Below are 44836 nucleotides of genomic sequence, written 5' to 3'. Positions count from 1 at the left end.
GCTCGGCAGCCGGCTCACGCCGGCACGGAGCGAAGCGGAGTGCTGACGTGAGCCAGGAGGAGTACCGCCGTGCGACCCTCCCCGGGCATGTCGACTTCGAGCTGCCCGTCGATGACGCCGCGCCGCGGAAGATCAACGGCAACCACCCTCTGAACGGGCGTGAGCCGCGGCCGGCGCCGCCCGAGGAGCAGCGCGACGCGGTCGACGTCTGGGATCAGCGGGTGGCCAAGGGGCTCGCGTTCCTGCGCCGGCGGCTGACCGGCGCCTACCCGGTGGACGACTTCGGATTCGACGCCGATCTCACCGATTCGGTGTTCCTGCCGCTGCTCAACCGCCTCTACCGGGACTGGTTCCGGACCGAGGTGTTCGACGTCGAGAACGTTCCGGAAACCGGTGGGGGCCTGCTCGTCGGCAACCATTCGGGCGTACTGGCCCTGGACGCGTTGATGCTCTCGGCGGCGTTGCGGGACCGGCACCCGGCCGACCGGCACCTCCGGCTGCTCGGCGCCGACCTGGTCTTCCGCGTACCGATCATGTCCGAACTGGCTCGTAAGGCCGGCGCCACGGTCGCCTGCAACCCGGACGCCGAGCGTCTGATGCGTACCGGTGAACTGGTCGGGGTTTTTCCGGAGGGTTTCAAGGGCACCGGCAAGCTGTACGCCGACCGGTACAAACTCCAGCGCTTCGGCCGCGGCGGCTTCGTCTCGGCGGCTCTGCGGACCGGCACCCCGATCGTGCCGGTCGGCATCGTCGGCGCCGAGGAGATCTATCCGATGCTGGCCGACTTCAAGCCGCTGGCCCGGCTGCTCGGTGTCCCGTACTTCCCGGTCACGCCGTTCTTCCCGTGGCTCGGCCCGCTCGGCCTGGTGCCGCTGCCGAGCAAGTGGATGATCCAGTTCTGCCCGCCGATCCCGACCGCGCATCTCACCGAGTACGCGGACGACCCGATGGTGGTCTACAACCTGGCCGACCAGGTTCGCGAGACGATCCAGGCCACGCTGCACGACCTGCTGGCGAAAAGGCCGGACCCTTTCGGCCTATAAGGACGTATTATGTGGCTGAGGGGCGGCCCCGGTTCAACCCGGCACCGCCCCTCGCCACGTAAAAGAGCCTCAGTGGTGGGCCAGAGCGGCATTCGCGCAGCGAATATCGCCCTGGCCCACCACTTTGTCCCGGGTCCGTTCAGTGGCCGAGGATTCCGCCCAGCAGGCCGTCGAGGAAGCTCTTGTCCTCTCCGGACCCGGTGGCCGGCGACTGGGCCGGGGCCGGCACGTCAACCATCGGAGTGTCACTCGACGGAGTGATCTTGGTGCGGCTGTCGCCCGGCTGGTTGGCCGGCGTCGTGCTCGCCGGGCCGGTGGCCGGGGTGGTCGTGCGTCCGGCGGCCGGGTCGGTCTTCTCCGGGCGGGCCGCGCCGGTGGTGGCCGGCTGCTTGTCACCGGAGGACGCCGGGCCGTCGCCGGTCGAGCCGGGCTTGCTGCCCGCCCTCTGGCCGTGCCCCTGGGTGCCCCCGTCGCTGCTGGTCGAGTCCTTGCCGGCGATGCACCCGCGCAGCCGCGGACCGAGCGAGTCGGCGTCTGTTCGGGTGACCGTGCCACAGGACAGCCCGGCGCGGATTTCCTCGGCCCGGGCCTGCGCGTTGTCCAGCAGAGAGAGTGAGGCGCCGGCCCGCTCCTGGTCGGTCGGTGCCAGCCGGTCCAGCAGCGGCTCGAACGTCTGCCGCTGACCGGCGACGAACGTGTCGATCCGGCTCAGCGGCGCCTTGTCGCTGCGCGCGACGGCGGCCTCGGTGAGCAGTTTGACGCCCTGCCGGGTGTCCGCGTCCATGTCGTCGAGCACGCCGGCGAACCCGGTCGCGCCGCCGGGCAGCGCGGCCGCCTCGGCCAACCTGGTGCGGGCGAAGTCCAGCGACAGCTGGCCCCGGGTGACGTCCGAGCCGGCCATCGCCAGCTGGGCCCGCTCGGTGGAGCGCTTGATGCCGTACAGGGTGTCCCCGGGTGCGGCGTTCTCGCTGGCCGCGGAGATCCCGGAGACGGCCATCGCACCGGCCGCGACGCCGATCACGATGGCACCGCGGGCCCGGATCCGGCGCCCGCTGAAGCTCAGCCCGCGCCGTGTCGCGACGGCGTGGTCGCCGACCGGCTCGGTCACGGCCGGGGCCGTCCGGCCGATCCCGTCCCGCTCGGCCGTGGCCACGAGCATCGCTCGCAGCCCGGTGCGGAACTCGTAGTCCACCCGCGCTCGCGGGCGCGCCGCGGAAAGGGTGTGACCGATGGCGACGAGCTCGGCGAGCTCCTCGTCGGCCGGCACACGCGAGTGGTGCCGACGGCCGCCGCCGGTCTCGTCGAGAAGTTCCGCGAAGCGTTCGGCGCGCCGCCGGTCGATGAAGTCGAACCTCACCGTGGGCACCTCCCTTCGCTCGTGTCTGATCCACCGATCGCGTGACCGACGGGCGCGACCGCGGGTCGCACCCGGACAAACGCTCCGGGGATGTCTAGGGTTACGGGCATCGACAATCGGTGAAGTGTCACGTCCTTGACCTGATGCCGGGCTACCACTGGAACCCTTCGGGCAGCAGCCGGGCCAGGGCACGGACCGCGCGATACTGCAGGGCCTTGATCGCGCCTTCGTTCTTGCCCATCGTCTGTGCCGTCTCGGCCACCGAGAAGCCCTGCAGGAAACGCAGCACGATGCACTCCTGCTGCTCGGGGTTGAGCTGCTTGACCGCGGTGAGCAGGGCGACGTTGGTGATGTGGTCGACTACGGCCGATTCCGGGCTGCCCTCGGGACCGCGGTCCTCGCGGTCGGCGTCGAGCACGTCGCCGGTGGTCACCTCGAGCCGGTACCGGCCCGACTTGAAGTGGTCGGCGACCAGGTTGCGGGCGATGGTGACCAGCCAGGCGCCGAGGTCTCGGCCCTGCCAGGTGAAGCTGCCGATGCGTTTGAGGGCCCGCAGGAAGGTGTCCGAGGTGAGGTCCTCGGCCAGCTGCCGGTTGCCGACCCGGAAGTAGACGAAACGGAAGACGGTGTCGACGTACCGGTCGTAGATCAGGCCGAACGCCTCGGCCTCGCCGGCCTGGGCCCGCTCGACCAGCGCCCACACCTCGGCGGCGGCGTCACTCGGGTCCGGGCGGGCCGGGTACTTCGGTGGTTCCGATTCGGTCGGCGGGCCGGTGGTGCTCTGGGCCGGCACGACCACCTGGGCCTCGGGACCCTCGACGGGACGGGTCTCGCCGTCCAGGCCGCGCTGGCCGGGGCCGGGCTGGGCGGGCATCGGCGGGCGGCCGGGCATGGCCACGCGACCGCCGCCGACCGGCTTGACGTTGCCGGTGGGCGGGGAATGCCGGCTGGGGGACTCGTTGATGTGCGGCCGGTTGCGGGTCCGTTTGGGACTGTCGCCCCGGATGGCGTGGGCGACGAACGTCTCCACGGAGCCGGCCAGCCGGCTCAGCCCCGAGTTGAGCGTGAGGCGTGCCGAGCCGTACGGATCGCCGGCGTACACATCACTCACTGCGCCTCTCCGTCCCGCCTGAGCGGCATTGGTGATGAATCCGTGCTTCGTGTGGCACAGCGGCCTCCTCGGGGTGAGGGATGGTCACTCACAACAAAAGGGGTGGGCCGAGCCCGGGCTTTGCCGGGTTCTCGACCGCACCCATGGATGTGGAGCCCGTTACACAGAAGGGAGTGTCACGGAATCCGGACACACGGAGTCGCACACCGTGTGCGCTGCGCGAAAACCGCATGAAGTGGCGCAGACAAGACAACAGGAACATCTGCCACGATGTACGCCACACTCCGGACGCAGACGGACAAGTTGTCCGTCGTCCTCCGTCCGTGGGTGATGTGCGACACTCGCTCGTCGTGGAGAACAGAGCGCGCGACGCCGTCCGTGAGGCCGCCCGACGCCGTCCCGACGGGATCGCGCTGATCGCCGGGGAAACCTCGCTGACCTGGTCGGACGTCGACGGGCGGGTGGATCGTGGGGCGGCCCGGCTGAGCACGCTGGTCGATCGGCGCGGTGGTCGCGTGGGCATCGTCCTCGGGACCTCGATCGACTTTGCCGTCACGTACTTCGCGGTGCTGCGGGCGGGGCTGGTGGCGGTGCCGCTCAACCCCGGATACACCACCGACGAGCTGACCTACGCACTCACCGACGCCGACGTGTCGCTGGTGGTCACGGGCGGCGCGATCGAGGGCGTGTCGTGCGTGTCGCCGTCGGACCTCGACCAGCCGGCCGGCGGCACCCAGCCCGAGGTCGCGGCCGGCCAGCTCGCCGTGCTGCTCTACACCTCGGGCACCAGCGGGCGGCCCCGGGGCGCGATGCTCAGCCACGCCGCGCTGGCCGCCAACCACGAGCAGCTGGACCGGATCGAGCCGGCCGTCGTCGGCCCGGACGACGTAGTGCTGCTCACCGTGCCGTTCTTCCACGCCTACGGGCTGAACACCGGGCTCGGCAGCGTCGCCCACCACGCCGCCACGGGCGTGCTGGTGGAGCGCTTCGACCCAGAGGACTCGCTGCGGGTGATCGCCGAGCGCGGCGTGACCGTGACGGTCGGCGTGCCCGGCATGTACGCGGCGTGGTCCCGTACCCCGGAAACAGCCGGCGCCGCACTGACCGCCCTGCGCACCGCCGTCTGTGGCGCCGCGCCGCTCGACCCCGACGTGGCCGCCCGCTTCACCGCCGCCACTGGCAAGACCGTGATCATCGGGTACGGCCTGACCGAGACCGCCCCGGTCCTGACCACCACCGCGGTGAGCGACCGGGGCAAAACCGGCTCGATCGGGCGCCCGCTGCCCGGCGTGGAACTGCGGCTCCGGACCGCGCAGGGTGAGGTGCTCTGGGCCGACGGCACCCCGGCCCCGGCCGAGGACCTGGCCGAACTGGACCTCTCGGTCGAGGATTCGGCCGGCACCGACCCGGGCGAGATCGTGGTCCGCGGCGCCAACCTGTTCGACGGCTACTGGCCGGACGGGCGGGACGGGCCGGACGCCGACGGGTGGTGGGGCACCGGCGACATCGCGTACGCGGACGGGGACGGCGATCTGCACCTGGTCGACCGGATCGGCGAGCTGATCCTGGTCAACGGCTTCAACGTCTACCCCGCCGAGATCGAGCGAGTGCTGGACGCGCATCCGGGCGTGGCCGAGGCGGCGGTGATCGCGGTGCCCGATCCGGCGACCGGGCAGGCGCCGCACGCGTACGTCGTGCCGGCCCTGGACCCGCCACCGACCCCGGCCGAGCTCCGTGTCTTCTGCGCCGCCCAGCTGGCCCGCTTCAAGCTGCCCGCCACCATCGAGCTGGTCCCGGCGCTGCCACACTCGGCTCTGGGCAAATTGCGGAAACGGGAGCTGCGATGACGAGCAGGGTCACGCTGATCAGCCGGGACGGGTGCCACCTGTGCCAGGTGGCCGAGGAGGCACTGGAACGCGTGGTGCCCGGCGCCTGGGACCGGGTCGACGTGGAGTCGTCGCTGGAGCTGGAGCGCGACTTCGGCGACCGGGTGCCGGTGGTTTTGCTCGACGGCAAGGAGCACGGCTACTGGCGGGTCGAGGAGGAACGGCTGCGCCGCGATATTGCCAAGCCGCCGGGAGCGCCGCGACTGTAGGTTGTGCGCGTGGCGCGTACGCATCTGGTCTGGGATTGGAACGGCACCCTGCTCGACGACTTCGCACTGGTGGTCACCGCCACCAACCAGGCGTTCGCGGCGGTCGGCGGCCCCGGCGTCAGCGCCGAGGAGCACCGCACCCGGTTCCGGCGGCCGGTGGCCGAGTTCTACGCCGAGATCCTCGAGCGGGCGGTCGACGACGAGGAGTTCGGCCGGCTCGACCGGATCTTCCACGACGCGTACCGGCTCGGGTTGACCACGATGGCCCTGGCCGCGGACGCCAAAGAGGCACTGACCAGCTGGTCCGGCAGCCAGTCGCTGCTGTCCATGTGGTTCCACAGCGAGCTCGTGCCGGCCCTGGAAACGTACGGGCTGACCGGTCATTTCACCCGGGTCGACGGGTTGCGGACCGAGGTCGGCGGCGACCTGAAGGCCGGGCACCTGGCCGGCCATCTGCGTGAGATCGGGGTCACTGGCACCGAGACGGTGCTGATCGGCGACTCGCTCGACGACGCCGCGGCGGCCACGGCCAACGGCGCCGCGGTCGTGCTCTACACCGGCGGCTTCACCGACGCGACGCGGCTGCGGACGGTCGGGTGCCCGGTCGCTGACTCCCTGGTCGAGGCCGTGGAGATCGCCCGCACGCTTTGATACGTGACGTCGGGATCGCGACGCGATTGGTCATGGGCGGGTTCGACCGGTAATACTCGGTTGAGCCCGCCTCTGTTACCACGGCGAGTGGATCTTAGTACAGGCCTCCTATCAAGATCGCGATTTGTGCACGCCTTCACAAGCGCCTACTCTGTGACTCCGTCGAGCCCCGCTATCACAGCCGGACCTTGCCGTTCACGGGGGGCTCGCTTCAGGTCAGCCATCTCGTCGGCACGGAGTCAGATGAGCGAGCAGCGACACGGAAACACGCCCGGCACCCCGGGGGCGGTCCACGCCTTCCCGGACCTCCCCGAGGCGACGATCGCCCGGCTGCCGGAGTATCTCCGCGCGCTGCACAACCTCGAGGACGGTGCCGAGACCATCTCCAGCGAGGCGCTGGCCGCGGCGGCCGGGGTCAACTCGGCCAAGCTCCGCAAGGACCTCTCCCACCTCGGCTCCTACGGCACCCGCGGCGTCGGCTACGACGTGGCGCTGCTCACCGCCCAGATCGAATACATCCTCGGGCTCGACCAGCGCCGTGCGGTCGGCCTGGTCGGCGTCGGCAACCTCGGCCACGCGCTGGCCGGCTACGACGGCTTCGCCAGCCGCGGCTTCCGGATCGTCGCGCTCTTCGACGCCGCCCCCGGCCGCGTCGGTGAGGAGATCAACGGTCTGGTCGTACGCCACATCGACGAACTGCCACAGGTCGCCGCCGAGGAATCGATCGCGATCGGCGTGATCGCCACGCCCGCCTCAGCCGCGCAGGCCGTCGCCGACGACCTCGTCGCCGCCGGGGTCACCAGCATTCTGAACTTCGCGCCATGCGTGCTGTCGGTGCCCGCCGGTGTCGACGTGCGCAAGGTCGACCTGGCCATCGAGCTGCAGATCCTCTCCTTCCATGAGCACCGCAAGGCATCGCTGACCGCGTTGCCCGGCGGCCGGACCGAGGCGGTGGGGTCGTGAACCTGCTCAGTGTCGGCGCGTCCTACCGGACCGCGGACGTCGCCACCCTGGAACGCCTCGCCTTCACGCCGTCGCGGCAGGTCGAGGCGCTGGCCCAGCTGGTCCGGCAGCCCTACGTCGGCGAGGCCGTCGTGGTGTCCACCTGCAACCGGGTCGAGGTCTACGCGGCGGTCACCGGCTTCCACGGCGGCCTCGGCGACATCTGCGGTGTGCTGGCCGAACACGCCGGCCTCAGTGGCAACGACCTCGCCGCCCACCTTTACGTGCACTACGACGAGGCGGCGGTTCGGCACGCCTTCCGGGTCGCGGCCGGACTCGACTCGATGGTCGTCGGCGAGGCCCAGATCCTCGGGCAGCTGCGGGACGCGTACCACGTGGCCACCGAGGCCGACTCAGCCGGCCGCCTGCTGCACGAGCTGATGCAACAGACGCTGCGAGTCGGCAAGCGGGCACACGCCGAGACCGGCATCGACAAGGCCGGCCAGAGCGTGGTCACCGCTGCCCTCGACGTGGCCGCCCAGCGGATCGGCGACCTGACCGGCCGGCCCGCGCTGGTGATCGGGGCCGGCGCGATGGGTGCGCTGTCGGTCGCCACGCTCACTCGCACCGGGGTCGGGCCGGTCAGCATCACCAACCGCGGCGCTGCGCGCGCGGAGCGGCTCGCCGAGGCGTACGGCGCGACCGCCGTTCCCTATGCCGACCTGCCGGCCGCACTCTCCGAAGCCGACATCGTCATCAGCGCCACCGCGTCCTCGGCGCCGGTACTCGACCGCGACCTGCTCGCCGCCGCGGCGCCGCTGGTCGTGCTCGACCTGGCCGTGCCCCGCGACGTCGCACCGGACGCGACCGACGTCGACGGCGTGACCGTGATCGACATCGAGGGCCTGGCCGACAGCCGGCGTGCCCTCCCGGCAGCGGCCGAGACCGCGGCGGTCGAGCAGATCGTGGCCGCTGAGGTCGAGCACTTCCTGGCCTGGCTCCGCGGATCGGACATCGCCCCCACGGTCGCCGCCCTGCGCACCCGGGCCGACGACGTGGTGGCCGGTGAGCTGCGCAAGCTGACCGCCCGACGGCCGGAATTCACCGAGGAGCAACGGGCCGACGTTTCCCGTACTCTGCACCGGGTCGTCCAGCAGTTGCTGCACTCGCCGACCGTGCGGGTCCGGCAGCTGGCCGCCGAGCCCGGTGGCGATCAGTACGCCGCCCTGCTGCGCGAGCTGTTCGACCTGGACGTCCCACTGGCCACCCAGGCCAACGCCGTACCGGAGATCGGGGGAGAAGCATGAGGACGTCACTGCGCCTCGGCACCCGGGGCTCCAAACTCGCCCTGGCCCAGTCCCAGCAGGTCGCCGACGCTCTGACCGCGGCCACCGGTCACCCGGTCGAGTTGGTGCGCATCGCTACCGCGGGTGACCGTTCGGCAGCGCCCGTGGCCGAGCTCGGGGTCGGGGTCTTCGTGTCCGCACTACGGGACGCGCTGATCGCCGACGAGATCGACTTCGCCGTCCACTCGTACAAGGACCTGCCCACCGCGGCCCACCCGAGCCTGCACATCGCCGCGGTTCCCGAGCGTGCCGACCCCCGCGACGCGCTGATCGCCCGCGATGGCCTGACCCTGACCGAGCTGCCGGCGGGTTCGCAGATCGGAACCGGCGCGGTGCGCCGAATCGCGCAACTGCACGCTTTGGGCCTACAGTTGCGGATCACTCCGATCCGGGGAAACGTCGACAGCCGGATCGCTCGGGTGCTCGGCACCGACGCCGACCTCGACGCGGTCGTCGTGGCCCGGGCCGGAGTGACGCGTATCGGCCGCACGGCCGATATCACCGAGACGCTGGACCCGATGCTCATGCTGCCCGCCCCGGCCCAGGGCGCGCTGGCGGTGGAGTGCCGGTCCGACGACGCGGACCTGGTCGAGCTGCTGGCCGCACTCGACCACGCACCGTCCCGCTACGCCGTCATGGCGGAACGGGCGTTGCTGGCCACCCTGGAGGCCGGGTGTTCCGCCCCGGTCGCCGCCTATGCCGAAATCGCCGAAGGCGACGAAGGTGACGAGATCTACCTGCGCGGTGCCGTGATCAGCCCGGACGGGGGCCGAGACGTCCGGTTGTCGCGCACCGGAACGCCCGCCGACGTCGAGGAGATCGGCAAGGCACTCGCCGCCGATCTCCTCGACGCCGGCGCCGACACCCTGATGGGGAGCACAGCATGACCACCCGCACCGCCCGCAAGCCCGCCGGACGCATCGCGTTCGTCGGCGCCGGACCCGGCGACCCGGAGCTGTTGACGCGCCGGGCGCACGACGCACTGGTCGAGGCCGACCAGGTGGTCTATGACAGTGGCGTTCCCGATACCCTGCTCGCCGCGATCAAGGCCCAGGCCAAGGCCGACGCCCAGTTCAGCCCGGCCGAGGGCGCGTCCGGCGACGTGGCCAAGGTGCTGATCTCGGCCGCCCGCTCCGGGCAGAACGCGGTGCACCTGGTCTCCGGCGACCCGTTCGGGCACGAGACAGTGGTCCGTGAGGTGCAGGCGGTCGCGCGGACGGCCGTGCACTTCGAGGTGGTGCCCGGCATCGGGCAGGCCGAGGGTGTGGCCACCTACGCCGGGGTGCCGCTGCCGGGCGTACGCACCGCCGCCGACGTCGACGACGTGGCCGCCCTCGACTTCGAGAGCCTGGCCAACGCCGCGCGCAAGGGCACCTTCGCCGTGGCCGTGGATGCTGGCGACCTCGCCGCGGTCCGGGACGGGCTGCTTGCCACCGGCATCGAGCCCGGCACGGCGGTCGCGGTGACCGGCGACGGCACCGGCGAGACGCAATACACGACCACGTCCACCGTGGACAGCTTCGTCGCCGCGGCGCTCGGCTTCACCGGCCGGGTCGTCCTCACGGTGGGTGCCGAGGTCGCGCACCGCGACAAGATGAGCTGGTGGGAAAACCGGCCGCTGTACGGCTGGAAGGTTCTCGTCCCGCGGACCAAGGAGCAGGCCGGCGCGATGAGTGCACGGCTGCGGGCCTACGGCGCCATCCCGTGCGAGGTCCCGACCATCGCGGTCGAGCCGCCGCGTACCCCGGCCCAGATGGAACGCGCGGTCAAGGGCCTGGTCGACGGCCGCTACGCCTGGGTCGTCTTCACCTCGGTCAACGCGGTCCGCGCGGTCTGGGAGAAGTTCGCCGAGCACGGCCTCGACGCCCGCCACTTCGGCGGCGTCAAGATCGCCTGTATCGGTGAGGCCACCGCCGACGCCGTCCGCTCGTTCGGCATCCAGCCCGAGCTGGTCCCGGGCGGTGACCAGTCCAGCGAGGGCCTGCTGGCCGAGTTCTCGCCGCACGACGAGATCCTCGACCCGGTCGGCCGGGTGCTGCTGCCGAGGGCCGACATCGCCACTGAAACGCTCGCCGCCGGCCTGCTCGAGCGCGGCTGGGAGGTCGACGACGTGACCGCGTACCGCACGGTCCGCGCCGCGCCGCCGCCGGCCGACATCCGCGACGCCATCAAGTCCGGCGGCTTCGACGCGGTGCTGTTCACCAGTTCCTCGACGGTCCGCAACCTGGTCGGCATCGCCGGCAAGCCGCACGCCCGCACGGTCGTCGCGGTGATCGGCCCAAAGACGGCCGAGACCGCCACCGAGTTCGGCCTCCGGGTCGACGTGCAGCCGCAGCACGCGTCGGTGCCCGACCTGGTCGAGGCGCTGGCCGAGTACGCGATCGAGCTCCGCGAGAAGCTCGCCGCCATGCCGGCCAAGCAGCGCCGCGGCTCGAAGGTGCAGGGGCCGACGGCTCTCCGCTTCCGCTAGAGCGAGCATTGCCGCTTAGAGCGCGCACTGCCGCTAGAGCGAGCACTGCCGCTAGAGCCAGCACTGCCGCTAGAGCCAGCACTGTCGTTAGAGCCAGCACTGTCGCTAGGGGTTACTTGATGACTTACCCGGACGTCCGCCCACGTCGCCTCCGCCGCAGCGCCGCCGTCCGCCGCCTGGTCGAGGAGACGCGGGTGGCGCCGGCCGAGCTGGTGCTGCCGCTTTTCGTCAAGGAGGGCCTGACCGAGCCGCGAGCGATCAGCTCGATGCCCGGCCAGGTCCAGCACTCCCGCGAGAGCCTGCGCAAGGCCGTCCGCGACGCGGTCAGCGCCGGCGTCGGCGGCATCATGATCTATGGCGTGCCGACCGACGACCACAAGGACGAGACCGGCAGCCAGGGCCTCGACCCCGACGGCATCCTGAACGTGGCCATCCGCGACGTCATCGCCGAGGTGGGCGACAGCACTGTCGTCATGAGCGACCTCTGCCTGGACGAGTTCACCAGCCACGGCCACTGCGGGGTGCTGGCCCCCGACGGCTCGGTCGACAACGACGTCACCCTCGCCCTCTACGCCGAGATGGGCGTGGCCCAGGCCACCGCCGGCGCCCACATGCTCGGCACCTCCGGCATGATGGACGGCCAGGTCGGCGTGGTCCGCAAGGCGCTTGACCAGGCCGGCTTCCAGGACACTTCAATCCTGGCGTACGCGGCCAAGTACGCCGGCGCCTTCTACGGCCCCTTCCGGCAGGCCGTGGAAAGCTCGTTGCAGGGCGACCGCCGCCAATACCAACAGGACCCAGGCAACGCCCGCGAGGCCATCCGCGAGACCGAGCTCGACATCGCCGAGGGCGCCGACATCGTCATGGTCAAGCCCGCCCTGCCCTACCTGGACATCATCACCCGCCTCCGCGACAGAGTAGAAGTCCCGATCGCGGCCTACCAGGTCAGCGGCGAATACTCGATGATCGAGGCGGCCGCGGCCAACGGCTGGATCGACCGCGAACGCGCCATCCTCGAGTCCCTGACCTCGATCAAACGGTCTGGCGCCCAGATCATCCTCACCTACTGGGCCACCGAGGTGGCCCAACTCCTCCGCGACCGCTACTGACCCTCCTCCGCGACCGCTACTGCCCCTCCTCCGCGCCCCACCCCCTGGATCAAGGACTCCCCGCGTCGTCCTCATCGGCTGAGCGAAGACGACAGGTCACCAGATCCGGCCGCGGGCATCTCCTCCGCCCCGCCTTCCTCCCCTTTCTCCTTCCTTTTCCGGCCCGCGCCCCGTCCTTTCTCCGGGCTGCCCCCGCCCGCCCTTTTCCGGGTCGGCCTCGCCTGTCCGTTTCTGAGCCGGCCTCGTCCGCCCTTTCCGGCCGCCCGCGCCGAGCCCCGCCCCCTTGCCATTTCCGGCTGTGGGCCGTGCAGCCGTGCACCGTCCCGTCGCCGCCTCCAACCAGGACGTAACGCTCCGTGGCGCCCTGCCCTGCCTCCGCCCTTTCCCTGCTCCGCCCTTTGCTCTGAGCACAAATACGCATCACCGAGCTTGACCTGCTGTTTCCAATCGGGCGCGGGCTGACGGGCATTCAATCCGCAGTAGCGGAGCGTGAGGAGCCTTGGCCTTGCTCTGAGCACAAGTACGCATCACAGGTTGCCCGCGCCGCGTTGTCGCAGGTCCTGCCGTCGTGGGGCCGCAGCCAGGCCCCGTCTGCTCGCAACTCATTGAGGGCGGGCGTCCGCGCCGGCTCGCGATCATGAAGGCCCTGATGCGTATTTGTGCTCAGAGCAAAGGGCGCGCGAGAGGGTGGTGGGTGGCTGGGCGGTCGTGGGCGGGCGAGGAAAGTTGTCCACAGGCGTCATCGGCGGGGGCGGCTGAAGTGTCAGCATTTCGGCCATGACAGCAGTCGAGGTGGACGGATTTCCCATCGTCGGGCTGGTGCGCCAAGTGCGGCGGACCGCGAGCTTCAGCCAGCGTGAGTTGGCGAAGGCCACCGGCGTTTCGCAGGCGACGGTGAGCCGGATCGAGGCGGGCACCGTGATTCCCAGCTTGGCGATGCTGTCACGGCTCTTGCGGCCGGCTGAGTTCTGGCTGGTCGCGGTGGACGAGGACGGGCGGATGGTGGTGCCGATGGACGACTGGGACGACACGCGGGACGGGGCGGGGCGGCGTTATCCGAGCCATCTGGACACGATTCTCGATCCGAAGCCAGGCGAATGGTGGGCTGACCAATATGGGCTGGCCCGGCCGCCCGAGACCTTTCATCGGGATCGGGAGCACCGGGACGTGATGCGCCTTCGCAGTCAGTGGGAGGTTCGGGCCATGAAGAATCGCCACGTTCCGCCGCCGCCCGACCCGGATGTCTGGTGGCTGCTCCATCGCCACCTTGACTAGGACCGTGCGGGTGGCCCGATCACTCGGCCGGGGCCAGGCGCTGCACCAGGTCGGGCACGCCGGTGCCGTACTCGCACCAGTCGCGGTCGAGCTGGAAGCCGAGCTCGGCGTTCACCTTGAGCATCGACTCGTTCTGCTGGGCGTTCCAGGTCTGCACCTCGAGCAGGCCCGGCTCGGCACTGCGCAGCTCGAACAGCATGCGTGCCTTGATCGCGCGGTCGATGCCGTAGCCGCGGTGGTCGCGGACGACGATCGTGTCGTACTGGTCGGCTCGCTCCGGGTGCTGGGCCGGGACGACGACCTCGGTCAGGCCGGCCACCGCGCCGGTCGCCTCGTGGATGGCCAGCACGATGTACGGTTTCAGGCCGCGCCGGTGCAACGTCTGCAGGCTGTCCTTGAGACGCTGTGGATCGGAGCTGCGTGGCTGCATCTCCTGGTCGGCGTCCTCGGCCTCGGTCTTGGCCTGGGCGTACGCCTCGATCAGCTCGTCCGGCGGGCCGCCCGGGTGGTACTCCACGCGGTAGCCCTGGCTGATCCCGTTGGCCATCTCGCCCAGCGTCGACCAGTCCACCTTGGACAGGTGCAGCACACTGCGCGTCTCGACGTACTCCTTCTCGAAGCCCAGCGCCTCGTAGAACCCGATCGCCGGCGTCTTCCCAATCGCCTCGACCCCCAGGGACGAGAAGCCTTCGAGGTACGCGCGCCGCGCCGCGACCGCCACCAGCTCGCGACCGAGCCCGCGCCGGCGCAGCCGCGGATGCACCAGCACCTCGAGCACGCCGATGCTGCCCAGGAGCAGCAGGTTCACGTGCGCGAAGATCCGGCTCTCGCCTTCGGGCAGGCGGTCGTCCTCAGCCACCCAGCTGATCCGGCGTTCGCCCGGCATGCACTCGGCCAGATAGTCTCTGACCTGCGTCTCACGCCACGGCGGATCATCTGGCAGGTCCTGGGCCAGAACCGCGTTCACCGTCTCCACGAGCGATTGGATCTCACCGTCCGAAGCCGCTCGCGGATCCCATTCACGCACCCTCACCCGTACAGCTTGCCGGGTGCGGGCACGAACGGGAAGTACTGGGGAGGCATTCGTGCCCATCTGCTCACGCTGAGTTGTCAAACGCGGCTGCGCTGACCATACTCGTTCGCCGCGTCGAAGACCTTCTGTGCGTACGGGCGCACCGCGTTGTACGACAGGATCGCGTCCCACCAGGCGTCCGCCTTGGACAGGTCCCGCCCACTCTGACACAGGTAGATGGCCGCCGCCATGGACGCGTCGTCGATGTCGTTGGGGTCGGCGGCGCCACTGTTGTCCGCGTCGACCTGCTTGCGCGTCGCCATCTGCTGCCAGGTGGCCGGGATGAACTGCAGCGGCCCGATCGCCCGGTCGTAGGTGGAGTCCCCGTCCAGCACGCCCTTGTCGGTGTCGGCGATCAGCTGCCGCCCACCCTTGCCGTCCAGCGGCAGCCCGTAGATCGGTGGCTGCACGGTGCCGTCGGCGTTCAGCACGGAGCCGTTGGCGCTCCCGTGCGACGACTCGACCTTGGCGATGGCGGCAATCGTGGTCCAGCTCAGGTGACAGGTCGGGAGGAGCTTGGCGACGACCAGCTCGGCGTACCCATAGGCCTGAACCGCGACCACCGGGATGCCGACGCGGGTCCCGACACCTTGCGCCCAGCCCTGCAGCGAGTCGGCCGGGCGCCCGTTGCCCACGACCGGCGGAAGCACCGGGTCGATGCTGAAGCCGCCGCCGCTGGGCTGATTCTGCGGAAACGCCGCCCCGCCGGTGGGTGCGCCCGGGCCGCCCGCGGCCTGGTCGAGCGGGAACCCCGGGCTGCGGCTGGGTGCGGCGCCGGCTTCCAACGCCCTGGGTACGAGGTAAGCGCCCGCGGCACCGGCCGCCCCGATCAGCAGGGCGGCCGCGATGGCCGGAATCAGCAGCCGGCCGGAGGGCCTCCGGGCCCAGTCCGAGGTGCTGCGGGTGGCGGTGCGGGCGGCCTTGATCGGATTGGCCCGGCGGAGCACCCGGGTGACCCGCGCCCCCGACGAACTGGCCGTGGTGACCACGACCGGCTTGTCGAGATCGATCTCGACCCCGTCCTCACCCTTCTTCTCATCCTCGACCGCCTTGTTTTCACTGGCCTTGCTGTCGCCCGCCGCGCCGTCTTTGCTGTCGCTCTCTCTGCCCGCGGCTTCCTTGCTGTCGCCGCCCTCACCCGCGGCGGCCTCACTGTCGCCTTCCTTGCCGGCGCCTTCCTTGCCGGCGCCTTCCTCAGTGTCGCTGTTGTTGCCGGGGGCTTCCCTGCTTTCGCTGTCCTTAGCCGGGGCCTCGCTGTCTGCCTTGGCCGTGGGAGCCTCGGCGGCGGGCGCGGCCTTGCGCTTCCGCCGCTTTCGGTTGCTCGCCGCCGGGGACGGATTCCCGGATGGGGTCGTCGACGGCCGAACCTCGGGTGCGGGGGAAGGAGAAGCGGGAACAGTGGGCTCAGGCGGAGTGGATGGGCCTGAACCCGGGGTCCCGGGGGCCGCACCGGAGCTGCCGAGCGGACCGCCCTGATGCGGTGCCGGCGGGCGTGCGCCGGTTGCCGACGCGTCGTCGTTCCCGGGCCGCTTCGATGGGTCTTCGTGCCGCTCCGCCACGCGGTCGACACTACCCGGCGGGCGCGAACCGGATGGGGGCCGCGCGTTGTCGTACCCGGGGCTTAATCTGACCACCATGCCGCGATACGACTACCGTTGCCGGGCCTGCGGTGACACCTTCGAGATCAGCCGTCCGATGGCCGAGGCCACCACTCCGGCGTCCTGCCCGCGTGGGCATTCCGACACCGTCAAGCTTCTGTCCACTGTCGCCGTGACCGGTCGCGGCGGCGGTCCCGCGCCGGCGCCGACCGGCGGCGGCTGTTGCGGCGGCGCCTGCGGTTGTTGATCGCCGGCCGCCGGCCGCGAACCTACGACGGACGCTCCGGGCCGCGTTCGTAGCTCGCCCCGGCGTAGTCAGTCCGCACCGCGCCGCGTGCGCGACCTGTGCCGCGCGCCCGTTGTGCCCGCGTGGCCGTGTGCCGCGTGCCCGTTGTGCCCGCGTGCGCGTCTACCGCTTAGTGCGTCGTGCCGTGTCGTGCGTGTCGGACCGCGCCCACCGCATCGTGTCGTACGGTCCGCGCCGTCCATCGGTCCGCGCCCGCGTCGTCCGCCCGGTCCGCGCCCGCCGTCCATCGGGCCGCGCCATCCCACCGGCCGCGCGGTGTCCGACGCGTCGGACCACGTGTGTGTCTCGGTGTGTGGTGACGCGTCCGAGGGTCGGGCTATGTCGATGCGTGCCTCTTGTGCACCGCGGCGCCCGTTGAGCTGCGCCGGGCCGACCTGACCTGCTTCGCGCAGCCTGCAGCGCATAACGGACCAATACCCTGGAACCGGGAAGATTTGGGGGCGCCACTCCTCTGGGGACGTCCGAATGGCCGGTGAGATCGATCCACTTGCGCCGCAACCCGACGTGAACCGCTTCGTTACGTCACGCGTAGTGCTGTGAGTAATCGTCGATGACCCGCGCGCGTCGCCCGTCCAGGGTCGGTCGTGACGGGAAGATGATTACCGACCGTTTCTACGATGTGCTACCCCATAACTGTGCGGCACCATGAAGCGCGACTTCCTAGGGGGCGGAGGTTCTCACCGTGTCGGGTCGGACCGTGCTGCCGAGTGGGCTGGTGACCTTTATGTTCACCGACATTGAGGGCTCGACGCGTCTGGCCCGGATGCTCGGTGAATCGTATGCAGCCGTGCTTGGCGCACACAGGAGTGTGCTGCGTGCTGCGCTGAGTAACTTCGGCGGCCACGAGCTGTTTACTGAGGGTGATTCTTTCTTTGTGGCTTTTGGGGACGCGGCCAACGCCGTAGCGGCGTGCGTCGCTGCGCAGCGTGCACTCGCTGCTTATGACTGGCCGACCCCGGAGGCGCGTCCGCGGGTGCGGATGGGTCTGCACACCGGATGGGCGATGCCGGCCAACGGTGAGTACGTCAGCGCCGAGGTGCACCGGGCCGCGCGGGTGGCCTCGGCCGCGCACGGCAGTCAGGTGCTCTGCTCCGAGGCGACCGCCCTGGCCGCCACCACCTGGCCGAAAGAGCTGACCGGCGAGACGGCCGCGGCCGAGAAGTGGGCCGCGCCAGAGGAGTGGGCCCCGGCGCCCCAAGGCCGAGCCGCGGCAGGTTCGGCCGAGGTAGAGGAGCGGGCAGGATCGGGCGCGGCGGAGGAGTGCGGGTCGGTGGCCTCGATGACGGGGATCGATCTGCTTGACCTCGGGCCGTACAAGCTGCGGGGCTTCGATGACGCCGAGCGGCTGTTTCAGCTGGTGGCGAGCGGACTGGACCGGGACTTCCCGCGGCCCCGCACGCCGGGCGCCCCGACGAACAATCTGCCGGCCGCGGTGACCTCGTTCGTGGGCCGCCGGGCCGAGCGGGACGAGGTGATCGCCCTGGTCGGCCGGCACCGGCTGGTCACGCTGGCGGGGCCGGGTGGCATCGGCAAGACGCGGCTCGCGCTGGCGGCCGCGGAGGAGTTGCTGGTCGCGTACCCGGACGGGGTCTGGCTCGTGGACGCGGCCCGCGTGAGCGGCCAGGCCGGCCTGGCCACCGCGATCGCCGGCGCCCTGAGTCTGCGCGGCGAACCGGGGCGTCCGGTGCTCGACACCCTGCTGGAGGCCTGCGCCGACCAGCGGATGCTGCTGCTGATCGACACCGTCGACGCCGCGCGGGGACACGTGGCGACCGCGGCCCGGCGGCTGCTCGCCGGCTGTCCTCAGGTGCATGTGCTGGCGACCGGGCGGGAGCCGCTCGGGCTGCACGGCGAGGCGGTGTGGCGGGTGCCGCCGATGGTGCCGGGTGACGCGTACACGCTGCTGAGCGAACGCACCACGACCGCGCGCGGGGGGCGGCCGACATCGCGGGAGGAGTCGGGCGACCTGGCCCGGGTGGCGTCGGGGCTGGACGGTTCGCCGCTCGCCCTGGAGCTGGCCGCCGCCCGCCTGCGGCTGCTGACCGCGGCTGAGCTGGCCACCCGGCTGGAGGATCCGGCGCGGGTGCTGGACGCGCCGCCGGTCACGCTGGAGGCGACGAGGGATTACGACCCGGACGACCGGCATCGTGGGCTGACGGCCAGCCTGGACTGGTCGTACCGGACGCTCGGTACCGAGGCGTCGGGGCTGTTGCGGCGGCTGGCCGTGTTCGCGGGGGCGGTGGATCTGTCCGCGGTGGAGTGGTTCGGCGACGAGGCCCTGGCGGGGCTGACCGAGCTGGCCGACAAGTCGCTGATCGAGGTGCTGCCGGGGTCGCGCTATCAGCTGTCCAGGACCTTGCGGGGGTACGCCGCCCGCAAGCTCGCCGCCGCCGGTGACGAGCCCGCCGCCCGCAACCGGCACACCGCCTGGGCTCTGCACACTCTGGAGGGTGTCGTGGTGGACACCGACGGTCAGCCCCGCACGGTGTCGCTGGTCGAGGTGTCGCCCTACGTGGACGAGTGGCAGGCGGCCCTGCGCTGGTCGGCCGATCAGGGCAGTGTGCGAGCGGGCCTGCGGCTGGCCGGTGCCCTGGATCCGTGGTGGCGTGAGCACGGCGGGACCCGGGAGGGTCGCGAGTTGCTCCACCGGCTGTATGCCCGGCTCGACGGCCAGCACATCGCCCCGGCCGAGCTGGCGTCGGCGTTCCTGGTGCACGCCGGACTGTCCGACGACCGGGACGAGCGGGGCCGGTTCCTGGGCCGGGCCGAGGAGGTGGCTCGCCGCGCCGACCATCCGGCCCTGCTGGTGCGGGCGCTGGCCGGCCGCCGGATCGGGTTGCGGGACGCGGAGGCCGAGCAGGTTTGCCGGGACGTGATCGCGCGGGCCGATCGGACCGGGGTGGCGGGGGCCGCGTTCCCGGCGACGGTGGCGCTGGCCGAGTTGTTGTGGCGGCGGGACGCGCTCGACGAGGCGGCGGAACTGCTGGCGGGGGCGCGCCAGGTGGAGGCCGGGCGGCCGGCTGACCGCGGGCGGCGTACCGTCGACTGGCTCTTGGGTTTGATCGCCCTGCGCCGCGGTGACCTGGTCGCGGCCCATGATCATGTGGTGGTGGCGCTGCGGTCGCGGCTGCGGCACGGGTTCCGGGGTGGCGCCGCCGATGCCGTCGCCGCGCTGGCTGTGCGCTGTGCGCTGGGTGGTGACTACACCACGGCGGCGATGCTCTTCGGTGGTTCGGAGGGGGTGCGCGGCGTACGCCGGACGGTCATGTTCGGCGGTTTCTGGGCCGAGCAGCAGGCGCAGGTGCGCGCGGCGGTCGGCGACACGGCGTTCGACGCGGCCTACGCCAACGGCGCCGGGCAGGGTTTCGACCGGATCATCGCGGCGGCCCTGGCGGTCGAGCACCCGGATCTGGAGTACGGCTCGGTCCGTTTCGCACAGACCCTGCCCTGATCCGGCCCGGTCAGTGGTAGCCAGGAGCGGTATCCGCGACCCGGACACCGCCCTGGGCTACCACTGAAGTGACGACGGTCAGCGTGACGACTCGGCGGGCATCAGCTTGCGGGCCCGGTCGATGTCGGCCGGCTGGACCGCGGCGAGCGAGCCGAAGTTCTTCACGGCCTGGTAATACACCCAGGCCAGCGCGTTGCAGGGCGGCTGCAGCAGGCGGCTGTAGGTGTCGCAGCGGCGCTGGAGGTCGGCGTAGAACATCGAGTCGACCCGCGCCTTGTTGGCCGGGAAGGCCCCGATGGCCTTGTAGTTGCGGTAGCCGAAGTCGTGGTGCCAGCAGGACAGCTCGAAGTTGAAGCCGAGTGGATTGTCGGGGCTGCTGGAGCAGTAGTCGGTCGACCAGTCGAAGTTGTAGGTGGCCCAGGCGCCCTGGTTCTGCCGGGCCGCGTTCCAGGCGTTGTAGCTCGACACGGACGTCTGCGTCCAGCTGCTGAGCACCTCGGCCTTGCTGGCCGCGGCGTGGGCGACCGCGCTGGGCGCGAGGGTGGCGAGCACGGCGGTGAGGACCACGAGGGTACGGCGGATGTAACGAGTCATCGTCGACCTTCCAGCAACGACGGGCCCTTCGTGGGGGCCGTGGAAACCCAGTCTTCGATCGGCACCTTGCGATATACAAGCCGATCTATTTCGTTTGTTCGAACGATGAAGTAACTAATCCCTAGGTATTCCGTCACTGCGTGTCTTGTGCTCTCCTCGTCCGAGAGGGCTCGACCTGGCCGCTATCGTGAGCACGTGCACAGAGGCGCCCCATGATCCACCTACCGCTGGTCCGGCAAGGGCCACTGCGTGCGCTGACCACGCGGCTGGCTTTCGCCATCGGTCTGGTGCTGATCGCCGTGGCGATCATCTACACCGACCGGGACGGCTACCGGGACGTCAACGAGGACGGCCTGACGCTGCTCGACTGCTTCTACTACGCGGTCGTGTCGCTCTCGACGACCGGGTACGGCGACATCACCCCGGCCACGCAGCACGCGCGGCTGATCAACGTCCTGGTGATCACGCCGGCTCGCGTCCTCTTCCTGATCATCCTGGTCGGCACGACCCTCGAGGTTCTGACCGAGCAGTACCGCAAGGGCCTGCGCGTCGCGCGCTGGAGGCACAAGTTGAAGGACCACGTCATCATCTGCGGCTACGGCACCAAGGGCCGGGCCGCGGTCAGCGCCTTGCTCGAGACGGGGTACGACAAGAGCCGGATCGTGCTGGTCGAGACCCGTCCCGACGCGATCCGCCAGGCCACCGCCAACGGCCTGGCCATCATCGAGGGCAACGCCACGCGGTCGTCGGTGCTCAAGCAGGCGGACGTGCAGAACTGCAAGGCGGTGATCATCGCGACCGACAGCGACGAGGCGTCGGTGCTGATCACGCTGACCGTACGTCAGCTGACCGCGGGCCAGGTCAGGATCATTGCTTCGGTACGCGAGCAGGAGAACGCCGCCCTGCTCAAGCAGAGCGGCGCCCACCACGTGATCGTCAGCTCGGCCACCGCCGGCCGGCTGCTCGGCCTGACCACCACCGCCCCGCCGCTCATCGACGTGGTGGAAGACCTGCTCACCCCCGGCCAGGGCATGGCGCTGGCGATGCGTTCGGCCGAGCGGGCCGAGGTCGGCCAGAACCCGCGCCAGCTGGAGACGCTGGTGGTGGCGCTGATCCGCCGCGGCAAGGTGCTCCCGCTCGGCGGTTCCGACAACCCGAGCATCGAGACCGGCGACATGCTCGTCTACATCAAGGACGAGAACTCCACCGTCGCCGGCCTCTCGATGTGACGCCTTACAGAATCGTCCAGGTGTCGCCCGAGGTCAGCAGCTCGCCGAGCATCTGATCGGGCGTACCGGTGGCCTGCGCCTTGGCGTCGAGCAGCTGCTTCTGCACGATCTCGTCGTAGGACGGCCGGCGCACGTTGCGGAACACCCCGATCGGCGTGGTGTTCAGGTCGGACCCGGAGAGCCGGGACAGCGCGAACGCGTAGGCCGGGTCGTCGACGGTCGGGTCGTGGACGATCGCCTCGCCGCCCTCGACCACCTGCAGACCGAAGCTCCCGGCCGGGTGGACGACGGAGTATTTGTCGTCCGGGCCGAAGGTGATCGGCTGACCGGGCTCGAGGCGGATCAGGTGGTCGTCGCGCGTACCCGGGTCCTTGATCAGCTCGAACGCGCCGTCGTTGAAGATGTTGCAGTTCTGGTAGATCTCGACGAACGCCGACCCGTCGTGCTCGGCCGCCGCCCGCAGCACCGACTGCAGGTGCTTGCGGTCGGAGTCGATGGTGCGGGCGACAAAGGAGGCCTCGGCGCCCAGGGCCAGCGACAGCGGGTTGAACGGCGAGTCGGCCGACCCGGCCGGCGTCGACTTGGTGATCTTCCCGATCTCGGACGTCGGGGAGTATTGCCCCTTGGTCAGGCCGTAGATCCGGTTGTTGAACAGCAGGATCTTCAGGTTGACGTTGCGCCGCAGGGCGTGGATCAGGTGGTTGCCACCGATCGAGAGCGCGTCGCCGTCGCCGGTCACCACCCACACCGACAGGTCGGGCCGGGACGCGGACAGGCCGGTCGCGATGGCCGGGGCGCGGCCGTGGATCGAGTGCATCCCGTACGTGTTCATGTAATACGGGAAGCGCGAGGAACAGCCGATGCCGGAGACGAAGACGATGTTCTCCCGCGGAATGTTCAGCTCGGGCATGAACTGCTGAACCGCGGCCAGAATGGCGTAGTCGCCGCAGCCCGGGCACCAGCGCACTTCCTGGTCGGACTTGAAATCCTTGGCCGTGAGCTTCAGGGGCAGTGTTTGATGTGAACCCAGCGTCGGGCTAGCCATTCTTGACCACGTCCTCGAGCATGTTCTCCAGCGTCGCGGCGGTGAACGGCAGGCCGCTGACCTGGTTGAAGGGAATCGCGTCGACCAGGTATCTGGCGCGGATCACGTGGGCCAGCTGACCCAGGTTCATCTCGGGAATGACCACCTTGTCGTACGACTTGAGCACCTCGCCGAGATTGGCCGGCAGCGGCGACAGGTGCCGCAGGTGCGCCTGGGCGATCGGCAGCCCGCGCTGGCGCAGGGCCCGGCAGGCGGCCCCGATCGGCCCGTAGGTCGAACCCCAGCCCAGCACCAGCACCCGCGACCCGTCATCGGGGTCTTCAACCTCGACGTCGGGCACCGGGATCGACTCGATGCGCTCGGCCCGGATGCGGACCATGAAGTCGTGGTTGGCCGGGTCGTAGGAGATGTCACCGGTCTTGTCGGCCTTCTCGAGCCCGCCGATGCGGTGCTCGAGGCCGGGCGTGCCGGGGATCGCCCACGGCCGGGCCAGCGTCTCCGGGTCGCGCAGGTAGGGCAGGAAGCGCCCGTCCTCGGCGTTCGGCTCGGTGGCGAAGTCGACCGACAGGTCGGGCAGGTCACCGATCTCGGGCAGCAGCCACGGCTCGGAGCCGTTGGCCACGTAGTTGTCGCTGAGCAGGATCACCGGGGTGCGGTAGGTCAGCGCGATCCGGGCCGCCTCGAGCGCGGCGTGGAAGCAGTCGGACGGCGACCGCGGGGCGATCACGGCCAGCGGGGCTTCGCCGTGCCGGCCGTACAGGGCCATGTTGAGGTCGGCCTGCTCGGTCTTGGTCGGCATGCCGGTGGACGGGCCGGCCCGCTGCACGTCGACGATGACCAGCGGCAGCTCCAGGGCGATGGCCAATGAGATGGTCTCGCCCTTGAGAGCCACACCGGGGCCGGAGGTGGTGGTCACGCCGAGGGCGCCGCCGTACGAGGCGCCGAGCGCCGCCCCGATCGCGGCGATCTCGTCCTCGGCCTGCACCGTGGTGATGCCGAAGCGCTTGTGCTTGGACAGCTCGTGCAGGATGTCCGACGCCGGGGTGATCGGGTACGCGCCCAGGAACATCGGCAGCTTCGAGCGCACCGCGGCGGCCACCAGCCCGAGGGCCAGGGCGGCGTTGCCGGTGATGTTGCGATAGGTGCCCGGGCGCTGCTTGGCCGGCTTCACCTCGTATCGCACCGAGAAGTCCTCGGTCGTCTCGCCGAAGTTCCAGCCGGCCTGGAACGCCGCCTTGTTGGCCGCCACCAGGTCGGGCCGCTTGGCGAACTTGCGTTCCAGGAACCGCAGCGTGGACTCGTGCGGTCGCGAGTACATCCAGCACAGCAGCCCGAGCGCGAACATGTTCTTGGCCCGCTCGGCGTCCTTTTTCGCGACGTTGAGCTCGGCCAGCGCGCCGATCGTCATCGAGGTCAGGGCGACCGGGTGCACCACGAAACCGTCCAGCGAGCCGTCCTCGAGCGGGCTCGCGGCGTACCCCACCTTGGCCAGGTTTCGCTTGGTGAACTCGTCGGTGTTGACGATGATGTCCGCGCCGGACGGCAGGTCGGACAGGTTGGCCTTGAGCGCGGCCGGGTTCATCGCGACCAGTACGTTGGGCGCGTCGCCGGGGGTCAGGATGTCGTAGTCGGCGAAATGCACCTGGAAGCTCGACACACCCGGCAGCGTGCCCGCTGGTGCGCGGATCTCGGCCGGGAAGTTGGGCAACGTGGAGATGTCGTTGCCCAACTGGGCGGTCTCGGATGTGAAACGGTCACCGGTGAGCTGCATGCCGTCGCCGGAATCGCCGGCGAACCGGATGACCACGCGGTCCAGCTGCTCGACCAGCTTCGTGGGATGCGCGATCCCATCGACCTCGGTCACTTCTGTCACCCTCCCGTGCGTCACTTCCAGCCTACGTCGCCAGTCCTTACCACCGTTGGTCGAGGAGTCTGTCCGATCGGAGACCGCTGACCACAGTAGCCAGGTAAGGCTTGCCTGAACCAATCGCGTCCCGGTAGTCGGATGGTCGTGTTCCTCACCCTTTTCGTTAGGCTTCGTTTCGTGCAGGGCTACCTCGGTACGTACGCCACGCTCGGCCTCGTCCTGGCGGCCGGCGTGCTCGTCTTCGTCGGCGCGTTCGCGGCCAACCGCCTGCTCAGCCCGGCCAGTCCCGCCGAGCCCAGTGGCAAGCGGATCGCGTACGAAAGTGGCATGGACCCGGTCGGCGGCGACTGGGCCCAGGCGCAGATTCGCTATTACGTGTACGCGTACCTGTATGTCCTGTTCGCGGTCGAGGCGGTGTTCCTCTTCCCCTGGGCCGTGGTGTTCGACCGGCCCGGGTTCGGCCTGGTCACGGTGGCCGAAATGGGCATCTTCGTGGCCGTCCTGGCCCTCGGCATCCTCTACGCCTGGCGCAAGAAGATCTTGACGTGGACATAGGTAGGTCGTGTCTCGTGGTTCAGCCGGGGCTGCGGCGTGGCCCAGGACCCCAGCCACCCTCTGAACCGCGCCTCGCACTCGGCCGAACCACGAGACACGACCTAATGTCGGGTGGCGCATTCGCGGCCCAACGCCCGTCGTGCCACGATCTGACCCATGGGTCAGCTTCTGCTCTTCCTGGTCGTGGCGCTCGTGGTGGCCGCGATCATCTTCGGTGTGACAGTGATGATCGGCGGTGGTGACTCGGGGCTGACCCCGACCGAGCCGGACGGCCGCGCCCTGCCGCTGCCCGGCGACCGCCCGCTCGGCGAGGAGGATGTGGTGCGGACCAGGTTCGACACCGCGTTCCGCGGGTACCGGATGTCCCAGGTCGACCAGGCGCTGCAGCGGGCGGCGTACGACATCGGCTACAAGGGCGAACTGATCGGCGTGCTCGAGGCCGAGGTGGCGGCCCTGCGCGAGGGGCGGATCGGCGACGCCGACACCCTGCGCCGGGCCCGTGAGGCGGCCGTCGCGCCGGGCCCGCCGCCGGCCGCCGACGTGCCGGCCCCCGACCAGCCGGCGGACGTGCTGCAGGACCGGAAGACCGAGGCGGAGGAGAAGGCGTGAGTGACGCCGCCGCGCCCGGATCAGGCGAGGTCACCGCCACCGTCATCGTCAACGCCCCGGTCGAGCGGGTGTTCAACGCCTTCGTCGACTGGCCCAGCCAGTCCGAGTGGATCCCGTTCACCAAGGTCCGGATCGTCGAGGGCGACGGCGGGGAAGGCAGCCTGGTCGAGGCGGTCACCGCGCTCGGGCCCGCCGTGCTGCGGGACGAGTTGCGGGTGGTCCGGGTCGACGCGCCGTACGAGGTCCGGGTCGTGCACGAGGGCAAGGTGCTGCGTGGTCCCGGTTCGATGAGGTGTACGCCGATGACCGGCAACCGCACCCAGATGGTCATGCACGAGTGGTTCCACCTGCCCGGCGGCACGGTCGGCAAGCTCGCCTGGCCGGTGCTGTGGCCGGGCTCCAAGATCAGCTTCACCGGTGCCCTGCGGCGCTTCGGGCGGATGGTGGAGCAGGGCCGGCTCGGCACCTGATTCTGTCGTACCCCCGCTCTACGGTGGTCGCCATGAGTGAGACGGGTCTGGTCGCCGGCGAGGACGGGCGGCTGCGCTGTTTCTGGGGCGTCAGCACCCCGGATTACGTGGCTTATCACGACACCGAGTGGGGTCGACCGGTCCGCACCGACGACGGCCTCTTCGAGCGGATGACCCTGGAGGCTTTCCAGTCCGGGCTGGCCTGGATCACCATCCTGCGCAAACGGCCGGCGTTCCGGGCGGCGTTCGCCGGGTTCGAGATCGGCAAGGTGGCGACCTTCGACGAGGCGGACGCGGCCCGGCTGATGGCCGACACCGGCATCGTCCGCAACCGGATGAAGGTCGACGCCGCCATCCACAACGCCCGGGTCGCCGCCGAGCTGGCCGAGGGCCTGGCCGCGCTGCTGTGGTCGTTCGCCCCGCCGCCGCGCCCTCGCCCTGCCTCCCGCGCCGAGGTGCCGGCCGTCACGCCGGAGTCCACCGCGATGTCCAAGGCGCTCAAGAAACGCGGCTTCAAGTTCGTCGGACCCACCACGGCGTACGCGTTGATGCAGGCCACCGGCATGGTCGACGACCACATCGCCGGGTGCTGCGTCCCGCCGGTGGGTTGACGCAGGTCGGCGACCACATTGCCGGGTGCTGCGTCCCACCCGCGGTTGACGCAGGTCGGCGGCCGCGTCGCCGGGTGCCGCGTCCCACCGGCGGCGCGCTGAGGGGCACGTGGTTCGATGGTGCGCATGGCGCAGTGGGCGGTGATCATTCCGGCGGACCGGTGGGCGACCGAGAGGTTGTACGAGCGAGACACGCTGACCGTTGACGCCGCCGGCCCTGCGGCCGGCGACCACGCGGTGCTGGTCACCGATGCTCGGCAGGCGGTCGCCCTGGGCCGGTTCAGCGCGCCCGGCGAGATCACCTACATCCGCCGCTTCTTCGACTCGCCGGTCCCGGCCGGTGACCTCGCGTTCGAGGTCACCGGGCCGGTGACGTCACTCGACGCCGAGTCCTACGACCGGCTCGCGGCCGCCCCGGGCAAGCCCGCCGCCCGCACGTCGTGGCTGGTCAGCGTGGCGATGCCGATCGAGGCGGCGACCCCGGCGGAGGCGGTCCGGCAGTTCTGGACGTACGCCGCCGAGCTCGGTCCCGCGGAGCTCCCGGCGTTCGTCTGGCCCTCCGGCGAAGATCTGGCCATGCAGGCTTTCGTCCTCGGCGCCGAGGCCAACCAGGACCCCGAGGAAGAGGACGACTGACCGGCGCCCCGCTTGGGTCGCGGCTGATGTCGGTGGGAGCCCTGGGCGGTGTCCGGCTGGGCGGTGGCTGATGCCGGCGGTGGCCCGTGCGGTGTCCGGCTGGGCGGTGGCTGATGCCGGTGGTAGCGCTGGGCGGTGTCCGGGCTTGGGATGGCGCACTCGGCTACCACCGGTGGGTTCGGTGGTAGGGGAGGCGGCTGCGCGCGGGCGCGCTGCCACAGAACGAGGGACCCCGGATTGCTCCGAGGTCCCTCGAGCAAGCCGGAACCTCAGCCACCCAGTGACGTGGCGGCCGACTGGATGTTGGCGGCGAAGAAGCTGACCTGGGAGTAGACACCCGGGCGGTTGGGGCGGGCGCAACCCTCGCCCCAGCTGACGATGCCGACCTGGATCCAGGCGTTGGCGCTGTCCCGGCGGAACATCGGGCCACCGGAGTCGCCCTGGCAGGTGTCCACCCCGCCCTGGGTGAAGCCGGCGCAGATCTCGTCGGTCGGGATGATGTCGCCGTTGTACATCGAGCGGCCGTTGCAGGTGGCGTCGCTGACGAACGGGACGGTGGCCTTCAACAGGTAGCGCTGCTGGCCGCCGCCCTCACTGGCCGAACCCCAGCCGGCGATGGTGAAGGTGCCGGTGTCGTACGTCGAGTTGGTCGCGATCTTCAGCGTGGGCAGGCTGGTCACCGGCGAGGCGAGCCGGATCAGGGCCCAGTCCTTGCCGTTGCCGTTGTAGCCGGGGGCCCGGTAGACGTAGTTCGAGCGGACCTGGATCCGGCCCGAGCTGTTCTGCAGGTCGACCACGCCCAGCGTGGCCGTGATGCTGGTGTTCGAGCCGGTCGCGCCCACGCAGTGCGCGGCCGTCAAGACCAGGTTCGGGCTGTACAGCGCACCGCCGCAGCCCATCGAGAGCCGCACCATGAACGGGAACTCGCCCTGCGCCGCGCGGGAGCCGCCGACGACCTGCGGGCTGACCACGCCGCCACCCGGGTCGGGCGGAGCCGCGACGGCCGGAGCAGAGAACATCGTCGCCGCCGTGACCGCGGCCGCCGCCACGGCCAGCAGATTGCGCCACCTTGCCATCCGGTTCCTCCCCAATCGAACTAAGGTTGGGGAGAGCTAAACATCTATGAAGGTAAATGCCTTCATCTCAACCGGGTCATATCACCGGCCGGTGAACGAGGGCTTCTCCTTGGCCAGGAACGACGTCACGGCGGCCTGGTGATCGGTGGTGCCACCGCAGATGGCCTGCGCCTGCGCCTCGGCGGCGAGCGCGTCGGACAGCGTGCCGGCGTCGCCGATGGACAGCTCGCGCTTGATCGCGCCGTACGCCACCGTCGGTCCCGCGGCCAGCCGGGCGGCGAGCTCCTGGGCCACCGGCAGCACCTGCTCGTCGTCGTCGACCAGACGCGAGAGCAGACCCATCTGGTAAGCGGCCTCGGCCCGCACCGGCTCGGCCAGCAGGAGCAGCTCGAGCGCCCGGGCGTGCCCGACGATGCGCGGCAGCGACCACGACACGCCGGTGTCGCCGGCCAGACCGACATTGGCGAACGCCATCAGGATCGACGTGGACGGGCCGCCGATCCGGAAGTCGCAGAGCAGGCTCATCCCGGCGCCCGCCCCGGCCGCCGACCCGCGCACCGCGGCCACCACCGGCTTCGGCATGTTGGCCAGGCGTTGCGCGATCGGGTTGTAGTGCTTGCGTACCGTGTCGATCTCGGTGTGGCCCTGCTCCAGCAGCCCGGCGTGCTCGCGAAGGTCCTGGCCCACGCAGAAGGCCCGCCCCGCACCGGCCAGCACGACGGCCCGGCACGACCGGTCGGTCTCCAGCTGCGCGAGCGTGTCCCGCAGCGCCTCCTTCAGTTCCACGTCCAGGGAGTTCATCGAGGCCGGACGGTTCAGCGTGAGGGTGACGACGGCGTCGGTGCGGTCCACCAGCAGGGAGTCGGTCATGACTCAGAGAATCCCACACGCACGCTCCTGGTGACGCCGCCGAGGCAGCGCTCCACATGGCGTTCGGCCGCCGGTCGCAGGCGGGCGGCGTGCCGGTCGACGAAGCCGGCCGCGCCGGTGCCGGGCCAGCGCGGCGGGAGCAGGGCCGGCGGCAGTTGCGGGTCGCGGGTGAGCAGGCCGCGCCAGCGGTGGATCAGGCCGACGCGCACCGCGTACGCCTCCTCGTCGGGGCTCCGCACCGTGATCGCGCCGACGATCGGGCGCTGCTCCTCGACCAGTTCGGCGTAGGCGCGGCCGATGCCGGGCAGGTCCCAGGCGCGGCTGACCACGTCGGCGGCGCCGGTGGTGCCGGCCGGGTGCGTGGCGCTGAACCGCTCGTAGCGGACCGCGGCGGCGTCCAGGACGGCGGGCGCCTCGTCGGCCGGGCGGGGCGCGACCCAGGCGTGGTCGGCGAGCCGGCCGTAGCCGAGGGCGGTGAGTCGGGTCGCCTCGGCTCGACCGACCGGTGCGTACGGAAGAATCAGGTCGAACCGGCCGTCCCACCCGGACCGGCCGTTCCGGGTGATCCGCGCGGCCGTCTCGTCGAGTCTGCGCAGCCCCAGCGGCGTCAGCGAATAGCCTGGCCCGGACGGTAGACGCAGCGGACGCAGCAGGCCCTGACGGACCATCCGGGAGACCGCGGTACGCACCGCGGGCGCCGCGATGCCCAGCGGGGCGAGCAGTTTGACCAGCGCGGAAACCGGTGCACGGCCACCGCGGGGACGCAGGTAATCGCCGTAGACGTCGAAGAGTGCCGGCCGCGCCCGCATGAGCGCACATTGTGACAGTCGCGAAGACGATATGCTAGACGCTGTCACATCCGCCCGGGCTGGGTTTGGGTTCGCCGGTGTTCATCAGGGAAAATGTTTGATCGGCACGGTGGGCCAGGGTCGCGGTGGCACGCGACGGGGTCTGCACGGCCGCCGGTCGGATAACGAGATAACGGCGTCATGTGGGGCTGAGCACATGGCGTTGAGTAGTGGCTGTGGGGCAACCCACCGACCCTGATGTAGGTCTGAGGGGAGACAAGATGGCGGCGATGAAGCCGCGGACGGGCGACGGTCCGCTGGAGGTCACCAAGGAAGGGCGGGGCATCGTAATGCGCGTCCCGCTGGAGGGCGGTGGCCGTCTCGTCGTTGAGATGACTCCGGACGAGGCCAACGCACTCGGTGACGCGTTGAAGTCGATCGTCGGCTGACAATAACGCGAGCCCGCCGATGCGCCCGGCGCATCGGCGGGCTTTCCATGTTCGCCTTCGATGGGGAGAGGTCGGCGGCTTGTTCGCGATCAGGCTGGTGAGCGAGGCGGGACAGCCCACCCGGGTGGTCCTGGTGGATGCGGCGGGCACACCGCTGGGTGGCGACGACGAGGTGGCGGCCTGGTGCCGGATCGCCGAGGGGCTGGGCGCGGCCGGGTCGATCGAGATGTTGCCGCGGCCGCTGCGTACCCCGGCCAAGGTGATCCTGGCCGGCCTGGGCGACGGCGACTACCGCCGGGCCGGCGCGGCCGTGGTCGCCGCGGTGCCCGGCGACGAGGAGATCCAGATCGTCGTGCCCGAGAGTGCGACCGCCGAGCAGGTGCGTGACCTGGCCGAGGGTGCCTGGTTCGCGGGCTATCGATTCCGTGAGGCGCCGGTCGGCCCACGCACGGCGGCGGTCGATCTGGTCACAACCCATGGCGGGTACGCCGATGCTCTCGACGCCGCGCGCTCGGTGGCCGAGGCCGTCTGGCTGGCCCGCGACCTGACCAACATGCCGTCGTCGACCAAGAACCCGGCCTGGTTCGCCGGCCAGGTGATCGCCGAGGCCGCCCGCCGCCCCGAGCTCACGGTGCACGTGCGGGAGCCGCGGCAACTGGCCGACGAGGGCTTCGGCGGCATCCTGGCCGTCGGCGGCGCGTCGGCCACCCCGCCGCGCCTGGTCGAGCTGCGCTGGCACCCGGACGACGCGACCCGGCACGTGGTCCTGATCGGCAAGGGCATCACCTTCGACACCGGCGGGATCTCGATCAAGACCCGCGAGGGCATGAAGCTGATGAAGAAGGACATGGGTGGCGCGGCGTCGGTGATCGCGGCCACCATGGCCGCGGCCGACCTGGAGCTTCCGGTACGGGTGACCGCCCTCGTCCCGCTGGCCGAGAACGCGGTCGGCGACGACGCCTACCGCCCCGGTGACGTGATCACCCACTACGACGGCACGACCAGCGAGACCACCAACTCGGACGCCGAGGGCCGGCTGGTCCTGGCCGACGCCCTGGGCTACGCGGTCCGCCGCCTCGAACCCGACGTGATCATCGACCTGGCCACCCTGACCGGGGCCAACGCGGTGGCGCTGGGCAAGGGGATGGCCGCCATGTACACCCACGACGACGAGCTGGCGGCGGCCCTGGTCGCGGCGGGCGAGGCGGCCGGCGAGGCGATGTGGCGGATGCCGCTGCCCGACGACTACGTCGAATACCTGCGTTCGGACATCGCCGACCGGCACAGCTCGCCGACGCAGGGTGGCGGCTCGGTGGTCGCCGCGCTCTACCTGCGCGAGTTCCTCGGCGACAAGGTCGACAGCTGGGCGCATTTCGACATGTCGGCGCCCTCGTGGTCCGACCGCACCGCCGGCGACCTGGTCAAGGGCGCCACCGGCTGGGGCGTCCGCACCCTGGTCCGATTCCTCGAAAATTGGTAGCCCCGCGCGGATACCGCTCTGCCCTACCACTGGCTCTTCTGGTGGTAGGGCGGGGACTAGCGGCGGACGGCGGCGAGTAGGCCGGCACCGACCGGGACCATCGCGGGGATCCAGTCCTCGGCCTCGCGCATGGTCTTGAGCAGGTCGCGGATGGTGACGGTCTCGGCGTCCCGGGCAGCCGGGTCGGAGATCCGGCCCCCGGCCAGCGTGCCGTTGATGACCAGCGTGCCGCCCGGGCGGAGCAGCCGCAGCGCCGCCTCCGCACAGGACGTGAACTCGGCCGGGTCGGAGTCGACGAAGACCAGGTCGTACACGCGGTCGGCGAGCCGGGGGAGCACGTCCAGGGCCCGGCCGGCGATGATCCGGGTCCGCGACGGGGTGAAACCGGCCTCGACGAAGATCCGGCGGGCGATGCGCTGGTGCTCACCTTCCACGTCGATGGTGGTCAGCACGCCGTCGGCGCGCATGCCACGGAGGAGCCAGGTGCCGCTCACGCCCGTACCCGTGCCGATCTCCACCACCGCCTTGGCGCTCCCCGCCGCCGCCAGCAGGCGCAGCACCGAGCCCGCGCCGGGCGAGACCGGATCGAGGGCCAGTTCCGCGGCCAGGGCACGCGCGGTCCGCAGGACGACGTCCTCGGCGGCGTACGCCTCGGCGAACGCCCGGCTCTGATCCGGCATATCGGACGAACGGGCTGCGGTGACGATGTCGACCCCCTCGAGGCGGGATGCGCGACCCGGAACCGGTGCACATCGGGTATGAGAGTAGAAGTGATGCTTGCGGAGCGCGCACCGGGCCGTCGATGCCTGAACGGTCCGGCCGATCCGTGTCATCCTGGAGCCGGGGAGAGCGCGGGACGCTCCCGCGGACTGATGGAGGCATCGACGTGACCGACGGCCGATCACCGTGGTGGAACGGTGACGCCAGGCAGGACCCGTGGCGAGACCCGTACGCTCCGTCGGCCGTGGTGATTCCTCCACCGATCAACAACGGTCCGCCACCGGAGGTCATCCCCAATCCGGACGGCCCCCGTCGCGGTTTCGGCCTGATCCTGCTGATCTGTCTGATCGTCGCGCTGCTGGCCGGCGGCCTGGGCGGCACCCTCGGCTACGTCTTCGCCACCCGGTCCGGCGTCGGCGGCGGCGCCACCACGCTCGGCGCTGCGCCGCAGCCGGCGCCCGGGGCCGTCCAGCGCGCCCCCGAGTCGCTGGCCGGCGTGGCCAAGCAGGTCACACCCAGCGTGGTCACCGTGCGGGTCACCGGGGCGATCGGGTCCGGCTTCGTGGTCTCCGCCGACGGTTACGTGATCACCAACGACCATGTCGTCGAGGGCGCCGGCAACGGCGTCATGTCGGTCGCCTTCTCGGACGGCTCGACCGCCTCGGCCAAGCTGGTCGGTCGCGACCCCGAGTCGGACATCGCGGTCATCAAGGTGGCCAAGTCCGGGCTGCCCGCGATCAAGTTCGGCAACTCCGACGAGATCGCCGTCGGTGACCCGGTGCTGGCCTTCGGCTCGCCGCTCGCCCTGGTCAACACCGTCACCTCGGGCATCGTGAGCGCCCTGGACCGCACCATCCAGGCGGGCGAGCCGGGCGGCACCACCCGCTACTACGCGGCCATCCAGACCGACGCCGCGGTGAACCAGGGCAACTCGGGCGGCCCGCTGGTCGACGCGTCCGGCCGGGTGATCGGCGTCAACTCGGTGATCCGCTCGGTCGGCGCGACCGACACCGAGGCGGGCAACATCGGCCTCGCCTTCGCCATCCCGATCAACCAGGCCCGCCGGGTCGCCGAGGACATCATCGACACCGGCAAGGCCCGCCGGACGGTGATCGGCGCCGAGGTCAACACCGGCACCGCGAGCGGCACCGGCAGCGGCGGCTCGGGGGCGCGGCTGCGCTCGGTCAACGCGGCCGGCCCGGCCGCCGCCGCCGGTCTCAAGGCCGGCGACGTGGTCACCAAGCTCGACGGGCACGTGCTGGAGGACGGCACCGACCTGATCGCCCTGGTCCGCAAATACGCTCCGGGGGCTACGGTGGCCGTCGAGTACCGGCGCGGCAGCAAGGCCGAGACGACCTCGGTGACGTTGGCCGCCGACGCGAAATAGCCGATGCACAGCTTTCGTGCGTAGGCTGGCGCGCGGGATCGTTCTGGGGAGGCCCGGGTGTTCGAGAACCTCAACTGGTGGGAGATCGGCGCGCTGCTGATGCTCGCGTTGCTGATCTTCGGTGAGCGGCTGCCCAAGGTGATCGGCGACGGCCTGCGGCTGCTGCGCCAGCTGCGGGCGATGGCGCAGAACGCGACCTCCGATCTCAGCCGTGAGCTGGGCACCGACATTCAGCTGCAGGATCTGCACCCGAAGGCGTTCATCCGCAAGCACATCATGAGCGAGGACGACGAGCAGGCGCTCCGCAAGCCGCTCCAGGGCCTCTTCGAGGACGTGAAGAACGACCTCAACGACGTGAAGAACGCCGCCGACATCCGCTCGGCGGAAAAGCCGGCCCCGGTCGCGGAACCGGCCGCCCCCAAGAAGCGGTCCTTCGACCTGGACGCTACCTAGTCGTCACGCTCAGCCCGAGCGGCTTGCCGACCAGCGACTCACGCCGGACGGCGAGCTTGGCCGCCACCGCGTCGAGCGCCTGCGCGGCCGGGGCCTCCGGAGCCTCCAGCACGATCGGGAGCCCGGCGTCGCCTGCCTCCCGCACCCGGGTGTCCAGCGGCACCTGACCCAGCAGCGGCACCGAGGCGCCGACGGTCTTGGTCAGCGAGTCGGCCACGGTCTGCCCGCCGCCCGTGCCGAAGACCTCCATTCGCGAGCCGTCCGGCAGTTCCAGCCACGACATGTTCTCGATCACGCCGACCAGGCGCTGGTGGGTCTGCAGGGCGATCGCCCCGGCCCGCTCGGCCACCTCGGCCGCCGCCGTCTGCGGGGTGGTCACCACCAGGATCTCGGCGTTGGGCAGCAGCTGGGCCAGCGAGATGGCCACGTCGCCGGTGCCCGGCGGCAGGTCGAGCAGTAGCACGTCCAGGTCGCCCCAGTAGACGTCGGCCAGGAACTGCTGCAACGCGCGGTGCAGCATGGGCCCGCGCCAGACCACGGCGGCGTTGCCCGCGGTGAACATGCCGATCGAGATCACCTTCACGCCGTGCGACTGCGGCGGCATGATCATGTCTTCCACCCGGGTCGGCCGGCCCTCGACGCCCAGCATCCGCGGCACCGAGTGCCCGTAGATGTCGGCGTCGACCACGCCCACCGAAAGGCCCCGCTTGGCCAGGGCCGCGGCCAGGTTGACGGTGACGCTCGACTTGCCGACCCCGCCCTTGCCGCTGGCCACCGCGTACACCCTGGTCCGGGAACCGGGCTGGGCGAACGGAATGACCGGCTCGGCCGCGCCGCCGCCCCGCAGCTGCTGTTGCAGCGACTTGCGTTGCTCCTCGCTCATCACGCCGAAGTCGACGCTCACGCCGGTGATCCCCGGTATCGCGGTGAGGGCGGCGGTGATGTCGTTGTTCAGCTTGTCGCGCAGCGGGCAGCCGGCCACGGTGAGCAGCAGCTCGACCTTGACCAGCCCGGCGGCGACGGTGAAACCCTTGACCATGCCGAGCTCGGTGATCGGCCGGCGGATCTCGGGGTCGTCGACGGTCGCCAGGGCGGCCTGGATCGCTTCCTCGACGGTGGGGGCGGGAGCAGACATGCCACTGAGCTTACGTCGGCGTCAGGTGTGGTCCGCGTCCCACTCGTCGTCGGGCTTGTCCTCGTCCTCGGCCTTCTTCCGGCCGACCTTGCGCGCCCGCTTCTCCCGTCGCGCCGCCGCCTCGTCCAGCTCGCCGGCCAGCCGGGCCAGCTCCGACCGCAGATAGTCCCGGGTCGCCACCTCGCCCACGGCGATCCGCAGCGAGGCGATCTCGCGGGCCAGGTATTCGGTGTCCGCCTTCTGCTGGGCGGCCCGACGGCGGTCCTCCTCCATGGCCAGGCGGTCCCGGTCGGTCTGGCGGTTCTGGGCCAGCAGGATCAGCGGCGCCGCGTAGGAGGCCTGCAAGGACAAGATCAAGGTCAGGAACGTGAAGGTGTACGGGTCGAAGCGCAGATCCTTCGGCGCCAGAGTGTTCCAGGCGAACCAGGCGCCGATCACCAGCGTCATGTAGACGATGAAGTTGGCCGTACCCATGTATCGGGCGATGCTCTCCGACCAGCGGCCGAACGCCTCGGCGTCGAACCGGGGCAGGCGTACCCGGCCCGGCTCGACCGGCTGATCCAGCCGGTCCCTGCGCGGCTCGGTCATGACGTTTCCTCAGCCCCGGGCAAAATCCCCTGCTCGGCCTCCTGCGCGTCGCGGTCCCGCCAGTCCCGGGGCAGCGAGTGGTCGAGCACGTCGTCGACGGTCACCGCGCCGACCAGGCGGTGGCTGTTGTCCACCACCGGCATGGCCACCATGTCGTAGGTCGCCATCCGCCGGGTGATGTCCTTCAGGTCGTGGTCCGGGTGCAGGGGGTCGATGTCGTTGACGACCAGACCGCCGAGCAGCGAGGCGGGCGGCTCCCGCAGCAGTCGCTGGAAGTGGACCATGCCCAGATATTTCCCGCTCGGCGTGGCGCTCGGTGCCCGGGCCACGAACACCTGCGCGGCCACCACCGGCGGCAGCTCCGGCTCCCGGATCCGGGCCAGCGCCTCGGCCACCGTCGCGTCCGGCGTCATGATCACCGGCTCGGAGGTCATCACCGAACCCGCCGTGCCCTTGGTATAGCTCATCAGCTGCCGGACCGGCTCCGACTCCTCCGGCTCCATCAGGTCCAGCAGCAGCGTCTGCTCGGCCTGCGGCAGCTCGGCCAGCAGGTCGGCCGCGTCATCCGGTTCCATCCGCTCCAGCACGTCGGCGGCCCGTTCCCGATCCAGCTTGATCAGGATCTCCACCTGGTCGTGCTCGGGCAGCTCTTCGAGAACATCGGCGAGGGTACGGTCGCTCAGCGCCGCCGCCACCTCGTCGCGCCGTGCGTCCGGCAGGTCCTGCAGGGCGTTGGCCATGTCGGCCGGGCGCATCTGCTCCAGCAGCGCCACCAGGTTGGCCGAGCCCTGCGTGTCGGTCGGGCCGATCAGCCCGCGTACCCGCTCGGTCTCGGCCTGAAAAACATGCCCGCGCCGGGTCAGCCGCCCGGTGTGCTCGCGCACCGCCACCCGGGTGACCAGCCACTCGTTGTTCCGGTTCAGCTCCATGCCCAGGTCGACCACGCTGCCCGCGGTCTCCTCGGGTTCGATCGTGACCCGCCGGTCGAGCAGGTCCTCGATGACCAGCAGCTCGTTCGGCCGTTTCTCGAAGCGGCGCAGGTTGAGTGTGCCGGTGGACAGCACCACCGCCTCGGCGTCCATGGTCGTCACCCGCCCGATCGGCAGGAAGATCCGCCGGCGCAGCGCCATCTCGGCCACCAGCCCGACCACCTGCGGCGGCCGGTTCGTGGTCCGCAGCCGCACCACGGAGTCGCGTATCCGCCCCACCCGGTCGCCGTTGGGGTCGAAAACGGGCAGCGCCGCGAGCCGCGCCAGATAAACCCTCGTCCCCATGCTCACGCCCCCACACTAGGGCATGACGTGTGGGTCAACCGGGGCTGCGGAGGGCCCAGAGCGCGCCTGACGGCGGCCGCGAGCGCCCACCTACAACACCGGTCTGAGCGTGCTCCGCGGCCGACGTCAGCCACCCTCTGGACCCCGCCTCGCTCCCGGCTGACCCATACGCCATGCCCTGCGCTTGGGTTAGTGTCCGGGCATGTCCACCGTGGCGTACGAGATCGTCGACGTCTTCACCGATCGCCCCTTCGCCGGCAACCCCCTAGCCGTGGTCTTCGGCGCCGCCGCCCTCGCGGGCGACCAGATGCAGGCGCTGGCCCGGGAGTTCAACCTCTCCGAGACGGTGTTCCTGCTGCCCAGCTCGACGGCCACCTACCGGGCGCGCATCTTCACGCCCGAGGCCGAGCTGCCCTTCGCCGGCCACCCCAGCGTGGGCGCGGTGGTCACCGGAATGCGCCGCGGGCTGTTCCCGGCGGGCCAGGTGGTGCAGGAGTGCCAGGCCGGGCTGCTGCCGATCACTGTGACCGAGGCCGGCGAGGCCACGCTGACCGGCGGACAGCCCACGCTGGGCGACCCGCTCGACCCGGCGCCGCTGCTCGGGCTGGTCGGATTGACCGCGGCCGACCACGCCGGCCCGGCGCCGAGGACCGCCGGGTGCGGTCTGGATTTCACCTACCTTCCGGTACGCCGGGAAGCACTGGCCCGGGCCACGGTGCCGCTGAGCGGCGAGGTGCCGATGATCAGCGTGTTCGCCTGGTCGGCGCCGGCGGCGTACGCGCGGGTGTTCTGCCCCGGCGTGTCGGTCCCGGAGGACCCGGCCACCGGCTCGGCGTCCCTGGGTCTGGGCGTCTACCTGACGGCGTGCGGGTGGCTGCCGGCCGACGGGAGCAGCTCGTACACGGTCCACCAGGGCGCGGAGATGGGCCGCCCGTCGCTGTTGCAGTGCACGGTGACGGCTGAGTCCGGCACGGTGACCGCGACGACGGTACGCGGCCACGTCGTATCGATCGCCAAGGGCGAGATCGCCGTGCCGCCCTTCATCGGATAGGAGGCCTGGGCCCTTCCCGCGGTCTCGTTTCACGCCTGGCGTCGGCGGGCGTGGTCTCGTTCACGCCCAGCGGCGGCGGACGCGGTTCCTTCCACGCCTCGCGTCGGCCGGCGCGGTCTCGTTTCACGCCCGCCGGCGGACGTGGTCTCGTTTCACGCTCAGCGGCGGCGGACACGGTGCAGGCGGAACGGCCGCCGCACCTCGACCCGGGCCGGTGTCTCGCGGGGCGTCGCCGCACCCGAGGCATCCGGCAGGTCGGGCGAGGTCGTCGCCACTTCCTCGGCCGGGGTGAGCCGGACGACCGCGCAGTCGTCCCTGGCCCAGCGCGCGACCTGCTCCTCAGCTGTACCGGAGGCGTTCAGGCGCTTGTTCGCCAGCTGCGGCGCGACGGTGTCCCACTCCTCGGTGCCCGGTCGCAGGCGACTGACGACGGCATCCCAGACGACGATCAGCCCGCCGGTGTCGCCCCGCAGCCGGACGCTCGCCCGTGCCGCCTCGCCCAGCCCCGGCGCCGCCTGCTCGCCCGGCCCGCTGACGACGATGAGCGTCCCGTCGAGCGGCAGGCACCAGAGCCCACGCGCCGCCCCGCCATCCACCGAAACCCAGGCGATGGCGGCCTTCTTCAGCGCCTCGTCAAGAACAGCCGACCCCACCGGCCCATCCTCCCACGCCCTCGGACCCACACGCCTTCCGTCCCGCCGCGCCACCGCCACCGCCATCCCGGGGCCATGCCATCAGCCGAGGGCCCGTGCCGCCACAACGTGGCCCGAGAGCCCGTACGACGGCACCAACTCACCCTCTGTTCATGCAGCATGCATCCCGAAACTCAAGCCGGAACAGGCACGCGGTCCAGCAGCCGGATCAGATCGGTCAGCGAATCCACACTCGGCCCGGCAAAGCTCGTATCCCGATCGAAGACCAGATGATCAGCCAGATCCGGAGCGCTCAGCCGCACCGCCGTCATGCCGACCGCCGCCGCCCCGGTCAGTTCCCGGCTCCCACCGTCGCCCACATAGACGCACTCCTCCGCGCGTACCCCCAGCCTCTCGCAGGCCGTCAGGTAGATCCGCGGATCGGGCTTGCACACGCCGACCTCGACCGAGAACACGCTGGCGTCGAGCAGTCCGGCCACCGGCAGGCTGGGCAGGAAGGCCGGCAGTTCGTGCGTACAGTCGCTGATCACGGCGGTCGACAGACCGCGCGTACGCAAAGCCGTGAGCGCGCTCACCGCGTCGGGCCGCAGCCGGGTGTCGGCCCGCAGCGCGTCGACCCGGGCCGGCACCGCCGCCTGCAGCTGGGCCGGCTTCGGGTGGCCGCCGGCCTGCTCGGACACCCACCGTAGGGTGGCTTCGGCGGATCCGAACGTGCCTTTCGCCCGCGAGTGGAAGGTGCGGTCCAGGACATGGCGGATCACTTCAGGGTCGCAGCCCAGGTTGCGGGCTATCTCGGCGTGCTGGGGCCCGCGCTGGACGCTGCGGGTCAGCGTGCCGAAGAAGTCGAAGATGACCGCACGTAACGCGGACACAGTGCACCAGCCTCCAAGGCATCGATGTTGATGAGCGGAGGGGAGCGTAACGAGCTCTTCACTTTCCGCTCAACAGGGGTCAACAAACTGTGACGTGCAATATGCAAATTGCGACGCCGAGGGATGAATATGCGTTCAAACCGCGCATTGCTCACCGGAGGAGCGCTGGCGACCGCGGTGCTCGCGGTGTCATCGTCGGCACCGTTGATCGCTTTCGCGGCCGCTCCGGCGCTGGCCATCGCCTTCTGGCGTAACGCTCTGTCAGCAGCCGTCCTGACGCCGGTCACGCTCGGTCCCCGCCGCGGCGAGTTCCGTGGCCTACTGCGCGGCGAGCATCGCGACGGCCTGTTCTGCGTCCTGGCCGGGGTGGCACTGGCGGTGCACTTCGCGACCTGGATGCCGAGCGTGCAGCTGGGCTCGGTGGCGACGGCCACCGCGCTGGTCGCCACCCAGCCGGTGTGGCAGGGCCTGATCGCCGCGGCGCAGGGCCGTCGCCCGTCCCGCGCCGCCTGGGCGGGGATCGCGCTGGCGGTGGCCGGTGCGGCCTGGGCCACCGGCGCCGACGTGACTGTCTCGGGCCGGGCCGTACTGGCCGACGTGCTGGCGCTGATCGGTGGCATGGCGGCCGCCGTCTACACCGCGCTGGGCGAGCGCGTGCGCGCCCGCACCAGCACGACCACCTACACCTGGGCGTGCTACGGCACCTGCGCGGTGGTCCTGCTGGTCGTCTGTCTCACTCTGCGAACCCCACTGCGCGGGTACGCCGTGAGCACCTGGCTGGCCATCCTCGCGGTGGTGGCGGGCGCCCAGCTCCTGGGGCATTCGATGTTCAACTACGCCTTGCAGCACACCTCGGCCACCACGGTCAGCGTCCTGATCCTGCTGGAGACCCCCGGCGCCGCCCTGCCCGGCCTTTTCCTGCTCCTGGCCGGCGTAGCGGTCGTGGTCCTGGGCTCCCGCCGCCCGTCCACCCGCCGCCCTCCGTCCGCCTCCCTGACCGAGACCGCCGACCCCACCCCCTGACCCCCCCCAGCCCCACCCCTGACCCCCAGCCGCGCCCCCAGTGTCAGCCCAGCGCACCGCCCCAGCCGTAGTGGTAGCCCAGCGCGCCGTTCCGGCCTCGGATACCGCCCGGGCCTACCGCTGCCAGTAGCGGTGGCAGCCCGGCGTGCTGTTCCGCTCCCGGCTGCCACTCCTGCGGCAGTGGTAGCCCAGCGCGCCGTCCCGCCTACGAATACCGCCCGGGGCTACCGCTGTCAGCAGCGGTGGTAGCCCAGCGTGCTGTTCCGGCCTCGAAGACCGCCCGGGGCTACCACTTTCGGTAGCGGTGGTAGGTCAGCGCGGTGGTGCCGGTCAGTAGTCGAAGGGGCTCGCGCTGTCCGGGCTGCTGGCGATCGCGAACACGATGACCGCCAGCACGACCATGGCGATCATCGTGGCCACCCAGCCGACGATGATCCCGGCCAGGGCCATGCCGCTGCCGCTGGTGCCGTTCCGGCGGATCCGGCGCTGTGCCACGTGACCGAGGACCGCTCCGACGACGCCGATCAGTCCGCCGAACCCGGAGCCGCACAGCGCACCCGGCACGGCGATGCAGGAGATCACCAGCGAGGCGATGGCCAGCCCCTCGGCCGGCGGCTTCAGCGTCGAGCCGTAGCCCTGGCTGTACGGGCTCCCGTACCCATAGTCGTGGACCTGCGGCTGCGTGTAAGGCGGCGGCTGTTGCTGGTAGGGCGCCGGCGCGTACGGGTTGTCCGGCACGTAGTTCTGCGGCGGCTGGTACGGCTGGATCGGCTCGGGCGACGGAACCGGTCCGCCGGGGCCGGGCGGCGGGGATGGGGGATAGGTCATTCGCGTTCTCCGTCCGGCCGTGCGTGTCGTCGGCCAGGATAGACAGGGCTGTCATCCGTGGTTGCCCTCGAGAGCCACCCGAACGGCGGCACGTGGACCCCGATGTTTGCCCCCAAAGGGCCGACCGGGCAGGATCGCCGCATGGTCGTCGACGCCCGCTCGCACAGCGGCAGCCGGTCGAGGCGTGCTGACTCGCGCCCCGCGGCTGGTCACGACCCCGCACCACCGCGGCGCGGCCGAGAGGGCTCGCACCGCACGACCGCAGCACGGGCGTGAAAGCCCACCACCGCAGCACGGGCGTGAGTGCCCAGCACCGCAACATCGCGGCGCGGGCGTGAAGGCCCACACCACCGCACCACGGGCGTGAAAGCCCAGCACCGCAAGACCGCACCACGGGCGTGAAAGCCCAGCACCGCACCATGACCGCGACCAGTGCCGAGACGCCGGAGGCCGAGATGGCTGCCCACCAGCCCGACAACGAGCCGGAAGAAGCGCCTGTCACCCTGCGGCTGGACGGCAAGGTCGCGCTGGTCACCGGCGCCGGCAGCCCGGACGGCATCGGGTACGCGACCGCACGTCGACTGCGCAACCTGGGTGCCCGGGTGGCGATCGTGTCGACCACCCGGCGCATCCACGAGCGTGCCTCCGAGCTGGGAGTGACCGGTTTTGTCGCCGACCTGACCGACGAGTCCGAGGTCGGCGCCCTGGCCGACGCGATCGCCGACTCGCTCGGTGACGTCGAGGTGCTGGTGAACAACGCCGGCCTGGCGAGCCGGGCCAGCCCCGAGGTGCTGCGTCCGGTGGCGCAGCTCACCTATGACGAGTGGCGTTCCGAGATCGACCGCAACCTGAGCACCGCGTTCCTGGTCAGCCGCGCCTTCGTGGGCGGCATGGCCGAGCAGGGCTGGGGCCGGATCGTGAACCTGGCGGCCACCGCCGGTGCGGTGAACGCGCTGCCCACCGAGGCCGCCTACGCCGCCGCGAAGGCCGGCGTGGTCGGCCTGACCCGGGCGCTGGCCATGGAGTTGGTCGCCGACGGAGTGAACGTCAACGCGGTGGCGCCGGGCACGATCTACACCGCGGCGTCGACGGTGACGGAGATCAAGCAGGGTCTGGGTACGCCGATAGGCCGCCCGGGCACCCCGGACGAGGTCGCCGCCGCGATCGCTTTCCTCTGCTCGCCGGCCGCGTCCTACATCACCGGCCAGATGCTGGTGGTGGACGGCGGCAACAGCGTGCGCGAGGCGGAGTTCCGCTGACCGTCCCCGTCCGGACGGATGCCGGTCGGCCGAAGCCCGATGGGGGCGCGGCCGACCGGGCCGGCGATCAAGGGCGGCGTGGTTCAGCGAGCCCGGCCGGGTGAGCGACCGGAGGCCGCGTGGCGTGGTTCAGCGAGCGCTGCCACAGCACGCGGCCTCGACCGGCCGGCGACCCGTCAGAAGTCGCCGGAGCTGCTGACGCCGACGGCGATCAGGATGGCGTAGAGCGCGCACAGCGCCACCGAGAGACCGGTGAAGATGTAGCCGAGCCAGAGCCCGGCCGTGGCCAGTCCCTCGCCCTGCTCGCCGGTCTGGCGGATCTGCTTCTTGGCCATGTGGCCCAGGACGATCGCAGCCGGCGAGAAGACGAACGCGAACACGAGCGCCAGGATCGCCAGGGTGTTCGTGGTCGCCACCACGGGGCCGCCGTACGGCGGCGGGTACGACTGTTGCCCGTACTGTTCCTGCCCGTAGGACTGCTGGCCGTACGCCGGCGGTGGGTAGGGCTGGCCGCTGGACGGCGCGCCGTAGGGCTGGCCGCTGGACGGCGCACCGCTGGACGGCGTCGTGTACGGGTCCTGAGGGTACGAAGGCTGCTGCCCGTACGGCTGCTGCGGCTGATAGGGGTCGGGCGAGCCGCCAGGCGGCGGATAGGTCATGTCGTCCTCCTCGTTCCCGGGAACCGTACTGGTCCGGGGTGGTCGCGGGACACCCCGTTCCAGGTGTGTCCCGCAGCTGTGACGCTCTTGGGATGATCGATCAGGGCTGGCGGCTGAGCCCGGCGACGGCCCTCTCGACGGCCAGGCAGCGGTCCTCGACGTAGTCCAGCCCGGCCTCGGTCGCGATCCGCCGGGCCTCGGCCGACACGATCCCGGACTGCAACCACACGGCCGGAGCCTGGATGGCCACGGCTTGACGCACGATCTCGACGGCGTCGGCGGCCGGCCGGAAGATGTCGACCAGATCGACCGGCTCCCCGATGTCGGCCAGCGTGGGCACGGTCGGCACCCCGAACACCTCGTCGGCGAACGGGTTCACCGGGATGATCCGCCACCCGTGTCGCATCATCTGCAACGGCACGGAGTGCGCCGGCTTCCAGGACTCGCGCGAAGCGCCCACCACGGCGATGACCTCGGCGTCCCGAAGGATCTGTTCGGCGCTGCGCATGACTCGACTCTAGCGACGCCGCGCATCCCTTCCGGGTGCGGAGCGTCACAACGGCGCCGCCCGACCAAAACGCCCCGCCGCAAGAGAAGGACCGGAGGCGGCGCCCCCGAAGGACGCGGCGCCCCCGAAGGACGCGGCGCCCCCGAAGGACGCGGCGCCCCCGAAGGACGCGGCGCCCCCGAAGGACGCGGCGCCCCCGAAGGACGCGGCGCCCCCGAAGGACTCAGCGCCCCCGAAGGACGCGGCGCCCCCGAAGGACGCGGCGCCCCCGAAGGAACTCCGCGCCCCCGAAGGAACTCAGCGCCCCCGAAGGACGCGGC

At 71.1% G+C, this 44836-nt stretch carries 43 protein-coding genes and 1 pseudogene; 25 read left to right on the top strand and 19 right to left on the bottom strand.

The window, feature by feature from the left end; all coding sequences use genetic code 11:
* The first annotated feature begins 47 nt into the window (after positions 1–47).
* Entirely contained in the window at positions 48–1043 is a 996-nt protein-coding gene (locus ACGFIO_RS39165) for a lysophospholipid acyltransferase family protein (RefSeq protein ID WP_392834998.1), read from the top strand.
* A gap of 487 nt (positions 1044–1530) precedes the next feature.
* Here the strand turns inward: ACGFIO_RS39165 and ACGFIO_RS39160 are convergent.
* Positions 1531–2409: pseudogene (locus ACGFIO_RS39160) on the bottom strand (DUF5667 domain-containing protein); the annotation flags it as partial.
* A 142-nt stretch (positions 2410–2551) separates the two neighbouring features.
* The gene (locus tag ACGFIO_RS39155) at positions 2552–3430 is read right to left on the bottom strand and encodes an ECF subfamily RNA polymerase sigma factor, BldN family (protein ID WP_392835190.1); all 879 of its coding nucleotides are present in this window, start codon (positions 3428–3430) and stop codon (positions 2552–2554) included.
* A 431-nt stretch (positions 3431–3861) separates the two neighbouring features.
* Between ACGFIO_RS39155 and ACGFIO_RS39150 the strand changes: the two genes are divergently transcribed.
* The 9 genes from ACGFIO_RS39150 to ACGFIO_RS39110 all read left to right on the top strand — a co-directional run bounded on the left by ACGFIO_RS39150 (position 3862) and on the right by ACGFIO_RS39110 (position 13399).
* Positions 3862–5358: a class I adenylate-forming enzyme family protein gene (locus ACGFIO_RS39150; protein ID WP_392834997.1), complete on the top strand. Its 1497-nt coding sequence runs from the start codon at positions 3862–3864 to the stop codon at positions 5356–5358.
* Entirely contained in the window at positions 5355–5606 is a 252-nt protein-coding gene (locus ACGFIO_RS39145; RefSeq protein ID WP_392834995.1) for a glutaredoxin family protein, read from the top strand. Before ACGFIO_RS39150 ends, ACGFIO_RS39145 begins: the two co-directional genes overlap by 4 nt.
* Before the next feature lie 9 nt (positions 5607–5615).
* Positions 5616–6257: an HAD family hydrolase gene (locus tag ACGFIO_RS39140; protein ID WP_392834992.1), complete on the top strand. Its 642-nt coding sequence runs from the start codon at positions 5616–5618 to the stop codon at positions 6255–6257.
* A 243-nt stretch (positions 6258–6500) separates the two neighbouring features.
* Positions 6501–7220 (top strand): redox-sensing transcriptional repressor Rex, encoded by a 720-nt coding sequence (locus ACGFIO_RS39135; protein ID WP_392834990.1) that lies wholly within the window; start codon positions 6501–6503, stop codon positions 7218–7220.
* Entirely contained in the window at positions 7217–8506 is a 1290-nt protein-coding gene (locus tag ACGFIO_RS39130) for a glutamyl-tRNA reductase (protein WP_392834988.1), read from the top strand. Before ACGFIO_RS39135 ends, ACGFIO_RS39130 begins: the two co-directional genes overlap by 4 nt.
* Positions 8503–9432, top strand: a complete 930-nt coding sequence (hemC, locus tag ACGFIO_RS39125; RefSeq protein WP_392834985.1) for a hydroxymethylbilane synthase — start codon at positions 8503–8505, stop codon at positions 9430–9432. The genes ACGFIO_RS39130 and hemC overlap by 4 nt, the downstream gene beginning before the upstream one ends.
* A complete protein-coding gene (locus ACGFIO_RS39120) occupies positions 9429–11015 on the top strand; it encodes a uroporphyrinogen-III synthase (RefSeq protein ID WP_392834984.1) in 1587 nt (528 codons plus the stop codon). Before hemC ends, ACGFIO_RS39120 begins: the two co-directional genes overlap by 4 nt.
* A 119-nt stretch (positions 11016–11134) precedes the next feature.
* A complete protein-coding gene (gene hemB, locus ACGFIO_RS39115) occupies positions 11135–12124 on the top strand; it encodes a porphobilinogen synthase (RefSeq protein ID WP_392834982.1) in 990 nt (329 codons plus the stop codon).
* Positions 12125–12901: 777 nt separating this feature from the next.
* Positions 12902–13399, top strand: a complete 498-nt coding sequence (locus tag ACGFIO_RS39110) for a helix-turn-helix domain-containing protein (RefSeq protein ID WP_392834979.1) — start codon at positions 12902–12904, stop codon at positions 13397–13399.
* A gap of 19 nt (positions 13400–13418) precedes the next feature.
* Here the strand turns inward: ACGFIO_RS39110 and ACGFIO_RS39105 are convergent, their stop codons facing one another.
* On the bottom strand, positions 13419–14375 hold the full coding sequence (locus ACGFIO_RS39105; RefSeq protein WP_392834976.1) for a GNAT family N-acetyltransferase: 957 nt from the start codon (positions 14373–14375) through the stop codon (positions 13419–13421).
* A 134-nt stretch (positions 14376–14509) separates the two neighbouring features.
* Positions 14510–16030, bottom strand: coding sequence for a murein transglycosylase (locus tag ACGFIO_RS39100; RefSeq protein ID WP_392834974.1), 1521 nt, complete (start codon positions 16028–16030; stop codon positions 14510–14512).
* A 76-nt stretch (positions 16031–16106) separates the two neighbouring features.
* Here ACGFIO_RS39100 and ACGFIO_RS39095 point away from each other — a divergent pair, with 76 nt between their 5' ends.
* Positions 16107–16316 carry a zinc ribbon domain-containing protein gene (locus tag ACGFIO_RS39095; RefSeq protein ID WP_392834972.1) on the top strand — a complete coding sequence of 70 codons (210 nt, stop codon included), beginning with the start codon at positions 16107–16109 and terminating at the stop codon, positions 16314–16316.
* A gap of 742 nt (positions 16317–17058) precedes the next feature.
* Positions 17059–19827 carry an adenylate/guanylate cyclase domain-containing protein gene (locus ACGFIO_RS39090; RefSeq protein WP_392834969.1) on the top strand — a complete coding sequence of 923 codons (2769 nt, stop codon included), beginning with the start codon at positions 17059–17061 and terminating at the stop codon, positions 19825–19827.
* 78 nt (positions 19828–19905) lie between these two features.
* Here ACGFIO_RS39090 and ACGFIO_RS39085 read toward each other — a convergent pair whose 3' ends face one another.
* A complete protein-coding gene (locus ACGFIO_RS39085) occupies positions 19906–20421 on the bottom strand; it encodes a phospholipase (RefSeq protein WP_392834967.1) in 516 nt (171 codons plus the stop codon).
* Positions 20422–20633: 212 nt separating this feature from the next.
* On the opposite strand from ACGFIO_RS39085, the gene ACGFIO_RS39080 reads away from it, so the two are divergent.
* Entirely contained in the window at positions 20634–21650 is a 1017-nt protein-coding gene (locus ACGFIO_RS39080; RefSeq protein WP_392834964.1) for a potassium channel family protein, read from the top strand.
* 4 nt (positions 21651–21654) lie between these two features.
* Here ACGFIO_RS39080 and ACGFIO_RS39075 read toward each other — a convergent pair whose 3' ends face one another.
* The gene (locus ACGFIO_RS39075) at positions 21655–22695 is read right to left on the bottom strand and encodes a 2-oxoacid:ferredoxin oxidoreductase subunit beta (protein WP_392834962.1); all 1041 of its coding nucleotides are present in this window, start codon (positions 22693–22695) and stop codon (positions 21655–21657) included.
* Positions 22688–24541 (bottom strand): 2-oxoacid:acceptor oxidoreductase subunit alpha, encoded by a 1854-nt coding sequence (locus ACGFIO_RS39070; protein WP_392835188.1) that lies wholly within the window; start codon positions 24539–24541, stop codon positions 22688–22690. Before ACGFIO_RS39070 ends, ACGFIO_RS39075 begins: the two co-directional genes overlap by 8 nt.
* 198 nt (positions 24542–24739) lie before the next feature.
* Here ACGFIO_RS39070 and ndhC point away from each other — a divergent pair, with 198 nt between their 5' ends.
* The 5 genes from ndhC (at position 24740) to ACGFIO_RS39045 (ending at position 27443) form a co-directional block, all read left to right on the top strand.
* Entirely contained in the window at positions 24740–25117 is a 378-nt protein-coding gene (gene ndhC / locus ACGFIO_RS39065) for an NADH-quinone oxidoreductase subunit A (protein ID WP_392834959.1), read from the top strand.
* 156 nt (positions 25118–25273) lie between these two features.
* Positions 25274–25726, top strand: a complete 453-nt coding sequence (locus ACGFIO_RS39060; RefSeq protein WP_392834957.1) for a DivIVA domain-containing protein — start codon at positions 25274–25276, stop codon at positions 25724–25726.
* Positions 25723–26196 carry an SRPBCC family protein gene (locus tag ACGFIO_RS39055; RefSeq protein WP_392834954.1) on the top strand — a complete coding sequence of 158 codons (474 nt, stop codon included), beginning with the start codon at positions 25723–25725 and terminating at the stop codon, positions 26194–26196. The genes ACGFIO_RS39060 and ACGFIO_RS39055 overlap by 4 nt, the downstream gene beginning before the upstream one ends.
* A gap of 32 nt (positions 26197–26228) precedes the next feature.
* Complete coding sequence (locus tag ACGFIO_RS39050; protein ID WP_392834952.1) at positions 26229–26807, top strand: DNA-3-methyladenine glycosylase I; 579 nt, start codon at positions 26229–26231, stop codon at positions 26805–26807.
* A gap of 126 nt (positions 26808–26933) precedes the next feature.
* On the top strand, positions 26934–27443 hold the full coding sequence (locus ACGFIO_RS39045; RefSeq protein ID WP_392834950.1) for a hypothetical protein: 510 nt from the start codon (positions 26934–26936) through the stop codon (positions 27441–27443).
* 269 nt (positions 27444–27712) lie between these two features.
* Here ACGFIO_RS39045 and ACGFIO_RS39040 read toward each other — a convergent pair whose 3' ends face one another.
* The 3 genes from ACGFIO_RS39040 to ACGFIO_RS39030 form a co-directional block, all read right to left on the bottom strand.
* A complete protein-coding gene (locus ACGFIO_RS39040; protein WP_392834947.1) occupies positions 27713–28519 on the bottom strand; it encodes a S1 family peptidase in 807 nt (268 codons plus the stop codon).
* A gap of 81 nt (positions 28520–28600) precedes the next feature.
* Positions 28601–29389 carry an enoyl-CoA hydratase-related protein gene (locus ACGFIO_RS39035; protein ID WP_392834945.1) on the bottom strand — a complete coding sequence of 263 codons (789 nt, stop codon included), beginning with the start codon at positions 29387–29389 and terminating at the stop codon, positions 28601–28603.
* Entirely contained in the window at positions 29386–30198 is an 813-nt protein-coding gene (locus tag ACGFIO_RS39030; protein WP_392834942.1) for a PaaX family transcriptional regulator C-terminal domain-containing protein, read from the bottom strand. Before ACGFIO_RS39030 ends, ACGFIO_RS39035 begins: the two co-directional genes overlap by 4 nt.
* Before the next feature lie 260 nt (positions 30199–30458).
* On the opposite strand from ACGFIO_RS39030, the gene ACGFIO_RS39025 reads away from it, so the two are divergent.
* Both ACGFIO_RS39025 and ACGFIO_RS39020 read left to right on the top strand, forming a co-directional pair.
* Positions 30459–30626 (top strand): DUF3117 domain-containing protein, encoded by a 168-nt coding sequence (locus tag ACGFIO_RS39025; RefSeq protein WP_285683996.1) that lies wholly within the window; start codon positions 30459–30461, stop codon positions 30624–30626.
* Positions 30627–30705: 79 nt separating this feature from the next.
* Positions 30706–32106: a leucyl aminopeptidase family protein gene (locus ACGFIO_RS39020; protein ID WP_392834940.1), complete on the top strand. Its 1401-nt coding sequence runs from the start codon at positions 30706–30708 to the stop codon at positions 32104–32106.
* A gap of 56 nt (positions 32107–32162) precedes the next feature.
* On the opposite strand, the gene ACGFIO_RS39015 is transcribed toward ACGFIO_RS39020, so the two are convergent.
* The gene (locus tag ACGFIO_RS39015; RefSeq protein ID WP_392834938.1) at positions 32163–32786 is read right to left on the bottom strand and encodes an O-methyltransferase; all 624 of its coding nucleotides are present in this window, start codon (positions 32784–32786) and stop codon (positions 32163–32165) included.
* 206 nt (positions 32787–32992) lie between these two features.
* Here ACGFIO_RS39015 and ACGFIO_RS39010 point away from each other — a divergent pair, with 206 nt between their 5' ends.
* Together ACGFIO_RS39010 and ACGFIO_RS39005 are read left to right on the top strand one after the other, a co-directional pair.
* A complete protein-coding gene (locus tag ACGFIO_RS39010) occupies positions 32993–34213 on the top strand; it encodes a S1C family serine protease (protein ID WP_392834936.1) in 1221 nt (406 codons plus the stop codon).
* Positions 34214–34270: 57 nt separating this feature from the next.
* Complete coding sequence (locus ACGFIO_RS39005; protein ID WP_392834933.1) at positions 34271–34666, top strand: preprotein translocase subunit TatB; 396 nt, start codon at positions 34271–34273, stop codon at positions 34664–34666.
* Here ACGFIO_RS39005 and ACGFIO_RS39000 read toward each other — a convergent pair.
* The 3 genes from ACGFIO_RS39000 to ACGFIO_RS38990 are packed head-to-tail and all read right to left on the bottom strand — an operon-like array spanning position 34659 to position 37669.
* Positions 34659–35801, bottom strand: coding sequence for an Mrp/NBP35 family ATP-binding protein (locus ACGFIO_RS39000; RefSeq protein WP_392834932.1), 1143 nt, complete (start codon positions 35799–35801; stop codon positions 34659–34661). The genes ACGFIO_RS39005 and ACGFIO_RS39000 overlap by 8 nt on opposite strands.
* Positions 35802–35822: 21 nt before the next feature.
* Positions 35823–36389, bottom strand: a complete 567-nt coding sequence (locus ACGFIO_RS38995) for a DUF1003 domain-containing protein (protein WP_392834930.1) — start codon at positions 36387–36389, stop codon at positions 35823–35825.
* Complete coding sequence (locus tag ACGFIO_RS38990) at positions 36386–37669, bottom strand: magnesium transporter MgtE N-terminal domain-containing protein (RefSeq protein WP_392834927.1); 1284 nt, start codon at positions 37667–37669, stop codon at positions 36386–36388. The genes ACGFIO_RS38995 and ACGFIO_RS38990 overlap by 4 nt, the downstream gene beginning before the upstream one ends.
* Positions 37670–37865: 196 nt before the next feature.
* On the opposite strand from ACGFIO_RS38990, the gene ACGFIO_RS38985 reads away from it, so the two are divergent.
* On the top strand, positions 37866–38714 hold the full coding sequence (locus tag ACGFIO_RS38985; RefSeq protein ID WP_392834925.1) for a PhzF family phenazine biosynthesis protein: 849 nt from the start codon (positions 37866–37868) through the stop codon (positions 38712–38714).
* 158 nt (positions 38715–38872) lie between these two features.
* Here ACGFIO_RS38985 and ACGFIO_RS38980 read toward each other — a convergent pair whose 3' ends face one another.
* Both ACGFIO_RS38980 and ACGFIO_RS38975 read right to left on the bottom strand, forming a co-directional pair.
* Entirely contained in the window at positions 38873–39433 is a 561-nt protein-coding gene (locus ACGFIO_RS38980; RefSeq protein ID WP_392834922.1) for a hypothetical protein, read from the bottom strand.
* Between the two features lie 107 nt (positions 39434–39540).
* Positions 39541–40239 carry an HAD family hydrolase gene (locus ACGFIO_RS38975; protein ID WP_392834920.1) on the bottom strand — a complete coding sequence of 233 codons (699 nt, stop codon included), beginning with the start codon at positions 40237–40239 and terminating at the stop codon, positions 39541–39543.
* 123 nt (positions 40240–40362) lie between these two features.
* Here ACGFIO_RS38975 and ACGFIO_RS38970 point away from each other — a divergent pair, with 123 nt between their 5' ends.
* Positions 40363–41262: a DMT family transporter gene (locus tag ACGFIO_RS38970; protein ID WP_392834917.1), complete on the top strand. Its 900-nt coding sequence runs from the start codon at positions 40363–40365 to the stop codon at positions 41260–41262.
* Positions 41263–41592: 330 nt separating this feature from the next.
* On the opposite strand, the gene ACGFIO_RS38965 is transcribed toward ACGFIO_RS38970, so the two are convergent.
* Positions 41593–42090: a DUF4190 domain-containing protein gene (locus tag ACGFIO_RS38965; protein ID WP_392834915.1), complete on the bottom strand. Its 498-nt coding sequence runs from the start codon at positions 42088–42090 to the stop codon at positions 41593–41595.
* 455 nt (positions 42091–42545) lie between these two features.
* Between ACGFIO_RS38965 and ACGFIO_RS38960 the strand changes: the two genes are divergently transcribed.
* A complete protein-coding gene (locus ACGFIO_RS38960; protein WP_392835186.1) occupies positions 42546–43349 on the top strand; it encodes an SDR family NAD(P)-dependent oxidoreductase in 804 nt (267 codons plus the stop codon).
* A gap of 176 nt (positions 43350–43525) precedes the next feature.
* Here ACGFIO_RS38960 and ACGFIO_RS38955 read toward each other — a convergent pair whose 3' ends face one another.
* Together ACGFIO_RS38955 and ACGFIO_RS38950 are read right to left on the bottom strand one after the other, a co-directional pair.
* The gene (locus ACGFIO_RS38955) at positions 43526–44008 is read right to left on the bottom strand and encodes a DUF4190 domain-containing protein (RefSeq protein ID WP_392834913.1); all 483 of its coding nucleotides are present in this window, start codon (positions 44006–44008) and stop codon (positions 43526–43528) included.
* A 100-nt stretch (positions 44009–44108) separates the two neighbouring features.
* A complete protein-coding gene (locus ACGFIO_RS38950) occupies positions 44109–44516 on the bottom strand; it encodes a CoA-binding protein (protein ID WP_392834911.1) in 408 nt (135 codons plus the stop codon).
* Positions 44517–44836 lie beyond the last annotated feature (320 nt).

This window comes from Actinoplanes sp. NPDC049265, assembly GCF_043197135.1.
GTDB lineage: Bacteria > Actinomycetota > Actinomycetes > Mycobacteriales > Micromonosporaceae > Actinoplanes.
Note: the sequence above shows the minus strand (reverse complement) of the source record. Positions and strands in the feature narration are given on the sequence as shown.

What these genes read in the sequence shown, in the direction of transcription:
- ACGFIO_RS39120 (WP_392834984.1), top strand. Translation starts at nt 9,429, where the DNA reads ATGACCACCCGCACCGCCCGCAAGCCCGCCGGACGCATCGCGTTCGTC.
- ACGFIO_RS38970 (WP_392834917.1), top strand. Translation starts at nt 40,363, where the DNA reads ATGAATATGCGTTCAAACCGCGCATTGCTCACCGGAGGAGCGCTGGCG.
- ACGFIO_RS38960 (WP_392835186.1), top strand. Translation starts at nt 42,546, where the DNA reads ATGGCTGCCCACCAGCCCGACAACGAGCCGGAAGAAGCGCCTGTCACC.
- ACGFIO_RS39075 (WP_392834962.1), bottom strand. Translation starts at nt 22,695, where the DNA reads ATGGCTAGCCCGACGCTGGGTTCACATCAAACACTGCCCCTGAAGCTC.
- ACGFIO_RS39030 (WP_392834942.1), bottom strand. Translation starts at nt 30,198, where the DNA reads ATGCGGGCGCGGCCGGCACTCTTCGACGTCTACGGCGATTACCTGCGT.
- ACGFIO_RS38995 (WP_392834930.1), bottom strand. Translation starts at nt 36,389, where the DNA reads ATGACCGAGCCGCGCAGGGACCGGCTGGATCAGCCGGTCGAGCCGGGC.
- ACGFIO_RS39135 (WP_392834990.1), top strand. Translation starts at nt 6,501, where the DNA reads ATGAGCGAGCAGCGACACGGAAACACGCCCGGCACCCCGGGGGCGGTC.
- ACGFIO_RS39110 (WP_392834979.1), top strand. Translation starts at nt 12,902, where the DNA reads ATGACAGCAGTCGAGGTGGACGGATTTCCCATCGTCGGGCTGGTGCGC.
- ACGFIO_RS38985 (WP_392834925.1), top strand. Translation starts at nt 37,866, where the DNA reads ATGTCCACCGTGGCGTACGAGATCGTCGACGTCTTCACCGATCGCCCC.
- hemC (WP_392834985.1), top strand. Translation starts at nt 8,503, where the DNA reads ATGAGGACGTCACTGCGCCTCGGCACCCGGGGCTCCAAACTCGCCCTG.
- ACGFIO_RS38965 (WP_392834915.1), bottom strand. Translation starts at nt 42,090, where the DNA reads ATGACCTATCCCCCATCCCCGCCGCCCGGCCCCGGCGGACCGGTTCCG.
- ACGFIO_RS39080 (WP_392834964.1), top strand. Translation starts at nt 20,634, where the DNA reads ATGATCCACCTACCGCTGGTCCGGCAAGGGCCACTGCGTGCGCTGACC.
- ACGFIO_RS38980 (WP_392834922.1), bottom strand. Translation starts at nt 39,433, where the DNA reads ATGGCGGTGGCGGTGGCGCGGCGGGACGGAAGGCGTGTGGGTCCGAGG.
- ACGFIO_RS39145 (WP_392834995.1), top strand. Translation starts at nt 5,355, where the DNA reads ATGACGAGCAGGGTCACGCTGATCAGCCGGGACGGGTGCCACCTGTGC.
- ACGFIO_RS39035 (WP_392834945.1), bottom strand. Translation starts at nt 29,389, where the DNA reads ATGACCGACTCCCTGCTGGTGGACCGCACCGACGCCGTCGTCACCCTC.
- ACGFIO_RS39015 (WP_392834938.1), bottom strand. Translation starts at nt 32,786, where the DNA reads ATGCCGGATCAGAGCCGGGCGTTCGCCGAGGCGTACGCCGCCGAGGAC.
- ACGFIO_RS39045 (WP_392834950.1), top strand. Translation starts at nt 26,934, where the DNA reads ATGGCGCAGTGGGCGGTGATCATTCCGGCGGACCGGTGGGCGACCGAG.
- ACGFIO_RS39025 (WP_285683996.1), top strand. Translation starts at nt 30,459, where the DNA reads ATGGCGGCGATGAAGCCGCGGACGGGCGACGGTCCGCTGGAGGTCACC.
- hemB (WP_392834982.1), top strand. Translation starts at nt 11,135, where the DNA reads ATGACTTACCCGGACGTCCGCCCACGTCGCCTCCGCCGCAGCGCCGCC.
- ACGFIO_RS38950 (WP_392834911.1), bottom strand. Translation starts at nt 44,516, where the DNA reads ATGCGCAGCGCCGAACAGATCCTTCGGGACGCCGAGGTCATCGCCGTG.
- ACGFIO_RS39095 (WP_392834972.1), top strand. Translation starts at nt 16,107, where the DNA reads ATGCCGCGATACGACTACCGTTGCCGGGCCTGCGGTGACACCTTCGAG.
- ACGFIO_RS39040 (WP_392834947.1), bottom strand. Translation starts at nt 28,519, where the DNA reads ATGGCAAGGTGGCGCAATCTGCTGGCCGTGGCGGCGGCCGCGGTCACG.
- ACGFIO_RS38955 (WP_392834913.1), bottom strand. Translation starts at nt 44,008, where the DNA reads ATGACCTATCCGCCGCCTGGCGGCTCGCCCGACCCCTATCAGCCGCAG.
- ACGFIO_RS39000 (WP_392834932.1), bottom strand. Translation starts at nt 35,801, where the DNA reads ATGTCTGCTCCCGCCCCCACCGTCGAGGAAGCGATCCAGGCCGCCCTG.
- ACGFIO_RS39050 (WP_392834952.1), top strand. Translation starts at nt 26,229, where the DNA reads ATGAGTGAGACGGGTCTGGTCGCCGGCGAGGACGGGCGGCTGCGCTGT.
- ACGFIO_RS39060 (WP_392834957.1), top strand. Translation starts at nt 25,274, where the DNA reads ATGGGTCAGCTTCTGCTCTTCCTGGTCGTGGCGCTCGTGGTGGCCGCG.
- ACGFIO_RS39085 (WP_392834967.1), bottom strand. Translation starts at nt 20,421, where the DNA reads ATGACTCGTTACATCCGCCGTACCCTCGTGGTCCTCACCGCCGTGCTC.